58 protein-coding genes, 2 tRNA genes and 1 riboswitch (2 of these 61 only partly in view) are annotated in these 55,156 nt (G+C 65.1%); of the genes, 31 read left to right on the top strand and 29 right to left on the bottom strand.

The window, feature by feature from the left end:
• Both EG850_RS04335 and EG850_RS04330 read left to right on the top strand, forming a co-directional pair.
• Positions 1–1,803, top strand: partial view of an anthranilate synthase component I gene (locus tag EG850_RS04335; RefSeq protein ID WP_124970497.1) — the 3' portion only. It extends 315 nt beyond the left edge of the window; 1,803 of the gene's 2,118 nt are visible here — the last part of the coding sequence; the start codon falls outside the window, past its left edge; it ends in the stop codon at positions 1,801–1,803.
• Between the two features lie 132 nt (positions 1,804–1,935).
• On the top strand, positions 1,936–2,682 hold the full coding sequence (locus EG850_RS04330; RefSeq protein WP_124970495.1) for an SDR family NAD(P)-dependent oxidoreductase: 747 nt from the start codon (positions 1,936–1,938) through the stop codon (positions 2,680–2,682).
• An 11-nt stretch (positions 2,683–2,693) separates the two neighbouring features.
• On the opposite strand, the gene EG850_RS04325 is transcribed toward EG850_RS04330, so the two are convergent.
• Entirely contained in the window at positions 2,694–3,623 is a 930-nt protein-coding gene (locus EG850_RS04325; protein ID WP_124970492.1) for a DNA-3-methyladenine glycosylase family protein, read from the bottom strand.
• Positions 3,624–3,733: 110 nt separating this feature from the next.
• Between EG850_RS04325 and EG850_RS04320 the strand changes: the two genes are divergently transcribed.
• From EG850_RS04320 to EG850_RS04310, 3 genes are all read left to right on the top strand, one after another.
• Positions 3,734–4,027: a Dabb family protein gene (locus EG850_RS04320; RefSeq protein WP_124970489.1), complete on the top strand. Its 294-nt coding sequence runs from the start codon at positions 3,734–3,736 to the stop codon at positions 4,025–4,027.
• 64 nt (positions 4,028–4,091) lie between these two features.
• Entirely contained in the window at positions 4,092–4,559 is a 468-nt protein-coding gene (locus tag EG850_RS04315; protein WP_124970486.1) for a hypothetical protein, read from the top strand.
• Positions 4,560–4,718: 159 nt separating this feature from the next.
• On the top strand, positions 4,719–5,852 hold the full coding sequence (locus EG850_RS04310; RefSeq protein WP_124970483.1) for a tyramine oxidase subunit B: 1,134 nt from the start codon (positions 4,719–4,721) through the stop codon (positions 5,850–5,852).
• 44 nt (positions 5,853–5,896) lie between these two features.
• Here EG850_RS04310 and purU read toward each other — a convergent pair whose 3' ends face one another.
• Positions 5,897–6,742, bottom strand: a complete 846-nt coding sequence (purU, locus tag EG850_RS04305) for a formyltetrahydrofolate deformylase (RefSeq protein WP_124970784.1) — start codon at positions 6,740–6,742, stop codon at positions 5,897–5,899.
• A 169-nt stretch (positions 6,743–6,911) separates the two neighbouring features.
• On the opposite strand from purU, the gene EG850_RS04300 reads away from it, so the two are divergent.
• The 3 genes from EG850_RS04300 to EG850_RS04290 all read left to right on the top strand — a co-directional run bounded on the left by EG850_RS04300 (position 6,912) and on the right by EG850_RS04290 (position 10,518).
• Positions 6,912–8,186, top strand: a complete 1,275-nt coding sequence (locus EG850_RS04300) for an MFS transporter (protein WP_124970480.1) — start codon at positions 6,912–6,914, stop codon at positions 8,184–8,186.
• 50 nt (positions 8,187–8,236) lie between these two features.
• Positions 8,237–8,317: riboswitch (ZMP/ZTP riboswitch) on the top strand.
• A gap of 48 nt (positions 8,318–8,365) precedes the next feature.
• Positions 8,366–9,640 carry a serine hydroxymethyltransferase gene (gene glyA, locus EG850_RS04295; RefSeq protein WP_407920578.1) on the top strand — a complete coding sequence of 425 codons (1,275 nt, stop codon included), beginning with the start codon at positions 8,366–8,368 and terminating at the stop codon, positions 9,638–9,640.
• Positions 9,637–10,518 (top strand): bifunctional methylenetetrahydrofolate dehydrogenase/methenyltetrahydrofolate cyclohydrolase, encoded by an 882-nt coding sequence (locus EG850_RS04290; protein WP_124970474.1) that lies wholly within the window; start codon positions 9,637–9,639, stop codon positions 10,516–10,518. Before glyA ends, EG850_RS04290 begins: the two co-directional genes overlap by 4 nt.
• 96 nt (positions 10,519–10,614) lie before the next feature.
• On the opposite strand, the gene EG850_RS04285 is transcribed toward EG850_RS04290, so the two are convergent.
• From EG850_RS04285 to EG850_RS04275, 3 genes are all read right to left on the bottom strand, one after another.
• Positions 10,615–11,808, bottom strand: a complete 1,194-nt coding sequence (locus EG850_RS04285; RefSeq protein WP_185714938.1) for a galactokinase — start codon at positions 11,806–11,808, stop codon at positions 10,615–10,617.
• Between the two features lie 114 nt (positions 11,809–11,922).
• Positions 11,923–12,978, bottom strand: coding sequence for an NUDIX domain-containing protein (locus EG850_RS04280; protein WP_235829206.1), 1,056 nt, complete (start codon positions 12,976–12,978; stop codon positions 11,923–11,925).
• 225 nt (positions 12,979–13,203) lie between these two features.
• Complete coding sequence (locus EG850_RS04275; RefSeq protein ID WP_124970468.1) at positions 13,204–13,653, bottom strand: hypothetical protein; 450 nt, start codon at positions 13,651–13,653, stop codon at positions 13,204–13,206.
• Here EG850_RS04275 and EG850_RS04270 point away from each other — a divergent pair.
• Entirely contained in the window at positions 13,628–14,776 is a 1,149-nt protein-coding gene (locus EG850_RS04270) for a M23 family metallopeptidase (RefSeq protein WP_124970465.1), read from the top strand. The two genes, EG850_RS04275 and EG850_RS04270, sit on opposite strands and share 26 nt — an antisense overlap.
• Before the next feature lie 11 nt (positions 14,777–14,787).
• Here the strand turns inward: EG850_RS04270 and EG850_RS04265 are convergent, their stop codons facing one another.
• Positions 14,788–15,639, bottom strand: a complete 852-nt coding sequence (locus EG850_RS04265) for an ArgP/LysG family DNA-binding transcriptional regulator (RefSeq protein ID WP_124970463.1) — start codon at positions 15,637–15,639, stop codon at positions 14,788–14,790.
• Between the two features lie 68 nt (positions 15,640–15,707).
• On the opposite strand from EG850_RS04265, the gene EG850_RS04260 reads away from it, so the two are divergent.
• Positions 15,708–16,334: a LysE/ArgO family amino acid transporter gene (locus EG850_RS04260; RefSeq protein WP_124970460.1), complete on the top strand. Its 627-nt coding sequence runs from the start codon at positions 15,708–15,710 to the stop codon at positions 16,332–16,334.
• Here EG850_RS04260 and EG850_RS04255 read toward each other — a convergent pair whose 3' ends face one another.
• The 3 genes from EG850_RS04255 to EG850_RS04245 all read right to left on the bottom strand — a co-directional run bounded on the left by EG850_RS04255 (position 16,335) and on the right by EG850_RS04245 (position 17,722).
• Positions 16,335–16,826, bottom strand: a complete 492-nt coding sequence (locus EG850_RS04255) for a peroxiredoxin family protein (protein ID WP_124970458.1) — start codon at positions 16,824–16,826, stop codon at positions 16,335–16,337.
• 93 nt (positions 16,827–16,919) lie between these two features.
• Positions 16,920–16,992 (bottom strand) — tRNA-Lys (locus EG850_RS04250).
• Positions 16,993–17,014: 22 nt separating this feature from the next.
• Positions 17,015–17,722 carry a hypothetical protein gene (locus EG850_RS04245; protein ID WP_124970455.1) on the bottom strand — a complete coding sequence of 236 codons (708 nt, stop codon included), beginning with the start codon at positions 17,720–17,722 and terminating at the stop codon, positions 17,015–17,017.
• Between the two features lie 134 nt (positions 17,723–17,856).
• Between EG850_RS04245 and EG850_RS04240 the strand changes: the two genes are divergently transcribed.
• Positions 17,857–18,483, top strand: a complete 627-nt coding sequence (locus EG850_RS04240; RefSeq protein ID WP_124970452.1) for a DNA-directed RNA polymerase subunit beta — start codon at positions 17,857–17,859, stop codon at positions 18,481–18,483.
• Between the two features lie 223 nt (positions 18,484–18,706).
• On the opposite strand, the gene pstB is transcribed toward EG850_RS04240, so the two are convergent.
• From pstB to EG850_RS04200, 8 genes are all read right to left on the bottom strand, one after another.
• On the bottom strand, positions 18,707–19,486 hold the full coding sequence (gene pstB, locus EG850_RS04235; protein ID WP_124970449.1) for a phosphate ABC transporter ATP-binding protein PstB: 780 nt from the start codon (positions 19,484–19,486) through the stop codon (positions 18,707–18,709).
• Positions 19,487–19,529: 43 nt separating this feature from the next.
• The gene (gene pstA, locus EG850_RS04230; RefSeq protein ID WP_124970446.1) at positions 19,530–20,672 is read right to left on the bottom strand and encodes a phosphate ABC transporter permease PstA; all 1,143 of its coding nucleotides are present in this window, start codon (positions 20,670–20,672) and stop codon (positions 19,530–19,532) included.
• A gap of 12 nt (positions 20,673–20,684) precedes the next feature.
• Entirely contained in the window at positions 20,685–21,644 is a 960-nt protein-coding gene (gene pstC, locus EG850_RS04225) for a phosphate ABC transporter permease subunit PstC (protein WP_124970443.1), read from the bottom strand.
• A 144-nt stretch (positions 21,645–21,788) separates the two neighbouring features.
• Positions 21,789–22,922: a phosphate ABC transporter substrate-binding protein PstS gene (gene pstS, locus EG850_RS04220; RefSeq protein WP_124970440.1), complete on the bottom strand. Its 1,134-nt coding sequence runs from the start codon at positions 22,920–22,922 to the stop codon at positions 21,789–21,791.
• Positions 22,923–23,089: 167 nt separating this feature from the next.
• The gene (locus EG850_RS04215) at positions 23,090–24,037 is read right to left on the bottom strand and encodes an NUDIX hydrolase (protein ID WP_124970437.1); all 948 of its coding nucleotides are present in this window, start codon (positions 24,035–24,037) and stop codon (positions 23,090–23,092) included.
• 46 nt (positions 24,038–24,083) lie between these two features.
• A complete protein-coding gene (locus EG850_RS04210) occupies positions 24,084–26,195 on the bottom strand; it encodes an RNA degradosome polyphosphate kinase (RefSeq protein ID WP_124970434.1) in 2,112 nt (703 codons plus the stop codon).
• Positions 26,196–26,313: 118 nt separating this feature from the next.
• The gene (gene mshD, locus EG850_RS04205) at positions 26,314–27,192 is read right to left on the bottom strand and encodes a mycothiol synthase (protein WP_124970431.1); all 879 of its coding nucleotides are present in this window, start codon (positions 27,190–27,192) and stop codon (positions 26,314–26,316) included.
• Positions 27,189–27,923, bottom strand: coding sequence for a response regulator transcription factor (locus EG850_RS04200; protein WP_235829205.1), 735 nt, complete (start codon positions 27,921–27,923; stop codon positions 27,189–27,191). Before EG850_RS04200 ends, mshD begins: the two co-directional genes overlap by 4 nt.
• Positions 27,924–27,986: 63 nt before the next feature.
• Here EG850_RS04200 and EG850_RS04195 point away from each other — a divergent pair, with 63 nt between their 5' ends.
• From EG850_RS04195 to EG850_RS04165, 7 genes are all read left to right on the top strand, one after another.
• A complete protein-coding gene (locus EG850_RS04195; RefSeq protein WP_124970425.1) occupies positions 27,987–28,271 on the top strand; it encodes a hypothetical protein in 285 nt (94 codons plus the stop codon).
• 168 nt (positions 28,272–28,439) lie between these two features.
• Entirely contained in the window at positions 28,440–29,096 is a 657-nt protein-coding gene (locus EG850_RS04190; protein ID WP_124970422.1) for an FABP family protein, read from the top strand.
• The gene (ygfZ, locus tag EG850_RS04185) at positions 29,097–30,278 is read left to right on the top strand and encodes a CAF17-like 4Fe-4S cluster assembly/insertion protein YgfZ (RefSeq protein ID WP_124970419.1); all 1,182 of its coding nucleotides are present in this window, start codon (positions 29,097–29,099) and stop codon (positions 30,276–30,278) included.
• A 91-nt stretch (positions 30,279–30,369) separates the two neighbouring features.
• Entirely contained in the window at positions 30,370–31,296 is a 927-nt protein-coding gene (locus tag EG850_RS04180) for an ABC transporter ATP-binding protein (protein ID WP_124970416.1), read from the top strand.
• A 26-nt stretch (positions 31,297–31,322) separates the two neighbouring features.
• Positions 31,323–32,132, top strand: coding sequence for an ABC transporter permease (locus EG850_RS04175; RefSeq protein ID WP_235829204.1), 810 nt, complete (start codon positions 31,323–31,325; stop codon positions 32,130–32,132).
• Between the two features lie 10 nt (positions 32,133–32,142).
• On the top strand, positions 32,143–33,270 hold the full coding sequence (locus EG850_RS04170) for a sensor histidine kinase (protein WP_185714937.1): 1,128 nt from the start codon (positions 32,143–32,145) through the stop codon (positions 33,268–33,270).
• Positions 33,267–33,872 (top strand): response regulator transcription factor, encoded by a 606-nt coding sequence (locus EG850_RS04165; RefSeq protein ID WP_124970410.1) that lies wholly within the window; start codon positions 33,267–33,269, stop codon positions 33,870–33,872. The genes EG850_RS04170 and EG850_RS04165 overlap by 4 nt, the downstream gene beginning before the upstream one ends.
• 119 nt (positions 33,873–33,991) lie before the next feature.
• On the opposite strand, the gene EG850_RS04160 is transcribed toward EG850_RS04165, so the two are convergent.
• Entirely contained in the window at positions 33,992–34,804 is an 813-nt protein-coding gene (locus EG850_RS04160; RefSeq protein WP_124970407.1) for a class I SAM-dependent methyltransferase, read from the bottom strand.
• Positions 34,805–34,880: 76 nt separating this feature from the next.
• Here EG850_RS04160 and EG850_RS04155 point away from each other — a divergent pair, with 76 nt between their 5' ends.
• On the top strand, positions 34,881–35,636 hold the full coding sequence (locus EG850_RS04155) for a phosphoglyceromutase (protein WP_124970404.1): 756 nt from the start codon (positions 34,881–34,883) through the stop codon (positions 35,634–35,636).
• 89 nt (positions 35,637–35,725) lie between these two features.
• Here the strand turns inward: EG850_RS04155 and phoU are convergent, their stop codons facing one another.
• A complete protein-coding gene (gene phoU, locus EG850_RS04150; protein WP_124970401.1) occupies positions 35,726–36,379 on the bottom strand; it encodes a phosphate signaling complex protein PhoU in 654 nt (217 codons plus the stop codon).
• A 176-nt stretch (positions 36,380–36,555) separates the two neighbouring features.
• On the opposite strand from phoU, the gene EG850_RS04145 reads away from it, so the two are divergent.
• Both EG850_RS04145 and EG850_RS04140 read left to right on the top strand, forming a co-directional pair.
• Complete coding sequence (locus tag EG850_RS04145; protein ID WP_124970398.1) at positions 36,556–37,770, top strand: sensor histidine kinase; 1,215 nt, start codon at positions 36,556–36,558, stop codon at positions 37,768–37,770.
• Positions 37,771–37,842: 72 nt separating this feature from the next.
• Positions 37,843–38,526 (top strand): response regulator transcription factor, encoded by a 684-nt coding sequence (locus EG850_RS04140; RefSeq protein ID WP_124970395.1) that lies wholly within the window; start codon positions 37,843–37,845, stop codon positions 38,524–38,526.
• 66 nt (positions 38,527–38,592) lie between these two features.
• Here the strand turns inward: EG850_RS04140 and EG850_RS04135 are convergent, their stop codons facing one another.
• Positions 38,593–39,183 carry a DNA modification methylase gene (locus tag EG850_RS04135; RefSeq protein ID WP_124970393.1) on the bottom strand — a complete coding sequence of 197 codons (591 nt, stop codon included), beginning with the start codon at positions 39,181–39,183 and terminating at the stop codon, positions 38,593–38,595.
• A gap of 172 nt (positions 39,184–39,355) precedes the next feature.
• Here EG850_RS04135 and EG850_RS04130 point away from each other — a divergent pair, with 172 nt between their 5' ends.
• The 4 genes from EG850_RS04130 (at position 39,356) to rlmB (ending at position 43,830) form a co-directional block, all read left to right on the top strand.
• Positions 39,356–39,838: a CarD family transcriptional regulator gene (locus EG850_RS04130; RefSeq protein WP_124970390.1), complete on the top strand. Its 483-nt coding sequence runs from the start codon at positions 39,356–39,358 to the stop codon at positions 39,836–39,838.
• Positions 39,839–39,974: 136 nt separating this feature from the next.
• Positions 39,975–41,237 (top strand): 2-C-methyl-D-erythritol 4-phosphate cytidylyltransferase, encoded by a 1,263-nt coding sequence (gene ispD, locus EG850_RS04125; protein WP_124970387.1) that lies wholly within the window; start codon positions 39,975–39,977, stop codon positions 41,235–41,237.
• A 191-nt stretch (positions 41,238–41,428) separates the two neighbouring features.
• On the top strand, positions 41,429–42,832 hold the full coding sequence (gene cysS / locus EG850_RS04120) for a cysteine--tRNA ligase (protein ID WP_124970384.1): 1,404 nt from the start codon (positions 41,429–41,431) through the stop codon (positions 42,830–42,832).
• Positions 42,829–43,830 carry a 23S rRNA (guanosine(2251)-2'-O)-methyltransferase RlmB gene (rlmB, locus tag EG850_RS04115; RefSeq protein ID WP_124970381.1) on the top strand — a complete coding sequence of 334 codons (1,002 nt, stop codon included), beginning with the start codon at positions 42,829–42,831 and terminating at the stop codon, positions 43,828–43,830. Before cysS ends, rlmB begins: the two co-directional genes overlap by 4 nt.
• 137 nt (positions 43,831–43,967) lie before the next feature.
• On the opposite strand, the gene EG850_RS04110 is transcribed toward rlmB, so the two are convergent.
• Positions 43,968–45,074, bottom strand: coding sequence for an ABC transporter ATP-binding protein (locus EG850_RS04110; RefSeq protein ID WP_124970378.1), 1,107 nt, complete (start codon positions 45,072–45,074; stop codon positions 43,968–43,970).
• 70 nt (positions 45,075–45,144) lie between these two features.
• Between EG850_RS04110 and EG850_RS04105 the strand changes: the two genes are divergently transcribed.
• Positions 45,145–45,217, top strand: a tRNA-Thr gene (locus EG850_RS04105).
• A 9-nt stretch (positions 45,218–45,226) separates the two neighbouring features.
• Here the strand turns inward: EG850_RS04105 and msrB are convergent.
• The gene (gene msrB / locus EG850_RS04100; RefSeq protein ID WP_124970375.1) at positions 45,227–45,634 is read right to left on the bottom strand and encodes a peptide-methionine (R)-S-oxide reductase MsrB; all 408 of its coding nucleotides are present in this window, start codon (positions 45,632–45,634) and stop codon (positions 45,227–45,229) included.
• Positions 45,635–45,739: 105 nt separating this feature from the next.
• Here msrB and EG850_RS04095 point away from each other — a divergent pair, with 105 nt between their 5' ends.
• The 4 genes from EG850_RS04095 (at position 45,740) to groL (ending at position 48,746) form a co-directional block, all read left to right on the top strand.
• Complete coding sequence (locus EG850_RS04095; RefSeq protein WP_235829203.1) at positions 45,740–46,021, top strand: DUF3263 domain-containing protein; 282 nt, start codon at positions 45,740–45,742, stop codon at positions 46,019–46,021.
• Between the two features lie 14 nt (positions 46,022–46,035).
• Positions 46,036–46,608: a LytR C-terminal domain-containing protein gene (locus tag EG850_RS04090; protein WP_124970369.1), complete on the top strand. Its 573-nt coding sequence runs from the start codon at positions 46,036–46,038 to the stop codon at positions 46,606–46,608.
• 160 nt (positions 46,609–46,768) lie between these two features.
• Positions 46,769–46,978, top strand: coding sequence for a cold-shock protein (locus EG850_RS04085; RefSeq protein WP_124970366.1), 210 nt, complete (start codon positions 46,769–46,771; stop codon positions 46,976–46,978).
• A 151-nt stretch (positions 46,979–47,129) separates the two neighbouring features.
• Complete coding sequence (gene groL, locus EG850_RS04080) at positions 47,130–48,746, top strand: chaperonin GroEL (RefSeq protein WP_124970363.1); 1,617 nt, start codon at positions 47,130–47,132, stop codon at positions 48,744–48,746.
• Positions 48,747–48,811: 65 nt separating this feature from the next.
• On the opposite strand, the gene EG850_RS04075 is transcribed toward groL, so the two are convergent.
• The 3 genes from EG850_RS04075 to EG850_RS04065 all read right to left on the bottom strand — a co-directional run bounded on the left by EG850_RS04075 (position 48,812) and on the right by EG850_RS04065 (position 51,678).
• On the bottom strand, positions 48,812–49,099 hold the full coding sequence (locus EG850_RS04075; RefSeq protein WP_124970360.1) for a WXG100 family type VII secretion target: 288 nt from the start codon (positions 49,097–49,099) through the stop codon (positions 48,812–48,814).
• 68 nt (positions 49,100–49,167) lie between these two features.
• Positions 49,168–50,973, bottom strand: a complete 1,806-nt coding sequence (locus EG850_RS04070) for a sensor histidine kinase (RefSeq protein WP_124970357.1) — start codon at positions 50,971–50,973, stop codon at positions 49,168–49,170.
• Positions 50,974–50,976: 3 nt separating this feature from the next.
• A complete protein-coding gene (locus EG850_RS04065; protein ID WP_124970354.1) occupies positions 50,977–51,678 on the bottom strand; it encodes a response regulator transcription factor in 702 nt (233 codons plus the stop codon).
• A gap of 66 nt (positions 51,679–51,744) precedes the next feature.
• Here EG850_RS04065 and EG850_RS04060 point away from each other — a divergent pair, with 66 nt between their 5' ends.
• Positions 51,745–52,545, top strand: a complete 801-nt coding sequence (locus EG850_RS04060; RefSeq protein WP_124970351.1) for a methyltransferase domain-containing protein — start codon at positions 51,745–51,747, stop codon at positions 52,543–52,545.
• Between the two features lie 130 nt (positions 52,546–52,675).
• Here the strand turns inward: EG850_RS04060 and EG850_RS04055 are convergent, their stop codons facing one another.
• The 4 genes in view from EG850_RS04055 to EG850_RS04040 are tightly spaced (at most 38 nt apart) and all read right to left on the bottom strand, a layout consistent with a single transcriptional unit that may run on beyond the window.
• Positions 52,676–53,203 (bottom strand): GNAT family N-acetyltransferase, encoded by a 528-nt coding sequence (locus EG850_RS04055; protein WP_124970348.1) that lies wholly within the window; start codon positions 53,201–53,203, stop codon positions 52,676–52,678.
• Complete coding sequence (locus EG850_RS04050) at positions 53,203–54,243, bottom strand: LLM class flavin-dependent oxidoreductase (protein WP_124970345.1); 1,041 nt, start codon at positions 54,241–54,243, stop codon at positions 53,203–53,205. Before EG850_RS04050 ends, EG850_RS04055 begins: the two co-directional genes overlap by 1 nt.
• A 38-nt stretch (positions 54,244–54,281) precedes the next feature.
• Positions 54,282–55,043 carry an amino acid ABC transporter ATP-binding protein gene (locus EG850_RS04045; protein WP_124970342.1) on the bottom strand — a complete coding sequence of 254 codons (762 nt, stop codon included), beginning with the start codon at positions 55,041–55,043 and terminating at the stop codon, positions 54,282–54,284.
• Positions 55,040–55,156, bottom strand: partial view of an amino acid ABC transporter permease gene (locus tag EG850_RS04040; RefSeq protein WP_124970339.1) — the final stretch only. The gene runs 690 nt beyond the window's last position; 117 of the gene's 807 nt are visible here — the last part of the coding sequence; the start codon falls outside the window, past its right edge — the gene reads right to left on this strand; the stop codon is at positions 55,040–55,042. Before EG850_RS04040 ends, EG850_RS04045 begins: the two co-directional genes overlap by 4 nt.

Raw genomic sequence — 55,156 nt, 5'->3', positions numbered from 1 at the left:
CGCGACGAAGTGCTCCCCGAAGAAGAACGCACCCGCCGCCGCTCCTCGTTCACCGTGCTCCGCGCGATCATCGACACGCTCCCGAGCGATATCCGTCACCTCGGGCTCTACGGCTCATTCGGTTACGACCTCGTGCGCCAGATCGAAGCACTCCCAGCCCCCGCGGGCGGCGACCAGCGCGACCTCGTCGTGTATCTGCCCGACAGCATCCTCGCCGTTGACCGTCAGCGCGGCGATGCTCGCCGCTACGATTTCGAGTTCGCCTACCTCGGGCAAGCGACCTCGGGACTGCCGCGCACCGAAACGCCCGCGCCCTTTGTCGGCCCCGCCGCCGATGCGCAGCCGAGCCGCGACCACGAGCCGGGGGAGTACGCGGCACTCGTACGTCGCGCGAAGCCCTCGTTCGAGCGCGGCGACCTCTTTGAAGTCGTGCCCGGCCAGGCTTTCCGGCGCCCAGTGCGCACGAGCCCCTCGCGAGTGTTCCGCACGCTGCGTCGCGATAACCCCGCACCCTACGGCGCGCTCATGAATCTCGGCGGGAACGAGTTTCTCATCACCGCATCCCCCGAAATGTTTGTGCGCGTGAACGGTCACCGCGTCGAAACCGCACCGATCTCGGGCACAATCGCCCGCGGCGCCGATGCCATTGAAGATGAAGACCAGATTCGCACGCTGCTCAACAGCGATAAGGATCGCGCCGAGCTCACCATGTGCACCGATGTCGACCGTAACGATAAGGCGCGCGTGTGCGAGCCCGGCTCAGTGCGCATCATTGGTCGTCGCCAGGTTGAGCTCTACTCCAAGGTGATCCACACCGTCGACCACGTTGAGGGCACGCTGCGCGAGGGTTACGACGGTCTCGACGCGTTCGCCACGCATATGTGGGCCGTCACCGTGACCGGTGCGCCGAAGATTTGGGCGATGCGCTTCATCGACGAGCACGAGCGGTCACCGCGCACCTGGTATGCGGGTGCGCTCGGTGTGCTCGAGGCGAACGGCGATGTGAACACCGGTCTCACCATCCGCGCCGCGATGATTCGCGACGGAGTCGCCGAGGTGCGCGCCGGCGGCACACTCCTCATCGATTCGATTCCCGAGGACGAAGAGCGCGAGACCGAAATGAAGGCCTCGGCACTCCTCGAAGCGATCGAGGCCGCCGACGCCGACGAGGTCGAGGCAGAAGCCGCGCCGCAGTTGGGTGCTGGGCACCGCATCCTGTTCTTTGACCACGAAGACTCGTTTGTGCAGATGCTTGCGAGCTATATGCGCGAAACCGGTGCTGAGGTGCGCACGGTGCGTGTGCCGCTCGGTGGCCTGCCGGAGGCCGAGATCGCCGCCGCGATCGACAGCGCCGACCCGACCCTTGTGGTCATGTCGCCCGGGCCAGGTAACCCGCGCGATTTCAAGGATGCGGAGATCCTCGCTGAGGTCGATCGGCGCGGTCTGCCAGTGTTCGGTGTCTGCCTCGGACAGCAGGCGATCGGTGAGTACTTCGGTGCGTCGCTCGGGCAGCTCGGCTACCCGCTGCACGGCCAGGAGCGCGATGTGTCGGTCGTGGCACCTGGGTTCTTGGATGCACTGCCCGAGACGTTCGTGACCGGTCGCTACCACTCGCTCTACGTCGACCCGGCGTCGATGCCCGAGTCGATCTATGTGGTGGCCTCGGATGCGGACGGCGTGCCGATGGCAATTCAGCACCGCGAGAAGCCGTGGTTTGCCGTGCAGTTCCACCCGGAGTCGCTCATGACCCTGCGTGATCGCGCCGGTCACCGCATCATCGACGCGGTGCTCGCGCAGCTCTAGGGGGAGTGGCGCTCGCGAGGATGCGCGGGAATCGCATCCGGAGCGCACGCGAGGTCAAGTGCGGCGGGCCGGAACTCCTTAGGTTGACGTGACACGGGCGCGCTATGCGCCTGCCTAGCGAATGGAGTGGCCATGCGATTTGACGGCAAGATTGCGCTCGTAACCGGTGGCGCATCGGGGATCGGTGAAGAGGTTGCCCTGCGCCTCGCCTCGGAAGGTGCCGCAGTCGCGGTGGCCGACCTCAACCTTGAGGCCGCGAAGGCGACGCTCGCGAAGATCACTGAGGCCGGTGGGCGGGGTATCGCGCTTGCTGTTGACGTGTCGAACCCAGAGCAGGTTGGGAAGATGGTGGCCGACACGGTCGCCGAGCTGGGTGGTCTGCACCTTGCGGTGAACAACGCGGGCATCCCCGGTCACAACGCGAAGATCGAAGACCTGCCGGTGGCTGCGTGGGATCGCGTGATCAACATCAACCTCTCGGGTGTCGCGTACTGCCTGCGCGAAGAGTTGCCCGCGATCATCGCCTCGGGCGGCGGTGCGGTCGTGAACATGGCCTCGATTGCCGGCGCTGTGGCGGTGCCGCAGGACCCGGCCTACACCGCGGCGAAGCACGGTGTCGTCGGTCTCACGAAGGCCGTGGGTTCGGACTACGGCACGACCGGTGTGCGCGTGAACGCGGTGGGCCCGGGATTCATTGCGACGCCGCTGCTCAACTCGCTGCCGAATGAGGTGACCGATGAGATCGCGCAGGCGCATCCGGTGAAGCGCCTCGGCGAGGCGGCGGAAGTTGCCGCGCTTGTAGCCTTCCTGCTCAGTGATGAGGCGTCGTTTATTACCGGCAGCTACCACCTCGTCGACGGCGGCTACACGGCGGTGTAGCTGAAGGTGAGTCAGTACCCCCGGTGGTCGACGTAGGCGAGCTTCGCGCCGCGACGCGGCCGCCGGGGGCCGCTCATGAGGATGAGCTTCACCGCCCGGTACCGCTGCCCGGCCCACGGTTCAAGCGCCTCAAGCATCTCGGCATCGGTCATATCGCGTCCACGTAGCGCATAGCCAATGTGCTTTGCGAGGTGATAGTCACCCACCGACACCGCATCGGGATCGCCGAGGGCCCGCTGTGCCACCTCAGCCGAGGTCCAGACACCGATTCCCGGCAACGATTGCAAGCGCGCCCGAGCTTCGGTGGACGGCAACGCCGCCAGCCGATCAATCGCCGCCGCCCGCCCCGCGCAGCGCACAATCGTGCGCGAGCGCTGCGGATCAACGCCAGCCCGATGCCAGGCCCAGCTCGGCAACCGCTGCCACGTCGCGGCCGCCGGTGCCACCCGCATCCGCGCATCGACCGGCCCGGGGGCCTCGTCGCCGTAGGCGCAGACGAGCCGCCGCCACGCATCCTGTGCCTGGCCAACAATGACTTTCTGCTCGAGAATCGCAGGCACGAGCGCATCAAACACGTACCCCGTGCGAGGAATCCGCATCCCCGGATGTCGCCGGTGCGTCACCCGCACACCCTCGAGATGCGGCTCAAACGCACGCGCGTCATCGCGCGCACCGAGGAGCTCGGGCGCCGCCGCCACGGCGACCGCAGCACCCTCACCCCAGCCCTCGCAGCGAAGCGAGCCGTCATCGAGCTCGGCCACTCGGATGCTCGCCGTGCCCTCCGGTGCGCGCAGCGTGCGCCAGATTGCCGCCCGCTCACCTGCCCGCGCGGGCGCCTCACGCTGGGTCGGGTCGCTGGGACCACGGCGCAAGCCACCTATCGTTTCGCGCAGATTCGTCGGATGCGGCGGGCGCCACTCGAGCAGAGCATCGGGAGTCATGTGGCAAGGATGCACTGAGCCTCCGACATTCGCGCTTCGAGAACCTCAGCGCGCCGGGTTGCCTGGTGTGCTGAGGCACTCGAAGCACCCTCATCAAGCACAATGTCACCATGATCAAACACGTCGTCATCTTCAATTGGCACCCCGAAGTCACCACCGAGCAGGTCGCCGCGCTCCAACAGAACCTCGAAGCCTTTGCCACCACGCTCGAAGGCTGCATCGAATACGCCGTCGGCGCCAACGCCGGGTTCTGCGAGGGCACCGCCGATTTCGCAGTCGTCGCCACCTTCGAAACCGAGGAGGCCTGGCGAACCTATTTCGAGCATCCTGACCACCGCCGCATCGTCGTCGAGCAGATCGGACCGATGGCCGCATCCCGGCTCGCGACCCAGATTCGGCATTAGCCAGCCGCACCACAAGTCGGCCGCAGTACGCTCAACATCCGACCCGCGTGACGAAGGAGCCCCCATGAGCGAACTCAACCTCGACGCTGCTGCGAAGCTGCGCATCCAAGAAGCCCTCGCCAGCGCCCTGCGCGCCGACATCGCAGCGGCTGAAGCGAATGCGGAGGAACAGCGCGCTGCCTCTAAGGTCGATCGGACCCAGTCGCACACCGTCGACGATCTCTCACAGGCCGACGCCGCGGCCGATATCAGCGCCATCGACCGCGCCAGTGCTGATGCGCAGCGCGAGGCGCTCAAGCGTGTGCTCTCGCTTGGCTTCGAGCCGCGCGACACCGTCGGCGATGGCGCCGTGATCGAACTCGATGGCGAATTCTTCGTCGTCGGTGTCGTTGCTGCCACGTTTGAGAGCGAGGGGAACGAGTTTCAGGGCATCTCGCCCGACGCGCCGATTTACCCGGCGATCGAGGGGCTGCGCGCCGGCGACGAATTTACCTTTAACGGAGTCAAGCACCGCATCGATTCTGTCGCCTAAGCAACACCGAATTCGCGACCGTCCAGGCCAAACTGGGCGGTCGCGTTCGGTTTCCGATCGGTCGGGGTGAGGCCGTACTATTCCCTGCGGCGCGCATCCGCGCCAGAACAGGATGCGCGCTCCCAATCGGTGCGCGCGTGAAGCACCGAAGGAGCGCCGATGGATACCCGCATCGACTTCCGATACCTCTCTGAACCCGACATGATTGCGGCCGGCGTGCTCGACATGCCCCACTGTGTCGAGGTGATGAACGAGACGTTTGATCTTTACGCCCGCGGTGACTACCGCATGGCCGGTCCGAACAATGACTCGCACGGCGCCCGCATGATCTTCCCCGACGACCCGCCCTTCCCAACCATGCCGAAGGGCGATGATGAGCGTCGATTCACCGCCATGCCGGCCTACCTCGGCGGTAGCTTCGGCACGACTGGCGTGAAGTGGTACGGCTCGAATCTCGCGAATCGTGAGAAGGGGCTGCCGCGTTCGATCCTCATGTTCACGCTCAATGACACCGATACGGCAGCGCCCCTCGCCATCATGTCGGCGAACCTGCTCTCGGCGATGCGCACCGGTGCGGTCTCGGGCGTCGGCGCCCGCTACTTCGCGCGGCAAGACTCGCGCGTGGCGGGTGTGGTCGGCCCTGGCGTCATGGGCCGCACGACGCTCGCGGCGATGGCTGCAGTGCTCCCGAACCTCGACACCGTGCAGGTGCGGGGTCGCGGCCAAGCGAGCCTCGATGACTTTGTCACGTGGGTGCGCGCCGAACTCCCGCAGATCACCGATATCCGCATCGTCGACTCGAACGAAGCCGCCGTGCACGGCGCCGATGTCGTGGCCTATTGCGCCACCGCGAAGGCCGGAGACGTCGAGAACTACCCGATGCTGCGCCGCGAGTGGCTGAAGCCGGGTGCCTTCGTCGCCATGCCGGCGCCAGCCAACATCGATGAAGGGCTCGAAGACACTTCGGTGCGGAAGGTCGTCGACAGCTACGGACTCTACGAAGCCTGGGCAATGGATGCGCCGCCGCCGACCCACCAATTCGTCGGCATTATCGGGTGCAAGTTCCTCGACCTCGTCGCCGAGGGCAAACTGCGTCACTGGGATATCGAGGAGCTCGGTCCGGTCGTCACCGGCGACGCCGATGGGCGCCGAAACGACGAGGAGATCGTGCTCTTCTCGGTCGGCGGCCTGCCGATCGAAGATGTCGCCTGGGGCACCGCGATCTACCGCAATGCGGTCGAGCGCGGTATCGGCACGGTGCTGCCGCTCTGGAACACCCCGGCGATGGCCTAGCGGGTTCGGCCTAGCCGGCCGGGTGCACGGTCGTCTGCCGCGGGTTAGCGGAAGACGATCGTGCGCTGGCCGTCGAGCAGGATGCGGTGCTCGGCGAACCACTTCACCGCCTGCGTGAGCGTGCGCGACTCCTCATCCTGGCCCATCGACTGCAGTTCGGCGACCGAATCAGCGTGGTCGACGCGACGCACGTTCTGTTCAATGATCGGACCCTCATCGAGGTCGGTCGTGACGAAGTGTGCGGTGGCACCGACGAGCTTGACGCCGCGAGCGTGCGCCTGGCGGTAGGGGTTCGCGCCCTTGAACCCGGGCAGGAACGAGTGGTGAATGTTGATCGCCCGGCCCTCGAGCGCTTCGCAGAGCTCGGGCGAGAGAATCTGCATGTAGCGAGCGAGCACAACGAGCTCGATGTCGTGCTCGTCGACGACTTCGAGCACTCGGCGCTCGAACGCGGCCTTCTCATCCTGGTTCGTCACCGCGAGGTGCTCGAACGGCACCTTGTAGAACTCGGCGAGCGGCGCGAGGGTCGGGTGATTCGCCATCACGAGCGGCACCTCGATCGGCAGGTGGCCAGCGCGCTGACGGAAGAGCAGGTCGTTGACGCAGTGCTCGGCCTTCGAGGCGAGCACGAGGGTGCGCAGCGGGCGACCGGCAACGTCCAGGGTGATGTCGGCACCAAAGCGCTCGGCCACCGGGTTGAGTTCGGCGAGCAGCGCACCGCGCGTCACGGGGGAGTCCACCTCGAGGCGCAAGAAGAATCGGCCGGTGTCGGTCGAAGAGAATTGTTGCAGCTCGGCGATGTTTCCTGCCGCCGCGACAATCGCGGCGGTCACGGCATGCACAATGCCGGAGCGGTCATCGCAATTGAGGGTGAGTACCCAGTGCTGCATTTTGGTGGGGGCGGTGTCGTTCACCGCACCAGCGTACGACAACGGTCGCGGCGGTCGCGTGCCAATTCCCGCCTCACAGCCACCTATCTCCCCTCACAGCAGACATAGCGTGCTGTGAGGCGGAGATTGGCACCTATCAAGTGCTACTGGTGACGCGTAGGCTCTATCGGTGCCCACGACCACTGAAAAACTCCCGCTGCTGCCGCTGATCATGCTCGCGGCGGCGACGTTCATGTCGATCACTATCGAGATGTTGCCGACGGGCCTCATGCACCTCATGAGCCCCGACCTCGGGGTGAGTGACTCGCAGGTGGGCCTACTCATGTCGATCTTCGCGTTCACCGTGGTGATCACCTCGACGCCGCTCATGGCGCTCCTGCACCGGGTGCCGAAGCGCATCCTGCTCGTGGCGGTGCTTACGACCTTCGTGGTCGGCACGCTCCTCACCTCAATCGCTCCGACCTACTCGCTCATCGTGCTTACGCGCATCCTCACCGGCATCGCGCATGGGGTCTTCTGGGCTTCGGTGACCGCCTACACGGGCACCCTCGTGAGCCGTGAAAACCTCACGAAAGCGGTGTCAATTACCTCGGGCGGTGGTGGCCTTGCCTTCGTACTCGGCGTGCCGCTCGGGACCGCCCTCGGCCAGTTCGTCGGCTGGCGCTGGACCTTCGTCGTGCTCGCGCTGAGCTGCCTCGTGGTCGCGGTGCTGCTCTGGTTTGTACTGCCGCGCGGTGCCGATCGCGTGCCCGTCGACACCTCACCGATCGAAGTGCAGCCCGCCCCGGGTGCCCTTGGTGACCCCGAGCAGATCGGTCGCGCGGCCAATCTGCCGCCACGGCCGAATCGATCGATGCGGATGGTCGTACTCACGTGCATCCTCTGCGCACTGATCATGACCGGGCAGTACGGCTTCTATTCCTATATCTCGCCCTACCTTCTTGGTCCGGGCTCCCTGCCCGAACCATGGCTCCCAGCAGTGCTTTTCGGTTATGGCGTCGCCGCCGCGATCGCGACCGCGCTCACCGGCACGATCTTCACCGGTCGCCCGCGCATCGGCTTTTATGTGTCGGCCGCGCTCATGCTCATCGGTGGCGGATTAGTGGCGCTCCTGCCCGGTCAATTTGCCCTCGTCATCGTCGGCATCCTCGTGTGGGGCGTGTCGATGGGCTTCATGCCGGTGTTGCTGCAATCGCGGCTCATCGCGGTTTCGCCGAACAATCAGCGCGATCTTGCGAGCGCCCTCTACACCTCGGGATTCAACCTCGGCATAGCTTCGGGCGCCTACCTCGGCGGGCTCCTCCTCGACGACTTCGGCTTCAGTGCGCCGGGCGCGTTCTATCTCACGCTCATTGCGGGCGCGACAATCATGTCGGTCATCATCGACCTGCGCATGAAGCGGCGACAGGATGCGCTACGCGGCGGGGCCACGCCGGCACAGTAGCGACACATCCGGTCATCTGCGGCAACGACCCCGGATGCTAGGTCTAGGATTGTTCGAGTCGCGACTGGCGTCAGGTGGGTCACCATCGGGGAGCGGCCACGGATCACGAGCCGCACGCCTGGGCTCGCCGACACCAAGACCATCCAGTTCGCAGAGCCGGAATGACTAAGGAGTCCCACGTGTCCGATTACCAGAACCTTCCGCTTTCGCAGGTCGACCCCGAGATCAACGCGGTGCTACAGGGCGAACTCGAGCGTCAGCGCAACACGCTCGAGATGATCGCCTCCGAAAACTTCGTGCCCCGTTCGGTGCTTGAGGCTGTCGGCAGCGTGCTCACGAACAAGTACGCCGAGGGTTACCCCGGCCGCCGCTACTACGGCGGCTGCGAAGTCGTCGATGTCGCTGAAGACCTCGCCCGCGACCGCGCGAAGCAGCTGTTCGGCGCCGAGTTCGCGAACGTGCAGCCCCACTCGGGTGCCTCGGCGAACGCCGCCGTGCTCCACGCCCTCGCCACCCCTGGCGACACCATCCTCGGCCTCTCGCTTGACCACGGTGGCCACCTCACGCACGGCATGAAGATCAACTTCTCGGGCCGTCTCTACAACGTGGCCGCCTATGGCGTGAACTACGAGACTGGCCTCGTCGACATGGATGAGGTGCGTCGCCTCGCGCTCGAGCACCAGCCGAAGGTGATCATCGCCGGTTGGTCGGCCTACCCGCGTCAGCTCGACTTCGCTGCGTTCCGCGCGATCGCCGACGAGGTGGGCGCTTACCTCTGGGTCGACATGGCCCACTTCGCTGGCCTTGTCGCCGCGGGCCTGCACCCGAACCCGGTGCCGCACGCCCACGTCACTTCGTCGACGGTGCACAAGACGATCGGTGGCCCGCGCTCGGGCCTCATCCTCACCAACGACGCCGAACTCTCGAAGAAGATCAACTCGGCAGTCTTCCCGGGCCAGCAGGGCGGCCCGCTCATGCACGTCATTGCGGCAAAGGCCACCGCGTTCAAGCTCGCGATGACGCCGGAATTCCGCGACCGCCAGGAGCGCACGCTCCGCGGTGCCCAGCTGCTCGCCGAGCGCCTCACCCAGGCCGATGTGCGCGAGGCGGGTATCGCCCTCACCACCGGCGGCACCGAGGTGCACCTCGTGCTCGTTGACCTCCGCGACGCGGTGATCGATGGCAAGCAGGCCGAAGACCTGCTGCACGAGGTCGGCATTACGGTGAACCGCAACTCGGTGCCGAACGACCCGCGCCCGCCGATGGTCACCTCGGGCCTGCGCATCGGCACGCCGGCGCTTGCGAGCCGCGGCTTCGGCGACGCCGAATTCGCCGAGGTTGCTGATGTCATCGCCTCGGCCCTCAAGCCGAACCCCGACATCGCCGCGCTCAAGGCTCGCACCGCCGCGCTCGCCCAGGCTTTCCCGCTTTACGAGGGCCTGGTCTACGCATGACCGCGCGTCGACTTGATGGCACGTTTGCCGCGGGCCAAATCAAGGACGAACTGCGCGAGCGTGTCACCAAGTTGCGCGAGGCCGGTATCGTGCCAGGCCTTGCGACGGTGCTCGTCGGTAACGACCCGGGCTCGCAGCTCTATGTCGCGGGCAAGCACCGCGATTGCGAGGCCGTGGGCATTGAGTCGATTCGCGTGGACCTCCCCGCGGATGCCACTCAGGACGACGTTGAGGCAGCTATCGATGCGCTCAACGCCGATCCAGCGTGCACCGGCTACATTCTGCAGCTCCCGTTGCCGAAGCACATTGATCAGGATGCGGTGATCGAGCGGATCGATCCGGCCAAGGATGCGGATGGTCTGCATCCAATGAACCTTGGTCGACTCGTGCTCAATGCCAAAACGCCAATTCACTCGCCGCTGCCGTGCACTCCGCGCGGATGCATCGAGTTGCTGCAGCGCAACGGCATCTCGCTCGATGGCAAGCATGTCGTGGTGATTGGTCGTGGTGTGACGGTGGGTCGCTCAATCGGTTCGCTGCTCACCCACCGCAGCATCAATGCGACGGTGACACTGACGCACACGGGTACGCCCGACATCGGCGCCATCGCGCGCACGGCCGACGTGATCATCGCGGCGGCCGGTTCGGCCTCGCTCGTGCAGCCCGATTGGGTGAAGCCGGGCGCGGCAGTGCTCGATGTGGGTGTTTCGCGCATTGAAGACCCCGACACGGGCAAGTCGAAGGTGCGCGGCGATGTCGACCCGGCAGTGTGGGATGTGGCTGGCGCGGTGTCGCCGAACCCCGGTGGGGTCGGACCGATGACCCGGGCGCTGCTGCTCGCGAATGTCGTGGAGACTGCGGAGCGCTCGCAGCTGTAAGCGGTGCGTGGGTGGTCTCGATACGCGCTTCGCGCTACTCGACCAACCAGATTCCCTGGTTGGTCGAGTAGCGAAGCGTATCGAGACCCCTGCGCCCTACGCGTCGCGGCGGGCGCCGGGGGAGGAGTGCGCCTCGTAGATTTCGAGGCCCTCCCAGCCGTACTCGGCGTACGCCTCGGCAAGCATTGACCGCAATTGGTCAACGTGTTCGAGCGGCACGAGCGCAAACACCGACCCGCCAAAACCAGATCCTGTCATCCGGGCACCGGTAGCCCCAGCGGCGAGCGCAATCTCACAGATCGTGTCGACCCGCTTCGTCGACACCTCAAAATCATCCCGCAATGACTGCTGTGACTCGGTAAAGAGCCGCCCGACCGCGCTCGCACCCTCGGTGCGCAAGAGCCGCGTGAAATCAAGCACGCGCTGAATCTCGGTCACGATGTACCGTGCCCGCTGAAAATCGACCGGATCGACACGCTCGGCCGCCGCCTGCAGATCGTCCGCATCCATTTCACGCAGCGCCTGGAGCCCAAGCGTGCGCGACACACGCTGGCACGCCTCGTGGCGATCGTTGACGGTGCCAGCCCAATTACGGTGGGTCTCGCCGCTTTCGATCAGGATTGGCGCGAAGCCCTCAGCGGCAAGCGCTGGCACATCGATGAGCGAAACATCGCCGCCGCGGGCGTCAAAGAACACATCGTGGTCTTCATCGCCCGACAGCACGGTCACGTGATCGGACATGCCGGCCGAGGCGCCGATATAGACATTCTCGACCTCGTGGCCGAAGCGGGCGAGCCGATAGCGGTCGACATCGAGATCCCAAAGTTCGTTGAGCGCGACCGTGAGCGCTGCACAAAGCGATGCGCTCGAAGCCAGTCCGCCGCCGATCGGCACATCAGTCGTAATGAAGAGGTCGAGCCCCGTCGCCGTTCGTGGGGTCGCGCCCTCGTCGTCGGCGGGACGGTCGGCGAGCCAATTGCGCATCGCCCAAATCACGCCGAGCGGGTAGTCCTTCCAACTGTGCTCGGTCGGCGGGGTGAGTTCGGCGAGCGTCGTTTCGACCTGCTCATCGGTGAGGTCAGTGCGAATGCTGATCTGGTCGTCGTCGCGCAGGCGCACGGCGACGGCAGAACGGGCCTCGTAGGTGAAGCCATAAGTGATGCCGTCTTCGATGTCGGTGTGGTCACCCATGAGACTCACACGACCAGGAGCCGACCAAATGCCGGCGGGTTCCTGGCCGAACTCGGCGACAAAACCGGCGCGTACGACCGCGCTTGTGTTCCGGTGCATAGCTCCCTCGCGGTTTCGATCGGTGATCCCGACGCTCTTTTGCATGTTACGACGGGTGGGCTGAGCGCCAGGCGAGTCTGGCTGTGGAATTCACCTACTCATCGTCGGCCTTGCCTATTCGTCGTCTGGCGCGAGCTGCAACGCGGCTGCGCCCCCGATGGCGTTCGCGCCAAACTCAGCGGCGCGCGCACGCAATTCGCGGTCACTGCTCGCGAGCAGAATCGGCAGTTCAGGAGCGGCGCTCGCGGCCTCCGAAACTGCTTCGAGGATGCGGTCATCACCCGCGCCCGAGGCGGCCACCACGCTCACCCGCGGGTGGCGCGACTCGGTGAGCACCGCATCCGTCACAGCCTGCCCTTCGACGACGAATACGACGCGCGGCCACACGACCGCCGCATCCATGTCGAAGAGCGCTGCATCAACACCAGTCGTGGCGACCCGAGCAAGGTCGCGGATGAGCCGTGCCGCGGCGCCCGCGCGATCACGCCACCAGCCGTCGGGTTTCGCACCCATGACATTGGCGACATCGACGACGAGGAGCGGCCGCGGGCCCAATTGGGTGCGCAGCACCGGCCACGAACTGCCGAAACCGGGATGCAGTTTCAATCGCTCGAGTTCGCTCGGCGCGACCCAGGCAAGGCCGGCTGATTCTTCATCGGTGATGCGCGCTTCGATCGTGCGGGTGGTTTCGGCGACGAGGGTCGTGTATCGCCAGAAACCGAGGTCGACCACTCGACTGAACAGCGGATCAAGCGCATCCGGCGGCACGGCAGCTTCTTCGAACGCTTCGCGCATCGCGGCGGTGTGTGCATCTTCGCCACGATTCAGGGCGCCACCGGGAATCCCCCAGGTGCCGCCGAAGTGGCTCCAGGCGGCGCGGTGTTGCAGCAGCACACCGCGGTTGCGATCGAGGGCGAGCAGGCCTGCGGCACCGAAGCGCCCCCACATGCGTGAGCCGTCGGGGCCATAGGCCCAATTGTCGCCAGGGTCGGCGTCTTCTTCGTAGAGGTGGGCGGGCACCTCGGGGGAGCGGGCGGCTTCCGAGCCTTCCAAGTATTCGGCGAACACCGGCATCACGCCGGTGAGTGCGCCCAGGTGCCGCGCCTCGTCGAGTTCGTCTTGTGTTGGCCTCGGCGCATCATCGGGCAGATCGCGGCGTCGTTTTGTCATCGCGTCCTCCGAAGAAACCTGTGATTCGGGCTAGCCAGGGCGGCTCGGCACCGGTGCCGGTGCCTGCATGCAGAGTACGTGACCGAGCCAACAACGCGGAGGTAGCACGAAACACAGCGAAATAGACCGAGGTGTGAAGAAGTCTGGGTTGAATAGTGGACTTGATTCAGGTTCAGGGTGGACAATGGGCGTTATCAAGGGAGAAGTCGCAAGGATGCGCTCCCCTCAGGTGGCGGGCGGTCGCATGAGTGGCAATTGGTCGGTAGCAGTACCGAAGCGTGCCCGCTGGATGCTCGCAGCGCTCACCGCATCCACCCTTTTGCTCGGGGGCCCAGCGCTCGCGGCGGTCGCAGGTCCTGCGGCACCGGCCGTGCGCACGGTTGACCCGGCCGCGCCGCCGGTCGCAGAACCGGCTGATCCGGCGCCCCCGAGCGATTCCACGCCACCGAGCGATCCCGGGTCAACCACTGATCCCACGCCGAGTGACCCGGCACCGAGCGACCCGACATCTACCGACCCGGTGCCAAGCGACCCGACACCGAGCGATCCGACACCGAGCAATCCGACACCGAGCAATCCAACTGAGACGGCTGGCCCCACGACGCCGCCGACCAGCGGCGGCGCCCCGATAGCAACACCCACGCCGGGCGTGACGCCACCCGCTTCGACGCCCACAGGTGCGCCCGACCTCGGTGTAATCGACTTCGCCACCCGCGAAGACATGCAGCGCGTGGCCGGTGACCCGGCCGCGGTGGCGCAATTCGCGAGACAGGTTGAGGCGCAACTCAAGCTCATCGACGATGCGCTGCGCGAGGCACAAACGAAGGTTGACCAGACCGGCGCTGCCTACGATCTCGCCCGCACCGCCGCCGAAGAAGCGCGCGGCACCGTCGATCAGCTCGAGGCTGACGCGACAATCCTGCGCGATAACGCGACCCTCTCTGACGAAACGGTCGGGATGCTCGTGCAACGAATGCGTTCGGGAAGCTACGTCGTTCCTCCCGAGCTCGGGGTGTTCCTCTCGGTCGACCCGCACGATGACCTGCTCTACCAATACGGTGTCGTCTCGGCGCTCTCGGTGAACGAGTCTGAACTCAGCGCCCTCGCCGAGGCCACCGCGATCGAAATCGACCGGCTACTCGACAGCGCTGAGGTCGCGCGCGACGAAGCTGAACGGCTCGAAGACGAAGCTGAAACGGCCAAGACTGACGCCGTGGCGGCGCAGCAATGGCTCACGAGCCAGCTCAATATCGCCGAGAACAACCAGAATGTGCTCGCCGATATCCTGCGCGAACTCGGCTATAACGTGGCGCCCACGAGCTATCTGTCGACCATGATCGCAACGCGCCAGACATTGCTCGCCTCGCCACCCGGTGCCGTGAATGCGCTCGGGTTTGCCGCACCGATGGCGAACGCAACGATTTCCAGCCCGTTTGGTCCGCGTACGCATCCAGTCAATGGCGGTTCGGCAATGCACTACGGTACCGATTTCGTGACCGGCGGAACCTGCGGCGTTACCATCTATGCGGTCGCTGCGGGCACGGTGACCTACTCAGGCTGGCTCGGTACCTACGGCAATCACATTGAAATTATGCTCGCCGATGGCACCCGCATTTCGTATTCGCATATTGCCGATGGCGGGCTCGGTGTACGGGTGGGTGAACGGGTTGTCGCGGGGCAAGCTATTGCGCTCGCTGGCACCACCGGTCTTTCCACCGGCTGTCACCTGCACCTTGAAGTGGTGGTGGCTGGCCAGCCAATTGATGCGATGGGTTGGCTCACCGCACGTGGTCTCTAGGCAGTTCTCTGCTATCGCAGTGACTGCGCCGCCGCGGTCAGGAGTGCTGCCGCAGTGCGCTCGAGGGCTGGCGTGCCCAGCGTCCAGGCGTGCCAGTAGAGCGGCACATCGATCGCCGCATCCGCGAGGATAGGCACGAGATCGGCCGTGAGCTGCGGCTCGGGCACCATGCCCCAGCCGAAGCCGAGACGCGCTGCCGCCGCGAAGTCGACCGAGCCGGGCACCCGATGTCGCGGCGGTGCGGCGCCAGGGGCGATGCGCTCGAGCACCTGCCGCTGCAGATCATCGTGCTCATCAAACTCGAGCACCGGCGCGTGTGCGAGCGTTGCCGCATCCGCGCCATTCGGAAACCAACGGGCGCAATACGAGGCCGCAGCAACCGGCAGATATCGCATGGCGCCAAGCCTGCTGACCGTGCATCCCTGCACCGGCTCATCATCAGAGCTGATGGCCGCGACCACCGTGCCGGCGCGCAATTGCTCGAGCGTGCGCGATTGGTCGCCGCGGTGAAACTCGAACGCGATCTCGGCGGCAAGCGGCGCAAGCGTCGGCAACACCCAGGTCGAGAGCGAGTCGGCATTGACGGCGATGGGCAGGGATGCGGCGGGCCCGTCGAGTGCGAGCGCCGCGTCGGCCGCGAGCACGTCGATTTGGCGCGCGAGGCGCAGCAGGCTCTCGCCAGCGGCGGTCGGCACCACGGGTCGGGAGCGAATGAGCAGCACCCGACCTGCATCCTTTTCGAGTGCGCGGATGCGCTGGCTGATCGCCGACGGGGTGACGTGCAGCGCCGCGGCGGCCGCGTCGAAAGTGCCCTGGTCGACGGCGGCGGCGAGGGCGCGCAGGCGCGCGAGTTCAAGTTCCATTAGAGCTACTAATGTAGGCCAAGAATCCTGAACTGGACTGTTGTTGTGCGAGTCAATACGCTCGCTGGGTGCTCACTCAGTCCACTGCCGTTGCTGCGGCGCTCGCCGGTTTCGGCTTCAGTCTCTCGCTCATTATTGCGCTCGGCGCACAGAACGCGTTCGTGCTTCGGCAGGGCTTGCGTCGCGAGCATGTGTTACCGGTGGTGCTGTTTTGTGCGAGCTCGGATGCGATCCTCATCTTCTTCGGCATCTTCGGTCTCGGGGCACTCCTGCAACTCGTGCCGTGGCTCCTGGGCGTCATTCGCTGGGGCGGCATCCTGTTCCTGATTGGCTACGGCATCTTCGCGTTGCGGCGCGCGTTCAAGCCCGAGGTGCTCAACACGGATGAGGGTGGCTCGCGCACCTCGCTCAAGCTCGTCATGCTCTCGATCGCGGCAATTACCTGGCTTAACCCGCACGTCTACCTCGACACCGTGATGCTCATGGGGTCGGTCGCAACGAGCTACGCCGAGAATCGCTGGTGGTTTGGAGCGGGGGCGGCCTCGGCGAGTTTCGCCTGGTTCTTCACACTCGGCTTTGGTGCGCGCTTTCTGCGGCCGCTGTTCGCGAAGCCGCTGTCATGGCGCATCCTCGATGTGGTCATCGCGCTCATCATGTTCGCGCTGGCGGCCAGCCTCGCGTTTGGGGCGATGTAGCTAGCCTTCCGGCGCTGGCTCGGCGAGCACTCGTCCGAGCAGTGCGGCGAGTTTGATCTCGTCGACCTGGCCGAACGAGATGCTGCGGATGCGTCCGGCTCGATCGGCAACGAGCGTTGAGGGGGTGCCCTGCAATTGATAGCGGTCCATTGTCGAGGGGATCGCCCGCCCAGGAACCGGTCGGTCAATACCGATGGGGAAGGGGAAGCGATACTCGGCGACGAACACGCGCAGCGCATCCGCATCTTGCACCTTGTGGTGCTCAAACACCGTGTGCAGGCCGAGCACTCGAACGCCCTGATTGCTCAGCGCATTGTGTACGCGGCGGGCTGTCGGCAGGCCGTGCTCAATGCATCCGGGGCAGAGCATTTGGAAGGTCTCGACCATGACCACCTGCCCGCGCAGCGATGCGGCGTCAATCGGATCGGAGTTGACCCACTCGCTCACGTCGAGGCCAAGCACATCTGGGTCAATATCGGCGAAGTCCGTCATGATGAGCCTCCGTTTCGGCCGCGCGGTGCGACCGTTCGAAGCAGTCTTGCCGAGCTTCCGGTGAGTCTCAGGTGAACACGTGAGGAAAGTAAGTGGGCCCAGCGGGGCTCGAACCCGCGACCCGCGGATTAAAAGTCCGATGCTCTGCCAGCTGAGCTATAGGCCCGTCGGCTACTAGGGTAGCGCCTCTAGCGACTCGGTTTGTCACCCTCGTCGTCGGGGGCAGGCTTCGCCGCATCCTCCTCATCGAGCGCCTGGAGCAATTGTTCGGTCGTCAGCGCATCGCCATCATTGGGCTCTTCGGCGGCACCAAGGCGCAGGCCGCCGCGCCGCGGCCACAGCGACTTCTCGCCGAGCCGCCACCAATTGCCGAACGCGGTTGCGGTGAACAGCGACACGATCGTTGCGATGAGTAGCCCCCAGGTGGCCGGATGCTCGCCCTGCGTGGCGTTGAGTCGCGCCCAGCCGAGCACAACCAGCCATATCGCGGCGAGGAACGCAAACACGGCCCAGAGCACGATGGTCGTTCCCGGGAGCGCTCGCGGCTTCGTGGCCCGCACCACGAGCAGCGCAATGAGTACTAGCAAGGGCAATACCGGCACGACACCGAGCAATACATTGCCGAACACCGAAAAGCCCGTGTAACCCGCAAACGGCGCAATGCCGAGCCCGGCCGCGAACAGCTGCCAGCCGGCGAACACGGGGAACTCAAGTCGCACGACCGGGTCAGTGAGCCACCAGGGCACGAAGAGCGTCACAAGCAGCACCACTGCAAGCACCGCGGCCGTGACTCGCTTGACCGTGTGTTCGGGCAAGCTCCGCCCATCCACGGTGCCGCTCAGGGCAGCGTCATCGCGGGCAGCATCGGGGGCGGGGGAGTCACTACGAAGGGCCATGACTGCCAGCCTACGGCGGCGGCGGGCACGACCCGCCCGGCAACGCGGGATGCGCGACAAGCGAACGAGTTCGCATCCTCGCCCTTGGGCGCGCAGACTTAGATGCGCAAGCCGCGATTGAAAGGAGAGCACGTATGGAGCGACCGCACCGTCCAGTGCGCCTGCCGATCGAGGCGTTCGATGTTGTCAAAGGCGCCGAAGATCCCGCGACGATCAGCCGCATCGCGCATGAGACCGCGCAGGCGCTGCTCCACCGGGTGCGGGGGAGTGATGACCCCGAGGTGGTCGCCCGCACGGTGCGCTACACGATCGAGAATGGCATCGACGATGTGGCCGAACTCTGGTCGCGCTCAGCGGCCCGCTCACTGCCGGGATCGCTCTGGCGGCTGTATCTCATCCACGCAGCGGTTTCGCGAGATGCTGTCGGCACCGCCGAGGTGTACCGCCGCGGCGTCGCGGTTGACCGTTCGATCAGCCATATCGTGGCCGGGGCGGTTGAGCCGACCGGCCCGCGTGAGATTCGTGCGCTCACCGAAGAGATCTTGCGCGGTGCGTTCGTCGGCGACTTTGCGGATGCACTGGCTCGCGCCGCCGCGTTCAGCGCCGTGATGTCACTCGGAAGCCACGCGCTCGCCGAAGTCACGGATGCGGATGACCCCGAGCACGCCTCGCTCGTCACCCTGCGCTCGGCTCGCTACCTCGAATTCTCGAAGGATCTTGCGGCTTCGGCGGCTCTGGCGCGCGACGGCCGACTCGACTAGAACGCGGATGCTGCCTGTTCGCGCAGCGCGAGCAACGTGCCCTTGAGCGCATCCCGATTCGCCGGGTACAGTGGTGACCTGCCGGGCCGCAGTAACCCCGGGCTCCATTTTTCGCCGCTGCGAGCGGCCTTCCGCCGAGAGGCGTTCTGCGGTCCGGCATTTTTCATGCGAAAAGGCCCCGACTCCACAAGGGAGCCGGGGCCGTAGCGCGCACTACGCGGGCTTAGCCGAAGCGGCCGGTGACGTAGTCCTGGGTCTGCTGGTTCGCCGGGTTCTCGAAGATCGTGCGGGTCTCGTCAAACTCGATGAGCTTGCCGGGCTTGCCGGTGCCAGCGATGTTGAAGAAGCCGGTCTTGTCCGACACACGGGTCGCCTGCTGCATGTTGTGCGTCACGATGACGATCGTGTAGTCGGTCTTGAGTTCGTGGATGAGGTCCTCAATCGCGAGCGTCGAGATCGGGTCGAGCGCCGAGCAGGGCTCGTCCATGAGGAGCACGTCGGGCTTCACCGCGATGGCGCGCGCGATGCACAGACGCTGCTGCTGACCACCCGAGAGGCCGGCGCCCGGGGCGTCGAGACGGTCCTTGACCTCTTCCCAGAGGTTGGCGCCGCGAAGCGAGGTCTCGACGAGTTCGTCGGCGTCCTTCTTCGAGATGCGCTTGTTGTTGAGCTTCACGCCCGCAAGCACGTTCTCGCCAATCGACATGGTGGGGAAGGGGTTCGGACGCTGGAAGACCATGCCAATCTGGCTGCGCACGCGCACCGGGTCAACGCCTGCGCCGTAGAGGTCGTCGCCGTCGAGGAGGATCTGGCCGTCAACCCAGGCCTTGGGGATGACCTCGTGCATGCGATTGATCGAACGCAGCACGGTCGACTTGCCACAGCCCGAGGGGCCGATGAAGGCGGTGACGCTCTTCGGTTCGATCGTCATGTTGACATTCTCGACAGCCTTGAACTTGTCGTAGTAGATGTCGAGGTCCTTGATTTCAATGCTCTTAGACATAGAGAGTTCCTTTTCTAAATTCTAAAAATCGCGCGGGCCCGACCTAGCGGTCGCCCTTCGGGGAGAAGAAGTGGGACACGAGGCGGCCGACCACGTTGAGGAGCATGACGATGACGAGAAGCATGAGCGCGCCACCCCAGGCAAGCAGGTTGCCCTCTTCGGTGGTGAAGCCCCACTGCTGGTAGACGAACGTCGGGAGTGATGCCATCTGGTTGTTGAACAGGTCGCCGTTCATGCGGAGGAACAGACCCGCGGCAACAAGCAGCGGAGCGGTTTCACCGATGACGCGAGCGATGGCGAGAAGCACACCGGTCACGAGACCCGCGAGACAGGTGGGGAGCACAACCTTGCTAATCGTGCGCCACTTCGGCACACCGAGCGCGTACGAGGCTTCACGAAGCTCATGGGGGACAAGGCGGATCATCTCTTCGCTCGAGCGCACGACAGTCGGGATCATGAGCACCACGAGCGCGATCGCACCAACGATACCGGCGCGCACCGTCGTGAGGTCGCCACCGGTGGCCGTGGTGATGAGCGCGAATAGGGCGTAGGCGAACAGACCCGCGACGATAGAGGGGATGCCGGTCATCACGTCGACGAAGAAGTTGATCGCCTTCGACATGATGTTGCCCTTGCCGTACTCAACGAGGTAGATGGCCGTGAAGATACCGATTGGCACCGAGATGAGCGAGGTCGCGAGGGTGATGAGCAGCGTACCCACGATCGCGTGCAGCGCACCACGCTGGCCGGGAACCGACGCGTCGTTGGTGAAGAAGTTCGGCTGCACGATGCCGGGGAGGCCGTTCACGACGAGCGTGTAGATGAGCGAGGCGAGCGGGATGATCGCGAGCACGAACGCGGTCGTCACGAGGCCCATGACAAAGCGGTTGGTGGCCTGACGGGGGCCCTCAACGGCGCGCGAGATGCCGTAGATCGCGATGAGGTAGATGACCGCACCGAGTGCGAGCCAGCCGCCCCAGTTGAAGTTGAGCGTGAGCTTGCCCGAGCGCTCCACAACGGTGAAGAACGGGTCGCCCGAGGCCATCCAAGCGATGAGGAAGATGATGGCGCTGACGACGAAGCTGCCGAGCAGAATCGCGGCGCTTGCACCCTTCGGCAGCCGACCCGCGGTGAGCGAGTTTTGCGGTCGCGTGGCGACGGCAGGAGTTGTAGTTGCAGTAGTCATGTTGGTCAGCTCCTACTTCTTGCCGCGAGCGACGATCCAGCGGCCGATCGAGTTCACCGCAAGGGTGATCGCGAACAGCACCAGACCACCGGCGATGAGCGTCGACGAGTCGGTGCCGTGAGCCTCGGGGAAGTTCTTGGCGATACTTGCGGCGATCGTCTGCGGGTTCTCAGAGGAGAGCAGCTCGAACGTGATGATCGGTGACGATGAGAGCACCATGGTGACGGCCATCGTCTCGCCGAGTGCGCGACCCAGGGCGAGGATGCCGGATGCGAAGATGCCCGAGCTGGCGTACGGGAAGACTGCCTGCTGGACCATCTCCCAGCGCGTGGCGCCGAGGGCGAGCGAAGCCTCTTCGTGCAGGCGCGGGGTCTGCAGGAAGATCTCGCGGCTGAGCGAGGTGATGATCGGCAGGATCATGATTGCGAGCACGATGGCTGCGGTCATCATGTTCTTACCGGTCGGGGTCGGGTTGTCCGAGAACAGCGGAATCCACGACATGTTCTCGCCGAGCCAGGAGTAGAGCGGGCCGGCGATGGGCGCAAACACCAGGATGCCCCAGAGACCGAAGACGACCGAGGGAACCGCCGCGAGCATGTCAATGACGAAGCCGAGGGGGCCGGCGAAACGACGCGGCGAGAAGTGACTGATGAACAGCGCCACACCGATGCCGACCGGCAACGCGATGAGCATGGCGAGCAGCGAGGACCACACGGTACCGAACACGAGCGGGAGCACGTAGTCGCCGAAGCTGCCGGCCGTGGCACGCAGGTGGTCGTCATTCGCGTCGGTGACCGGCGAGAAGATGGCCGGGGCACCCTGCGCGAGCAGGAAGATAAACACCGCGGCGAGGATCGCGAGGATGAGCGCGCCCGAGGTGGTCGAAATTGTTTGAAATACGGTGTCACCCACGCGCCGGACGGTGGCCGGACGCGTTGGCGCTGTCGGGGTAGCGGTGTCGGTACTCGACATCAAAGTGGCCTTCCTGGCGAAGCTTCGAGCTGGAGGACTTGGGGTGGGAGTTTCCATTCAAACGATCAGGCCCGGTGCCGGCGATAAGCGCGGCACCGGGCGAGATCGTCTGGTGATTCGAGTCAGGCTCGAATCAAGGAATTGCTACTTGATGGTCGCGATCGCGTCGAGAGCAGCGGTGCGGACCTCGTCCGAGATCGGCGCGCTCTGGGCGGCCTCAACGGCAGCAGCCTGGCCCTCTTCCGAGACGACGTACTCGAAGTACGCCTTCACGAGCTCACCAGTGGCGGCGTCCTTGTACTCCGAGCAACCGATGAGGTACGAGACGAGGACGATCGGGTAAGCACCCTCAACGCCGGTGTAGTCGAGCTTGTAGACGACGTCAGTCTTCTCGCGGCCCTCTTCGAGCGGCGAGCCGCCGACGACTGCAGCAGCAGCCTCGGGCGAGTAAGCAACGAAGTCGTTGCCCGACTTGATCTCAGCAACCTGGAGGTTCGAAGCAGCCGAGGCGTCGAGGTAACCGATGGTGTTCTCGCCACCCTCGATTGCAGCAGCAACACCAGCGGTCTTGTCTGCCGACTCGCCACCGAGCTCAGCCGGGAAGGTGTCGTCGGTGCCGTAGGTCCAAGCCTCGGGAGCGGCTTCCTCGAGGTACGAGAGGAAGTTGCCGGTGGTGCCCGACTTGTCACCACGGTGCACAGCGGTGATGTTCGACGAGGGGAGCTCGACGCCTTCGTTGAGGGCGGCGATGGCCGGGTCGTTCCAGGTGGTGATCTTGCCAGCGAAGATGTTGGCGATCACGGTTGCGTCGAGCTTGAGGCTCTCAACGCCCGGGAGGTTGTAGGCGATTGCGATCGGCGAGATGTAGGCCGGGAACTCGACGAGCGGGGTACCGTCGGCGCAGAGCGAGAAGCCGCCAGCCGAGATCTCGTCAAGCTTGTAGGCGCGGTCCGAACCGATGAAGTGCGACTGGCCAGCGAGGAAGTTCTCGCGGCCGGTGCCCGAACCGGTTGCGGTGTAGTTCACGACGACGTCCGGCTGAACAGCCTGGAAGCCGGGGACCCAGCCGTTAACCTGAGCCTTTTCCATCGAGCTGGCGCCCGTGGCCTCGAGGTTGCCCGAGAGCGAGCCGCCGGCCGAAGCGCCGTCGGTCGAAGCGGCACCGTCGGTGGCAGCACCGTCGGTCGCAGCGGGGGTGCCGCCGCCGGCGCAGCCAGCGAGCGTAAGAGCGGCGATGGCGGTCATGGCGAGCGAGGTGCCGACGCGCGAAAGCTTCATTGAATGTCCTCCATGCAGGTGGTTTGGGAACCAGAACGGGTTCGCAGTGACGCTAAGGGTCGTCGGTGACCGCGCGGCGGTGCGCAGGTGAACGTAAGGTAAACGAATGGCATTCTTAAGTGCGCTCGTCACTAGTGACGTTCTCGCAAAACCCCTCGTCGGAGGCGCTAAATAATTGGCCCGTGAGTCTCTGCCGCAACGATGCCGCGGCTCGGATCATCGCTTGGAACGTGCATGACGGAGCATTCGGCCGTCGACAACATTGCCTGGCGCGAGAGACCGCTCAGACGCGTCTGGGTGGCGTGGGCGAGGCTCGAGACGATCTCCGGCATCACTGGCGAGTGGCTGCACACGACGACCGCGTCGCGAGCGGCGAGGATGCCATCGAATACCTGGCGAATCGCGCCATCGGATGCGCTTGCCGATTGCGAAAGTGCGCGCACACTTTCGGGCGTGATGCCGACCTCATGTGCGAGCGGCGCAATAGTTGCGCGGCAGCGAACGGCCGTCGACGTCACGATGCGCTGCGGCAGATAGGCCCGCAAGATCGGCACGATCTGCTCAGACTGCGCTTTGCCGCGTGCGGTGAGCGGTCGCGAGTCGTCATCGCCGGGCCAGGACAGCGGCGGCACCGCCTTGGAATGCCGTAGCGCAATGATCGGAAAGGTGCGGGCAACGCCGCGCTCAATGCGATCGAGCAGCAATTGCACGACCTCGCGATCGCGCTCATAGCTCAGGCGTGCGAGGGCCTTCTTCGGTGACATCCACTCGAGCTGGTCGACCTCGCTATTGGGCCGAAACTCGTGGGCCTGGTAGTCGGCCTCACCGATCTCGCACGACCAGTAGTGCACTTCCTTCGGGCGTCCCGAGGGAAGCACATAGTCGATGAACCCGAGCGGCGCGCCGAGTGCGACTCGGTAGCCCGTCTCTTCCCAAACCTCACGAACGGCGGTCTCGGGGAGCGTTTCTCCCGCATCCACTTTGCCCTTCGGCAGCGAGTAGTCGCCGTGACGTTCGCGATGGATGAGGAGCACCCGTATCTTGCCGGCCTCGACGCGCCACAGCAGCGCGCCGGCGGCGTAGACAGTGGTGTCCGGATCCACGGAAACTGGCATTAACGCATCCTCATTTGAGCTTGGCGAGCGGGCTGGCGACTCGACGCTACCGCAGTGAGTGCAGGCGCGGGCGGGCGACGATGCGGCGCATCATCTCGTCGTGCATATCGAGCAGCGGATTGCCCGCAGCGTCGACGTGGTGTCGCGTCCACACACCATCTGATCCCATGTGGAAGGTCGAGGTGCCATCCGACATCGCGAGCTCAAACATGTCGATGCACTGCTGCACGTGGTCGGGGTCGCTCAGGCGCACGAGCGCCTCGATGCGGCGGTCGAGGTTGCGGTGCATCATGTCGGCCGACCCCATATAGACCTGCTCATCGCCGCCGTTGTGGAAGGCAAAGATGCGCGAGTGCTCGAGGTAGCGACCGATGACCGAACGCACCCGGATGTTCTCGCTCATCCCGGGCACGCCCGGGCGCACCCCGCAGATGCCACGCACGAATACGTCGACCTGCACCCCGGCGCGGCTGGCCGCGTAGAGCGCGTCGATGAACTGCTCGTCGATCATCGAGTTCACCTTGACGCGCACGCGGGCCGGCTCGCCGCGCAATGCTGCCTGGCGCTCCTGCTCGATGAGGTCAAGCAGGCCCTTGCGCAGGTGCAGGGGAGCGACGAGCAGGCGCTTGAAATCGCGCTCGATCGCGTAGCCCGAGAGCTGGTTAAACAGGCGCGTAATGTCGCCCGACACCTCTTCGTCGCGGGTGAAGAGCCCGAGGTCCTCATAGATGCGCGAGGTCTTCGGGTTGTAGTTGCCGGTGCCGATGTGGTTGTAGGTGCGCAGCCGGCCATCCTCGCGGCGAATCACCTGCAGCAGCTTGCAGTGCGTCTTGAGGCCGACCAGGCCGTAGACCACGTGCACGCCAGCCTTCTCGAGCTTGCGCGCCCAAACGATATTGTTCTGCTCGTCGAAGCGGGCCTTGATCTCAACGAGCGCGAGCACCTGCTTACCCGACTCGGCCGCCTTGATCAGCGAGGCGATGATGGGGGAGTCACCCGAGGTGCGGTAGAGCGTCTGCTTGATCGCGAGCACATCCGGGTCGCTCGCGGCCTGCTCAATGAACGCCTGCACGCTCGTCGAGAACGATTCATAGGGATGCTGCACAAGCACATCGCGCTCGGCAATCGCGCCGAAAATATCGGCCTGCTCATCGGAATCGCTCGTGCGGAAGGCGGCGGCCGTCTGCGGCACGTGGGTGGCGAACTTGAGGTCGGGGCGACGCACGCCGCCGAGACCGAACAACGCGGTGAGGTCGAGCGGGCCCGAGAGCACGGTGACCTCGTCGTCGGTGATGTCGAGCTCATCCTTGAGAAGGTTCAGCGTCTCGACGTCCATGTCGTCCGAGACCTCGAGGCGAATGGGCGGGCCAAAGCGGCGCCGCAGCAGTTCCTTTTCGAGCGCCTGCAACAGGTTCTCGGTCTCGTCTTCTTCGATCGTCACGTCTTCGTTGCGGGTGATGCGGAAGGCGTGGTGGTCGATGACCTGCATGCCCGGGAAGAGCGCGTCGAGGTGGTGCGCGATGAGGTCCTCGAGCAGGATGAACCAGCTCTCGCCCTCGGGAGCACGCAGCGGGAACAGTCGCGGGAGCACCGGCGGCACCTTGAGGCGGGCAAATTCAGTCTTCTTCGTCACCGGATTGTGCACCCGCACCGAGAGATTGAGCGAGAGCCCCGAAATATAGGGAAAGGGATGCGCCGGGTCGACGGCGAGCGGCATGAGTACCGGGAAGATCTCGCTGAGGAAGACTTCGTGGAGGTGCTCGCGCGCGCCATCGCTGAGCTCGGCCCACGAGAGGATGCGGATACCTTCTGCAGCAAGCGCAGGGCGCACATCATCGTTGAACGCCGCCGCGTGGCGCAGCTGCAGCTCGCGCGCCTTGGTGCGAATCTGCGCGAGTTCGTCGGTGGGAGCGACGCCCGCGGGCGTCGGTACCGCAAGGCCGGTATCGATGCGGCGCTTGAGACCGGCGACACGCACCATGAACCACTCGTCGAGGTTCGAGGGGAAGATCGCGAGGAAGTTGGAGCGTTCAAGCAGCGGTAGCGACTTGTCCTCGCCGAGTTCAAGCACGCGCTGATTAAAGGCGAGCCAGCTCAGCTCGCGGTCGATGTAGCGGTCGAGACCAAGGTCGTCGAGCGTGTCGAGCGGGAAGTTCATGACGGTGATCCTGTCACTGGTGGATGAACGTGAGTGGCTGCGCTTCGAGAACCTCAGCGCGCGGGAGTTTCGAGTGTTTCAGCGCGACGGCTCGTGCACTGAGGCACTCGAAGTGCGGCTAGTTGCGGTACTGCACGTCGACAGCGCGGTTCACGAAACCGAGGCGCCGATAGAGCGACACCGCGCGTTCGTTTCCGCCGTCGACATAAAGAACTACCGAGTCCGCGCCACGCGCGCGCAGGTGCTGCATCCCAGCACGCATGAGCGCCGTGCCATGACCGGCACGAGCGGCATCCGGGTCGATGCCGATGACGTAAATCTCAGCCTCGTCGATGCCGGCATCACTCTCGATGACCTTGCACCAGTTGTAGCCGATGAGCCGCTCGTGCTCGTCGACGAGCACGAGGAAATCATTGGCACGGAACCACGATTGCTGCATCCGAGCGTCAAGGTCAGCTCGTTGCAGTCGCCCCTGCTCGGGGTGGTCGGCAAACGCGCGGGCATTCAGCGCAACCCAGGCGTCAGCGTCGGTGGCGGGGTCAAAGGCGCGGATGCGGGTGCCTGCGGCCGGCTGCGGAGCGGGCAGTTCGCCGTCGAGCGGCTTCTCAAGCACATAGAGCGTGCGTACCGCCGTGAATCCAAGCCGATCAGCGAGCGCGCGGGCGCCGGGGAGATCGCCGTGCGCCCAAACGCTCAAGGGCTGCTCACCCGTGATCTCGACGAGCCGCTCGACGAGTGCACGGCCGAGGCCAGCCCGGCGCGCGTCCGGCTCCACGGCAAGCTCGGCTTCAAAGCTGCGGTCATCGAGGTGGTGACCGAGCGCGAGTGCGAGCGGAGCATCCTCGCCATCAATCACGAAGCCGGTGCGTGCCTCGGGGCGCAGCAGCGTCTCCTCATTAAAGGGAGCGACCCCGTCAACGGTGGTCACGGCTTCACTGAATGCGCCGAGCGCGGCACCGAGTTCGTCACCGCGAATCGGCGTGAGCGATGGGGTCATGAGGCAGCCTCCTGCGACGTGAGCGGACGAAGGTCGGTGACGTCACCGGCACCCGGAAGCAACGCATCCTCGTCAGTACCCGGGCGCAGCAGGCGATAGCCAACATTGCGCACCGTACCAATCACGGTCTCGTGGTCGCCGAGTTTGGCGCGCAGGCGTCGCACGTGCACATCGACTGTGCGGGTGCCGCCGTAGTAGTCGTAGCCCCAGACCTCGTCGAGGAGGCGCTCGCGGGTGAACACGACCTCGGGATGCGCAGCCAGGTGTCGCAATAATTCGAACTCTTTGTAGGTGAGATCGAGGGTGCGACCGCGGAAGGTTGCGGCATAGGAGTCTTCGTCGATGATGAGCGAACCGACGCGCACCGTGCCACTGCGCTCCTCAACAACCTGCGGCACGTGCAGAAGCCGGATGCGGGCGTCAATTTCGCCGGGTCCGGCATCGCGCAAGATCACATCGGCAAGGCCCCAATCGCGGCTGAGTGCGGGCAGGCCGCCCTCGGTGAGCGTGAGCAGTACGGGTACGAGCGGGGCCGCGGTGTGGAGCAATTGGCTCAGGCGCTTCGCCGACACGAGATCGTTCGTGCCGTCAACGAGATAGAGGTCGGCCTGTGCCGCCTCGGCGAGCCCGGCGGCTGAGGGCGCGACGACGCGCACCGTGTGGGGGAGGAGCGCCAGGGCGGGAAGCGCTGCGTCGATGCCTCGGGCGCTGAAGAGTGCGAGCGTTGCCACCGGGCACCTCCCTCTCATTTCCGCTCACCATCGTACCGAGCGGCATCCGGCACAATGGGATGCATGTCATCGGAGCGCGTGGGAATCGGCATCGTCTGGGTCTCGGCAGTTGTCGCCGCAGCCCTCGTCGGTGTGCTCGCCGCTGACGATCGCAAGCTGGCCTGGGTGCCGATTGCGATGCTCATGCTCGTGTTTCTTGCGGCGCTCGTGCAATTGGTCACCGCGAAACCCGAGGGGTTCATCCACCGCATGTCGCTGAGTTTGGGCGGTGCGGCCGTCGTACTCGGGGCGGCCTCGCTCATCTTCGTGCTCACCGGCGCCGGCGGGCTCGTGCTCACGTCGTCGTAGCGGCGGGGCCTCGGCTAGACTGGCCGCATGGATCTGCCAATGTTTTTCGAGTACCTGTTCATGGGTCTGCTGGGCGCGGCCGTCCTCGGCATCCTCGGCGTCGCGACGGTGGTCATCCGTCGCCTCTTCAAGGGCCAGAGCTAACCCTCCTCGTCACGAGCTCCGCTCATGATGGAAATCCCCACGGGCCTGCCGCCCGAACTTGTGCCGCTTTCCTGGCTCATCGGAGTCTGGGAGGGCGAGGGCATGGTCGAGTACGCCATCGACGGCGAAACTCGGATGCATCCCTTCCGCCAGCGCGTTGAGTTTCGGCACGACGATCTGCCGCACCTCGAGTACCGCTCGCAAGTGTGGCTATTGCCGGATGCTGACGACGCGGATGCAGCCACGGACGCCGACGACGCCGAGCCGGTTGCCGTGCCACTCTCGGGCGAGGTTGGCTATTGGCGCCTGGCTCGCGAACGCGACGCCGGCGACGTCGGCCCGGGGCTCCTGCCGCCGACGCAGGACTCGTCGATGCCGAACGCGGATGCCGTCGAAACCCTCCGCAATAGCGACGGCGGCTTTGATCTTGAAGTCTCGATCGCGCATCCGACCGGCGTGATTGAGCTCTACTACGGCATGATCCGCGGACCCCGCGTCGATCTCGCCACCGATGGTGTGCTGCGCGCGAAGGGCGCCGAGGACTACCGCTCGGCGACCCGCCTCTACGGACTCGTGCAGAATCGCCTGTTCTGGGCGTGGGATATCGCCGCGCTCGACCAGGAGCTCGCGACGCACGCCTCCGCGCAACTCGACCGCGTTGACCCTGCTGAATCGAACTAAGTGACCCACTCGCCATTTCTTGACCTGCCCGGCGCCATTGCCGGGGTCGCCCCCGATGCTGGTGTGCCGGCCCACTATGGCGCGCCAATGCCCGAGCAGCGCAAGCTCGATCGCGGTCGCGCGGTTGTTGACGGCTCGCACCTCGGCGTCGTGCGCATTGCCGGTGAAGATCGCATCTCGTGGATCGACTCGCTCACCTCGCAGCGGCTCGTGGCGGGTGCCGATGGTGCCACGAGTGCCGAGACGCTGCTACTCAACCAACAGGGCCGCATCGAATACGCGCTCGACATCATCGACGACGGCACTGCGGCATATCTCATCGTCGAACCGGATGCGGCAGAGCCGGTTGCCGCGTGGTTCCACAAGATGCGCTTCCGCATGCGAGTGGAAGTGACCGATGTGAGCGACGAGTTCTTTGCGGTCACGACGATTGCACCGAGCTTCGATGATCAGGGCCTTGATGTGGGCGCCGTCGCACCGAACGGCGTGCCGCTCATCTGGACCGACCCCTGGGCGACTGGGGCACCCGGTGGCGCGAATTACGCGGCCGTGGCACCCGACTCGCACCCCGGTCGCACCTTTCGTCGGCGCATCCACCTGCTTGATGCTGCCGGTCGCGCCGCGCTCGTCGCGCGGGTGCGTGCTGGCGAGCTTGACGTTGCCGGCGCACTCGCACTCGAAGCATTGCGGGTGGCGGCCTGGCGACCGCGCGCAGCGACGGAGTTTGACGACCGCATCCTGCCGCACGAACTTGATCTCTTGCGCTCGTCGGTGCACCTGTCGAAGGGCTGCTATCGGGGCCAAGAAACGGTCGCGAAGGTGCATAACCTCGGCCATCCGCCGCGCCGGCTGACGTTGCTTGATCTCGACGGCATTGACGGCCGACTGCCCGGTTCGGGTGCGCTCGTGCGCCTCGCCGAGGATGCAGCGGGGAAGCCGGTCGGCCGGGTCACGTCGTCGGTGCGACACTATGACGAGGGCCCGATTGCGTTGGCGCTCTTGAAGCGCAATGTTGCTACCGATGCGGCGCTCGTCGTTGATCTCGAGGTCGCTGAGGCGGTCGAAGGGGCTGCGGCTGACGAATCGACGGCTGGGGCACCCGAGCAATTGGATGCGCACCAGACTGTCATCGTGCGTCCCGACGCCGGCCACTCCGTCGACATCCCGCGCTTCCGACGCTGACCCGCGTAACCGTCGAAACGTGACGAATGTCACGTCGAAATCGTGACGCTTGCCGCATCCAATTACGTGACCGAGCGGCGAGGCTGGAGTCATGAACGACATCGCGCTCCGACTCACCAACGTCAACAAGACGTTCAACGTTCACTCGGCCGAACCCGTTCGCGCCGTCCGTGACCTGAGCCTCACTATCAACCGCGGCGAAATCGTCGCCTTCCTTGGGCCGAACGGCGCTGGGAAGACCACCTCCCTCGATATGGTGCTCGGACTCACCGAACCCACGAACGGCACCATCGAGGTGTTCGGCGGCACCCCAGCAAAGGCCATCGCCGCTGGCCGCATCTCCGCCGTGCTGCAATCGGGGGGCCTGCTTGCCGACCTCACCGTCGGCGAAACGGTGCGCATGATCGCGAGCCTTTACGCCAACCCGCTCGCGCCCGAAGAAGCCATGTCGCGTGCTGGCATCACCAAGCTCGAGAAGCGCCGCGTGTCGAAGTGCTCGGGTGGTGAACAGCAGCGCCTGCGCTTTGCCCTCGCGCTTCTGCCCGAACCCGACCTCCTCATCCTTGACGAACCGACCGCCGGGATGGACGTCAACGCCCGCCAGGAGTTTTGGAAGACCATGCGGCAGGAAGCGCGCGGCGGCCGCACGATCATCTTTGCGACGCACTATCTGCAAGAGGCCGACGAGTTCGCCGAACGCATCGTCATGATTGCCGCAGGGCAGCTCATTGCCGACGGACCCACTGCGGAGATCCGCGAGCTCACCGGCGCTAAGACCGTGAGCGTGCGCTGGCCGAACGTGACCGAAGCTGATCTCGAGCGACTGCCCGGTGTGAGTGACGTCGTGATCACCGACGACCGCGCCGAGTTCAAGACGGGAGATGCCGACGCCGCGGCCCGCATCCTGCTGACTGAAACCCCCGCCACCGACCTCGAGATTCGCAGCGCCGGCCTCGACGCGGCGTTTACCGCACTCACCGAAAAGGCCAAAGAAGCTTCCGCGCGGGCCACGAACTAGCGCGAGCAGAAACGAGGAAGATCATCATGTCGACCACTGTCGCTCCCAGCCACAACGCCAAGCGCGTCTTCAACGCCGGCTACTTCGGTTATGACCTGCGCCGCAATCTGCGCATGTTCACGAATATTTTCTTCGCCATCGTGCTCCCGCTCGCGCTCTACCTCATTTTCGGTGCGATGACGCCCTATGCCGACTACGACCTATTGAGCGGCCGCGGCAATATCTCGGCACAGCTCATGGTGTCGATGGCGACCTACGGCGCCATCACCGCGACCGTGTCACTCTCGGGGGCCGCGGCCGTTGAGTTGCAGCAGGGATGGGGTCGGCAGATCGGTCTCACCCCCTTCACCCAGGCCGGTTACGTGCTCACGAAGCTGCTTGTGGCGATCTCAATTGCCGTGCTGCCGATCGTTGCGGTGTTCATCACGGGTGCGGTGACCGCCGCCCGGGTGAGCGAAGCGTGGCTCTGGCCGGTACTTGGACTGACCAGCCTCATCGGCGCTGTGGTCTTCGGGCTCTACGGCCTCATGTTTGGCCTGCTGTTCCGCAGTGAGTCGGCGGTGGGTGCCGCGGCCGGCCTCGTCGTCATCCTGATGTTCGCGGGGAACGCGTTCACGCCGCTGTCGGGCTTCCTCTTCGATATGGCGCCGTTCACACCGGTGTGGGGTGTCATGCAGCTTGCGATGTGGCCGCTCACGGATGGCGTCTCATTCACCGCCGACAACGCCCAGGTGCAGTATCAGCTCTGGCAACCCATCCTCAATGTCGTCGTCTGGTCGGCCATCTTCGGCGCCCTCGCGCTCTGGGGCGCCCGTCGCCACACCGGCCGCGCCTAAGCTGGAACCCATGACGAAGTCGGAATCGGGAGCCGTCATCCGTAATCGGGTGACCGGCTCCCAATTCTGGTTCACCGCCCTTTGGGCGGTCTTCCTGCTCTTCCCGATCGCGGTGCTGCTCTCTCCGCTCATCACCGTCGGACCCTGGCTGCGCGCGCTTGGCGTTGTTGCCGTCGTGGTCTTCGGGGCCGAGTTCATTCGGTCAGTCACGACGACTGCGGCACAGCATCCGAATCCGGGCTCGGTGCCGCCAGCGCGCATATTGCGCTGGGCGCTGCTGGTCTCGCTGCGACTCGCGGTCATTGCCGCCTTCGCCTACCCCGCTCTCGATATCGGCATCCTGTCGCTGACACCGTATTTCGTGGCAATCGGGCTATTTGCCCTACCACTGCGCTGGGGCATTCCCTGGACTGCGGCGTTCCTCGCAATCATGACGATCTGGTCGCTCCTCAGCTCGAACCAATTGTTCAGTGCCGCGTTCATCGGCCCCGGTATCGCCGCGGTCGTGCTCATCGTGGTGCGCCTGGTCGATGACCAGTCGATGCGGGAACAGCGCGTGCGACAAGAGCTCGCGGCTGTGCACGAACGCGAGGCGATTTCGCGCGATGTGCACGATATCCTCGGTCACTCGCTCACGGTGATCGCGTTGAAGACACAGCTTGCCCGGCGCACCCTGCGCACCGACCCCGAGCGGGCCGAAGCCGAGCTCGACGCGATGCTTGCGCTCACCCAGACCGCCCTCGACGATGTGCGTTCGACCGTCGGTCGTCTGCGCACCCCCGATCTCGCCGCCCAGCTCGACACCGCGCGCACGGCACTCGAAGACGCCGGCGTCGCGTTCGTGGTGCGCGGCAAACCGGATGCGCTCTCGCCCGAGCAGCGGGCGCTCGCGGCTTGGCTGATCCGCGAGGCCTCGACGAACATCATTCGCCACGCTCACGCCAGCGAATGCACGGTGACGTTCACGGTGCAATCGGTGAGCGTGGTCGACAACGGCCGTGGTTTCGCTGCCGACGAAGGGCACGGACTCACGGGGCTACGCCGCCGCATCGAAGAGGCTGGTGGCGAGCTGCTCGTGGCGCCGGCGTATCCGCATCGTGCCCAAACCGGCACCCGACTTGAAATGGTGATGCCGTGATTCGCCTGCTGCTTGCCGACGACCAAGACCTCGTGCGGGGTGCGCTCGCGGCGCTCCTTTCGCTCGAACCCGATCTCGAGGTCGTCGCCGAAACCGGTCGCGGTGACACTGTGGTCGCGCTCGCGGAGGCCGAGGCGGTCGATGTCGCGCTCCTCGATATTGAGATGCCGGGCGCCACCGGCATTGAGGCGGCGGCGGCACTTCGGGATGCGTTGCCGCACGTGCGGGTGCTCATCGTCACCACGTTCGGGCGGCCCGGGTATCTTCGTCGAGCCATGGATGCGGGAGCGTGCGGCTTTGTCGTGAAGGACACCCCGGCCGAACAGCTTGCTGAAGCGGTGCGCCGCGTGCATGCGGGTGGACGAGTGATTGATCCGCAGCTTGCGGCGGAGTCGCTTTCGGTAGGGGAGTCGCCACTCACCGATCGCGAGCGTGAAGTGCTTTGCGCCGCTGAGGATGGGGCGAGCGTGCGCGCGATTTCGAAGGCACTGCATCTGTCGGAGGGCACCGTGCGCAACCACCTTTCGGCCGCGATCGGGAAGACCGGTGCGGCGAACCGGACTGAGGCGGCACATATTGCCGCGGCGAATGGGTGGCTGTAGGCGGGCGGCGGGGTCTCGATACGCTTCGCTACTCGACCAGCCAGAACTCTTGGTTGGTCGAGTAGGTGGGCGGCGGGGTCTCGATACGCTTCACTACTCGACCAACCAGATGGGGCGCGCTACGCCGGCGCCACGGCCGACCACGGCAGGGTGAGTTCACCGAGTCGCCAGCGACGCGGACCATCAAGGAGCGGCCAGCCCGCATCCACGAGTGCCCGGCAGCTGACTTCAAAGCGTTGCCGCGCCCCAAACGTTTGCAGCGGCGCCGATCGCACCCACGCATCCTCGAGTGCCCGCAAGAAGTCATGCACCCGCTCACCCGGAACATTGCGGTGAATCAGCGCCTTCGGGAGCCGCTCCGCAGTGATCGCCGGCGACTCAAGCGAGGGCAGGTGCAACGACACCGTGAATGTCTCAGGACCGCGATCGGCCCCGGTCCCGGCGGCACGCAGCGACACCCAGCTCGCCACCCGGCCCACCTCATTGCAGGTGCCCTCGACGAGCATCCCGCCCGGTGCCAGCCGATCGAGCATGAGTTCCCAGGCCGCAGCAACCTCAGCCTCGTCGTATTGCCGCAGCACATTGAACGCGCGAATCACCAGTGGGCGCTCGTCGCCCGGCGTCGGCGTCTCAAACCCGCCGCGGCCAAATGACACGGATGCTCGGGTCGCCGCATCCTTCAGCTCAAGTTGCTTTGTGGCCGTCGCAACCCGCTCCGGGTCGATTTCAATGCCGTGGACGCGCACGTTCGGGATGCGTCGGGCGAGCCGATCGCGCAACTCAAAGGTGGTCGTGCCAGAGGCGCCAAAGCCGAGATCGACGACGAGCGGTGAACTCGCACCGCGCAACACTGCCTGCTCGGCCAGCCAGCGATCGACGCGGCGGAGACGATTCGTGTTCGTCGTGCCGCGGGTGAGATGTCCGGTGGCCATGCATCCAGTTTGCCGCACGAGACGAGCGCCCTGATTCATCAGCGATTCGTTCAATCGGCTCGCTAGGCTGGCAGGTATGAACGCACCGCTGACGCTCATCCTGGTTCGCCACGGCCAGAGCGAATGGAACGAAAAGAATCTGTTCACCGGTTGGGTCGATGTTGAACTCACCGACAAGGGCCGCGGCGAGGCCAAGCGCGCCGGCGAGCTCATCAAGGAATCGGGTATCTCACCCGACATCCTCTACACCTCGCGCCAGACCCGCGCGATTGACACCGCGAACATCGCACTCAAGGCCGCGGGCTTCGGCTGGATTGATGTGAAGCGCAATTGGCGCCTCAACGAGCGTCACTACGGCGCCCTGCAGGGCAAGGACAAGACGCAGATTCGCGACGAGTTCGGCGAAGACCAGTTCATGACCTGGCGTCGTTCGTACGACACGCCGCCGCCGCCGCTCGCCGATGACGACCAGTGGTCGCAGTTCGGCGATCCGCGCTATGCCGACCTCGGTGACGACCTGCCGCGCACCGAATGCCTCAAGGATGTGCTCGAGCGTCTCCTGCCGTACTGGGAGTCGGACATCTCGCAGGACCTCAAGGCTGGGAAGACGGTCATGGTTGCCGCGCACGGCAACTCGTTGCGTGCGCTCGTGAAGCACCTCGACGGCATTTCTGACGACGAGATCGCGAGCCTCAACATCCCGACCGGTATTCCGCTCGTCTTCCAGCTCGACCCCGAGACGCTGAAGCCGGTCGAGCCGGCCCGCTACCTCGACCCCGAGGCGGCCGCCGCTGGCGCTGCCGCTGTGGCAAACCAGGGCGCACAGAAGTAAGACTCCTCTAACCAAGAAGTGGGGCCCGGTGCGATTCGCACCGGGCCCCACTTGCATCGTCGCGCTGATATCGACGCGGATGCGGGGAACTACTCGGCCGTGGGCGCGCCGTCCTGCAGGTAGCGCATGCGACGAGCGATCGAGACGGCGTGGTCCGAGAAACGCTCGAAGTAGCGGTTCGCGAGAGTCGCGTCAACGATCTGCGCGGTCTGGCCGCTGAGGTCGTCGGTGTGCGCGGTGAGGTAGTCGAGCACCTCTTTGTGGAGGTCGTCGATGGCGTCATCGCTCGAGATGATGTCGTCGATGAGGGCTTCCTCTTCGGTGTCGAGGAGGGCCGCGATCTTCTCGGCCTGGGCGCAGGCGAGCTCACCGGCGCGCACGAACTTCTCCCGCAGACCCTCGGGGCCGACGAACTCGGGGAAGCGCAGGCGAGCGAGCTGCGCGATGTGGGCGGCAAGGTCACCCATGCGCTCAAGCGACGAGCCGATACGCATGGTGGTGACGACGAAGCGCAGGTCGCGGGCGACGGGGGCCTGCAGGAGCAGAATCTCTACGGTGAGGTCGTCAATGCGAGCGGTCTGCTCGTCAATGTTGATGTCGTTACCGATCACCTTGTCGGCGAGCGAGACATCGGAAGTCTGAAAAGCCTGAGTGGCGTTGCGAATTGCTTCGAGGACGCCTCGCGAGACCTCGACGAGCCCGTTCTGTACGTCGGCAAGCTCTTGCTGGAAAACTTCGCGCATGTTCGTCCTTTGCTGGATCGTTTTTCGCAGGCGGCACAGGTGTACCGGTGCATTGCGGGGGTCGGGACGGCAATCTATTGGGTGAAGGTGTCCGGGTGGTGTACGGCTCACGTTTTCGAAGCATGTAAGCACATGAGTTCATTTTCGGATGCACCACCCGCCCTATCCTGGAAGGTATGCAGTCACCGCTCGCCTCGATCATCATGCTCGCGATCGGAATGGTGATTGGAGCTGGCATCTTCGCGCTCGTGGTTTTCGCCGACCGGCAGCGTCGCCGCGCGGTCGCACTCATGGAGCCGCGCATCCCCGAAGGTGTTGAGGAGGTGCTTGCCGCGCTCCCGCAGATCGCGGTGGTCGTCGACCCCTCGCACAATGTCTTGCGCGCGACCGAGGGGGCGACGTCGAGCGGCATTATCAGCCGCAATGGCCGATTGATTCAGGTGTTGCAACCGCTCGCGAGTGGGGCGTGGGAGACCGGCTTGCCGGTTGAAACTGAGGTGACCATTCCGCGCGGGCCGTTTGGTCAGGCAGGGGTTCGATATCGGATGCGGGCAATGCGTTTGCAGCCGCGCTTCGTGCTCATCCTCGCCGAAGACCTCACCGAAGCGATTCGCGTGGAGGATGTGCGTCGTGACTTCGTAGCGAATGTCTCGCACGAACTCAAAACGCCGATCGGTGCGGTCACCCTGCTCGCCGAAGCCATCGGGGAAGCCGCCGATGATGAAGAGCAGGTGCGCTACTTCTCCAAGCGCTTGCTCGTCGAAGGCGACCGGCTCGCGCGCCTCACGCGCGAGATCATTGACCTGAGCCGGTTGCAGTCGATGGACACGCTCGAATCCGCCGCGGTCGTTGAAATCTCGGATGTGATTGCGCAGGCGGTCGACCAAACCCGCATCCCGGCCGAAGCTCGCGATATCGAGATCGGCGTGCGCGCACCCGAGGGGCTTGAGGTCTGGGGCGATGTCGACCTGCTCGTCATGTGCCTGCAGAACCTCATCACCAATGCAATCTCGTATTCATCGGCGGGTGCGTATGTGGGTGTCGGTGCGCGCCGGGCTGATGACGTGATCGAAATCTCGGTCACCGACCGCGGCATTGGCATCGCCGAGGCTGATCAGAAGCGTATTTTCGAGCGCTTCTACCGCGTCGATATGGCCCGCTCGCGCAACACCGGCGGCACGGGACTCGGGCTCAGCATCGTGCGCCACATCGTCGAAAACCATGGCGGCGATATTCGGGTGTGGTCGAAGCCGGGTCGCGGCTCGACCTTTACCGTGCGGCTTCCTGCCGCCGAAAGCCGGGCTCCCGAGGATGAACTCACCGAGGCCCCGACCACACAAGCGATTCCCTTGCCGCCGATCGGGGATGCGGGCAAACGCCGCTTCCTCTAGGCAGGACCGTCTGCCGCTGCAGTCGCTTTCCGCATTCACCGGGAGTTTCCCGATCGTATGCACAATGGGCAGGTGACTCGAATTCTCATTGTTGAAGACGAAGCCTCGCTCCACGAACCGTTGTCCTTCTTGCTCAAGCGGGAGGGCTACGACATTGCCGTGGTTGAAACCGGGCTTGAAGCCATTGAAGTGTTCGATCGCGATGGTGCCGACCTCGTGCTGCTCGACCTCATGCTTCCCGGAATTCCGGGCACTGAGGTGTGCAAGCAGATCCGCATGACCTCGAATGTGCCGATCATCATGCTCACCGCGAAGGACTCCGAGGTCGACATCATTGTCGGTCTTGAGCTTGGCGCTGACGACTACGTGACCAAGCCGTACTCGACCCGGGAACTGCTTGCCCGCATCCGCGCCGTACTGCGCCGCAGCGAACAGGCCGAAGAAGATGAGGAAGACGGCATCGTCGAGGTCAACGACATTCGCATGGATGTCGACCGCCACACCGTCACCGTGCGCGGCGCGCTCAAGCAGATGCCGCTCAAGGAGTTCGAGCTGCTCGAGTACCTGCTGCGGAACGCCGGCCGCGTGCTCACCCGCGGTCAGCTCATCGACCGCGTGTGGGGTCCCGACTACTACGGCGACACGAAGACGCTCGACGTGCACATCAAGCGCATCCGCTCGCGGATCGAAGAGACCCCCTCGGCACCGAAGCTGCTCGTCACCGTGCGCGGCCTCGGCTACCGCTTCGAGGGCTAGAGCCCCCACGCCCAAACGCAGGTGGCCCCATCCGATTGGATGGGGCCACTTGCGTGTTGCGAGCTATTAGCCTGCCGGGGTCTCCACCGGCTCTTCGCCAGCCGGCGTCTCGGCCGGGGTCACGGCCGGAGCGGCCGGAGCGGCTGGGGCGAGCGTCGAGTATTCGACGAGCACATTGGTCGGGTCGCTGGCACCGAGGATCGGCACGAGGTGCGTGGTCTCCTGCGTCTGCGAGTTACCCTCGGCGTCGGTGTAGGTGGCCTTGAAGGTGACCTCAACCGTGGTGCCCGAGACGAACTGACCGGTGACAACCTGCTGCGGAGCGTCGCCGAAGCCGACCTGCACGAGGTTCGACTGGCCGCTGCTCGGAAGCACGATCTGGGTCGGAGCGCCGCCGTCAACGGTGACGGTGAGCTGTGCATTCGACGAGGTGGTGTTGACGGCCGCGAGCACGAGGTTTGCCTGCGTGGCTTCTTCGGTGTCGGTGTCAACGATGAGCAGCGCGTTGCGGACGGCGATGCTGCCGAGGTCGACGTTGACTCCGTCGCTCGCTGCGTACTCCATCGTCGTGCGCTGCGGGCTGATCATGTTGCAGCCGGTGAGCCCGGCGCCAAGGGCGAGGGCGAGCGCGGCTGCGGCTACGGCGCGGATCTTCACTGCAGTTGCCTCCCGTGAACGAGCGGGCGCACAAGTCGTGCTACCCGCGAAGCATGGCTCAAATCAGCCTAGCGGAAGTCTGGGGCGTGGATGCACCCCGGGAGGGTGAGGCGCGGAATCGTAGCACTAGTACGTGGTAGAATTGAACAATCCGCGAAAGGGGAAATTGTCTATGAAGCTCGAGGTTGGCGAGACCGTCGTTTACCCGCACCATGGTGCGGCGACCATCGAAGAGGTCAAGGTCCGGGTCATCCGGGGCGAAGAAAAGACGTATCTCAAGCTCAACGTCGCGCAGGGTGATCTCACCATCGAGGTGCCGGCAGAAAATGTCGAGCTCGTCGGTGTTCGCGATGTGATTAATGAGCAGGGACTCAACAAGGTGTTCGACGTGTTGCGCGCGCCGATCACTGAAGAGCCGACCAACTGGTCGCGCCGCTACAAGTCCAATATGGAGAAGCTCGCGTCGGGCGACGTCATCAAGGTGTCTGAGGTCGTTCGCGACCTCTGGCGTCGCGACCAGGACAAGGGCCTGTCGGCTGGCGAGAAGCGCATGCTCTCGAAGGCACGTCAGGTGCTCGTGTCGGAGCTCGCGCTCGCGCAAGAGACTGACGAGGATGCGGCAAACCTGCACCTTGACGAGGTGCTCGCGTCGTAGTTCGCCTGCACTGCAATGTGCAACACGCAAATGGCCGCCCGAGGGCGGCCATTTGCGTTTCTGCCAACCTTGGCTGGTTGAGTAGCGCGAAGCGCGTACCGAAACCACCGCCACGTCCCTCTGACAAACTGACTGCATGCCTGCATCCTCGAAGCCCTGCACCGGAGTCGTCATTGTTGCCGCGGGCAGCGGCACGAGATTGGGTGCCGGTGTCCCGAAAGCGTTCGTGGAACTCGGCGGCGAGACGTTGCTCGCCCACGCACTGCGCGGCCTGACCGGGCTACCAGGTGAGGTCGCCGTGGCAATTGCCGTGCCCGCCGCGGATGCACCTCGCCGACAGCTCGCTGAGTCACTCATCACCACCGAACTCGCGATGCTCGGCGAGCGTCTGGTCCACGCGAGCTGTGTCGACGGCGGCAAAACCCGCAGCGAATCGGTTGCCGCCGCGCTGACTACATTGCCCGACCACTGTGATGTGGTGCTCGTCCACGACGCTGCCCGCGCACTTACCCCCGCAACGCTCGTGGCTGCGGTGGCCGGTGCCGTGCGCGCGACCGGCCATGGCATCGTGCCGGCGCTGCCGGTCGTCGACACGCTCAAGCAAGTGGATGCATCCGGTCGCGTGCTCGACACCGCCGACCGCGAGGTGCTGCGTGCGGTGCAAACCCCGCAGGGCTTCCCGGCAGCGCAGCTGCGGACTGCCTACGCCGCGGCGGGCGCCGAAGCGACCGATGATGCCGGCACCTTTGCGGCGGCAGGCGGCATCGTCGAGGTCATCGCGGGCGATGACCGTGCCTTCAAAGTGACGACACCCGCTGACCTTGCCCGAGCAGAGCGAGCCGTGCAGCTCTCGAAGGGCGGGGGTGCTTCGAGAGCCTCAGCACACGGGGGAACCTCAGCACACGGGGGAGCGTCAGCATACGAGGTCGAGCTCCGCGTCGGCATCGGCACTGATGTGCACGCCTTCGACGACACCTCGCCGTGCTGGCTTGCGGGACTCCACTTCCCAGGTGAGCGCGGACTGTCCGGCCACTCCGATGGCGACGCTGCCGCCCACGCCCTCGTCGACGCCCTGCTCGGCGCCGCCGGGCTCGGCGACATCGGCTCGCGCTTCGGTGTCGACGACCCGCGCTACGCAAATGCGAGCGGCGAGACCTTCCTTATAGCCACCCGAGACATGCTCGCTGACGCGGGCTTCCGCATCCGCAATGCGTCAGTGCAGGTGATCTGCCAGCGCCCCCGCTTCGGCGACCGTCGCCTCGAGGCGGGTGAGGTGCTCAGCGCCGCAATCGGTGCTCCGGTGTCGGTGTCAGCGACGACGAGTGACCGGCTGGGTTTCACCGGTCGGGAAGAGGGCGTTTTCGCGGTCGCCACGGCGCTTGTCGAGCGGGCACCGTAACGCGATCTGCGATTTTCGCGCCGTTATTACCTTCAGAAGGGTTAACCGCCCGCAAAACGCAGATCGCGCAACGGCGCTCATTGAGCAAGCGCGTCAACGGAAGGGCGGATTCGAGCTGGATGAGGTCGCCTGCGACAACATCGCCGCGAAATCCGCCCATCGCGCAACGCCCGCCCGCCTAGACTGGAGCGGTGACTCAGCGCCTCTACGACTCTCGCCAGCAGACCCTCGTCGACTTCACCCCGCTTCAGCCGGGCGAAGTGTCGATGTATGTCTGTGGCCCGACCGTGCAATCGGCGCCCCACGTTGGCCACCTGCGCTCCGCGCTCGTCTACGACCAGATTCGTCGCTGGTTTGACCACGAGGGGATGCGCGTCACGCTCGTGCGCAACGTCACCGATATCGAAGACAAGACGCTCGCAAACGCCACGCCAGAAGAACCGTGGTGGGCGCTCGCGTACCGCGTCGAGCGCGAGTTCAACGCGGCCTACGCGACCCTGCGCATCCTCGCCCCAACCTATGAGCCGCGCGCGACCGCCTCGATTCCCGAGATGCAGGCGATCATCACCCGGCTGATCGACCGGGGACACGCCTACGTTGCCGACGACGGCTCGGGCGATGTCTGGTTCGATACCGCGAGCTGGGCCGACTATGGCGAGCTCACGCATCAAAAGCCCGCCGATATGGAGGCGGGGGAGCAGGCGCGCAATAAGCGTTCGCCGCAAGACTTCGCGCTCTGGAAGGGCCGCAAGCCCGGCGAACCCGATTCGGCGACCTGGGCTTCGCCCTGGGGTGCGGGGCGCCCCGGCTGGCACATTGAGTGCTCGGCGATGTCGACGAAGTACCTCGGCACCGAGTTCGATATTCACGGTGGCGGACGCGATCTGCGCTTCCCACACCACGAGAACGAACTCGCGCAATCGCGCGCTGCTGGGGATGCATTCGCTCGCCACTGGTTGCACAACGGTCTCGTGTCGCTCGGCGGCACGAAGATGTCGAAGTCGGTCGGCAATGTCGTGTCGGCGGCCGAACTCCTCGGCGATCGTCGCCCGATTATCGTGCGCTACCTCCTTGGTTCAGCGCACTATCGCTCGACGATTGAGCTGAGCGATGAGGCCTATGCCGAGGCCGAAGCCTCATTCGGACGCATTGAGGGCTTCCTCGACCGGGCTGCCCGTTCGCTTGGCGAGACCGAGGTTGCTGCTGAGCTTCCCGAAGCCTTCCGCACCGCGATGCTCGATGACTTTGGGGTGCCGCAGGCGGTCGCGGCCATCCACGAAGCGGTAACCCGTGGCAATCAGGCGCTCGAGTCGGGCGACGACGCCAATGCTCGGGATGAAGCGGCCGCCGTGCGCGGGATGCTCAGCATCCTCGGCGTCGACCCGCACGCTGAAGAGTGGGCCGAGACAGGCTCATCGGCGGATGCCGAACACGCAGCGCTTGATTCGCTGGTGCGCACGCTCCTCGAGCAGCGCGCCGAAGCCCGTGAGGCCAAGGATTGGGCCGCCGCAGACCGCATCCGCGATGGCCTCGCCACCGCCGGTATCACTATTGAAGACACCCCGCAGGGGTCGCATTGGAGCGTGAACGCATGAGTAACCCGTCGAGAAACCGACCCGGTTCGATCCGCAAGGGCGGCAAGAAGGGTCCCCTAAAAGGCACCGGCGGCCACAGCCGCAAGGCGCTGGAAGGTAAGGGTCCGACGCCGAAAGCCGAAGACCGCCACTGGGCCAAAGACCGCCGTCGCAAGGCTGCGGCCGAAGCGAAGGCTACGGGCCGCACGCCGGGACGTCCGCAACAGCAGCAGCGTCGTCGCCCGGCTGGTTCGGCAAGCGCCGAACACGAGATGGTGACCGGGCGTAATTCAGCGCTCGAGGCGCTGCGGGCGGGCATCCCGGCTACGACGGTGTACGTGGCCTCGAATATCGATCTCGATGACCGGATGAAGGAAATCATCCAAATCGCGGCGAAGCGCGAGATCCCGATGCTCGAGATCACGCGCCAAGAAATGGACCGGATGACGCCGTTCGATGCGGTGCACCAGGGCATTGCGCTCAAGGTGCCGCCGTATGAGTACGCCGATCCGATTGACCTGCTCGAGCTGTCGATTTCGCGGGCGCAGACGCCGCTGTTTGTCGCGCTTGATGGCATCACCGATCCGCGTAATCTCGGCGCCATCGTGCGCTCGGTCGCAGCGTTCGGTGGCCAGGGCGTGATTGTGCCGCAGCGCCGTGCGGCTGGCATGACCGCCTCGGCGTGGAAGACTTCGGCGGGTGCCGCTGCCCGCCTGCCGGTGGCACTCGCGACGAACCTCACGAACACTGTCAAGGCATTCAAGGATGCGGGCGTGTTTGTCATCGGGCTCGATGGCGAGGGTGAGGTGTCGCTGCCGAATCTCGAGCTGGCGACCGAGCCGCTGCTCATCGTGGTCGGCTCGGAGGGCAAGGGGCTTTCGCGCCTGGTCGCTGAGCACTGCGACGCGATCGTGTCGATTCCGATTGACTCGGCGACCGAGTCGCTCAACGCCGGTATCGCCGCGTCGGTGACGCTCTACGAGGTGTCGCGCCTGCGGGCAGCGGCGGCTGCGGAGTAGCGGCGGCATCTCGATACGGCCTTCGGCCTACCCTTCGAGAGCCTCAGGGCACCGCTCGATGGACCAGGGGTGGCCTGCGGCCTACCCTTCGAGGGCCTCAGGGCACCGCTCGATGAACCAGGGGTGGCCGCCGCGCCCTACCGCTCCGGCGTGAGCGGGTTGTCGATGCGCTCACCGGTTGCGGCATCAAACACGTGCAGGCGCGCAAGATCGGGAATCACCCGCACCACATCACCCGGAACCGGGTGGTTGCGGCCATCAACGCGCGCGACGAAATCCAGATCCTTGTCGCCGAGGCGCGCATCCCCGTAGAGGTAGCCGTCCGAGCCGAGCTCTTCAACGAGCGCAACCTTGAGCTCGATCCCTGGCTCACCCTCACCAGCCAAACGCAGATCCTCAGCCCGAATGCCAACGCGCACCTCACGCTCACCAATGCTCGCGAGTAGCTCGGCCGGCAGTCGGAACGTGTCCGCGTCGCTCAGACAAAGCGCACCCTCAGTGATGCGCGCATCCCACACGCTCATCGCCGGCGAGCCAATAAAGCGGGCCACAAACTCGTTGACCGGGCGATCGTAAAGCTCCTGCGGCGTGCCAAGCTGCTGCAGGCGACCCTGATCGAGCACCGCGATGCGGTCGCCCATGGTCATCGCCTCGGTCTGGTCGTGCGTTACATAGACCGTGGTCGTGCCGAGGCGTCGCTGCAGGGATGCGATCTGCGTGCGGGTCTGCACGCGCAACTTCGCGTCGAGGTTTGACAGCGGCTCATCCATGAGGAACACCTGTGGCTCGCGCACAATCGCGCGGCCCATCGCCACGCGCTGGCGCTGACCACCCGAGAGTTCAGCCGGGTGACGGTGCAAGAGCGGTTCGAGGTCGAGCAGCTTCGCCGCTTCGAGCACACGCTCGTGAATCTCGGCCTTCGGGGTCTTGCGCGTGCGCAGACCAAAGCCCATGTTCTGCTCGACCGAAAGGTGCGGGTAGAGCGCGTAATTCTGGAAGACCATGGCGATATCGCGGTCTTTCGGGGCGACATCGGTGACATCGCGATCGCCGATGAGCACGGTGCCCGAGTCGATCGGGTCGAGGCCGGCGAGCATGCGCAGGGTCGTGGTCTTACCGCATCCTGATGGCCCGACGAGCACGAGAAACTCACCGTCGTTGATCTCGAGGTCGAGATTGTCGACAGCATTGCGGGTCGCGCCGGGGAAGCGGCGGGTCACGCCTTGGAATGTCACGGTAGCCATGGCGATCAATCGTAGTTGCACGCACTTGGATGCACGGTACCGGCCGCGGAATGGTTACGATGTACGGGTTGCCCGCTTAGCTCAGTTGGTAGAGCAGCTGTCTTGTAAACAGCAGGTCGCAGGTTCGAGTCCTGTAGCGGGCTCTGTTGCCGCTACTCGTCGTCGTCAGGCACGAACTCGAGCGAGGCGGAGTTCATGCAGTAGCGGTTGCCGGTCGGGGTGCCGTAACCATCCGGGAAAACGTGGCCGAGGTGGCCGCCGCAGCGCGCGCAACGCACCTCGACCCGGCGCATCCCGAGCGAATTGTCTTCGAGATGCTCGACCGACTCGGCGCGTAGCGGCTCCCAGAAGCTTGGCCAACCGCATCCGGCATCAAACTTCGTCTGTGCCCGGAAAAGCGCATTGCCGCAACCACGACAGACGTACTCGCCCGCGCGCCACTCGTCGTTCAGCGCACCGGTGAACGCCGGCTCAGTGCCAGCCTGGCGCAAAATGTGGAACTCCTGCGGGTTGAGAACCGCCCGCCACTCATCGTTACTGCGCTCAACTTCGTAGCTCATGCCGGTCAGTGTACGCGCGCCGCCCACATAACGACCCGGCCGAGTCGTACACTCGGGGACACTCGAACGACACACGAGCTGAGCACTAGCGGGGGAGGGATGCACGTGGCGCAACCATCGGCAAAGGCCGCGCACGACGACCTCACCGAGCTGGAAGCTGCGCTCCTTGAGTTCGAAGAGTTGCATCCGGCTCATTCGCTCGCGAAAGCGGATGCACTGCGCGACCGGTTTGGTATGTCACCGGCGCGCTACTATCAGACTCTTGGCATCCTGATTGAGTCGTCGGCGGCGCTTCGTGCGCATCCGCTACTCGTCGGGCGGCTTCGTCGCACACGTGACGAACGACGCCTTCGTCGCCGTGGCGATGGCTCGCGCGCAACCCAGTAAGGACCCCCGGCAACGTGAAGTATCCGAAGGATCGTTTTGATGACTTCCCGTCATCACTCAACCGTCGTGGTGCCCACCGTGCGCCGCGCACGCGGCTGTCGAAGATCGGATCCTGGCTCATCGCGCTCGCGTCGGTCGTGTTGCTTGTCGGCATCGGCGTTGGCGTGATGTGGATGATCGACCGTCAGGTGCAGTTCTCGGGCTCGATGGGCGACCCGACCCCCACACCCACTGAGACAGCGCAAGAATCGAGCGAGACCCCGACGCCGACACCTGAGGCGCCGGTGGCGACCTTCGATGCTCAGATTGCTGTGTCGGTGCTCAACGGTGCCGGACTCGGCGGACTTGCTACGGCGGGTTCCGGCGTCTTGGAGGGTGAGGGATGGAATGTTCAGGTCATTGATGACGCTGACCATTCCAACTACGAGTCGACGACAGTTGCGGTCAACAGCGAAGCCGATCTCGGTGCCGCGCTCGCGGTCGTCGAAGCACTCGGTTTCGGTGAGGCGATCGTTGACCCGGCGCAGGCTTCGCCGGGCGAACTCATCGTCATCCTCGGCGCTGATGCGGCTGGCCTGCTCAACTAGCCTTCGCTGAGTTATCTCTACAAACGTAGCTTTTCTGGTTTGATCTGCGTTTACCTCGCGCACGGTAGCCGGTCATAGTCCGACCCCATGCGCGTCAGTTCTCGTCAGTAGGGTCGCCGCGCGCAGAGGATGCGCGTGGCAACAATGAGAGGCAACGGTTATGGCTACTGGCACCGTGAAGTGGTTCAACGCTGAAAAGGGATTCGGCTTCATTACCGTTGACGGCGAAGCTGCGCAGGATGTGTTCGTGCACTATCGCTCGATCGATATGCCTGGCTTCCGCACCCTTGATGAGGGTCAGCGAGTTGAGTTTGAAATCGTGGCTGGTGACAAGGGTCCGCAGGCAGATCAGGTGCGTGCCGAGCGCTAGGCCATAACTTCGACGTTCGCTCAGCGCGGAGCCGGTCCGGCTCGCTTGCACTCTCAGGGTGCGAGTGCAAACATGGTCTTTGGCACTCGGAGACCCGGAGTGCCAATAGCTAGGACCGAAGACTCCCGTCCGGGAAAGGACGCAAGAACTTATGTCGAAGATGATCGCCTTTGATGAAGAGGCTCGCCGCGGGCTTGAGCGTGGTCTCAACCTGCTCGCCGACACCGTGAAGGTGACGCTTGGCCCGCGCGGCCGCAACGTCGTGCTTGAGAAGAAGTGGGGCGCCCCCACCATCACGAACGATGGCGTGTCGATCGCGAAGGAGATCGAGCTCGAGGACCCGTTCGAGAAGATCGGCGCCGAGCTCGTCAAGGAGGTCGCCAAGAAGACTGACGACGTCGCCGGTGACGGTACGACCACCGCAACGGTGCTCGCCCAGGCGCTCGTCAAGGAAGGCCTGCGCAACGTCGCCGCCGGCGCCGACCCCATCTCGGTCAAGCGCGGTATCGACAAGGCCGTGGCTGCGGTGACCGAGCACCTGCTCTCGACCGCCAAGGAAGTTGAGACCAAGGACCAGATCGCCGCGACCGCGTCGATCTCGGCCGCTGACCCGGAGATCGGCCAGATCATCGCCGAGGCGATCGACAAGGTCGGTAAGGAAGGCGTCGTCACCGTCGAGGAGTCGAACACCTTCGGCACCACGCTCGAACTCACCGAGGGTATGCGCTTCGACAAGGGCTACCTCTCGCAGTACTTCGTCACCGACGCCGACCGCCAGGAAGTCGTGTTCGAGGACCCGTACATCCTCATCGCAAACAGCAAGATCTCGAACGTCAAGGACCTCCTCCCGGTCGTTGACAAGGTGATGCAGGCTGGCAAGCAGCTCCTCATCATCGCTGAGGACGTCGACGGCGAAGCCCTCGCGACCCTCGTGCTCAACAAGATCCGCGGCATCTTCAAGTCGGCTGCCGTCAAGGCTCCCGGCTTCGGCGACCGCCGCAAGGCCATGCTCCAGGACATCGCCATCCTCACCGGCGGCCAGGTCATCACCGAAGAGGTCGGCCTCAAGCTCGAGAACACGACCCTCGACATGCTCGGCCGTGCTCGCAAGGTGGTCATCACCAAGGACGAGACCACGATCATCCAGGGTGCCGGCGAGCAGGACGTCATCGAGGGTCGCGTTGCCCAGATCAAGGGCGAGATCGCGAACACCGATTCGGACTACGACCGCGAGAAGCTCCAGGAGCGCCTCGCCAAGCTCGCCGGTGGCGTCGCCGTCATCAAGGCTGGCGCGGCCACCGAGGTCGAGCTCAAGGAGCGCAAGCACCGCATTGAGGACGCTGTCCGCAACGCGAAGGCTGCCGTTGAAGAGGGCATCGTCGCCGGTGGTGGCGTGGCGCTCGCGCAGTCGGGTGCAATCATCGACGCCCTCGAGCTCAACGGTGACGAGACCACCGGTGCCAACATCGTCAAGGCCTCGCTCGACGCGCCGCTCAAGCAGATCGCGATCAACGCTGGCCTCGAGCCGGGCGTTGTCGCCGAGAAGGTGCGTAACCTCGACAACGGCCACGGCCTCAACGCCGCGACCGGCGACTACGTCGACATGGTTGCCACTGGCATCCTCGACCCGGTGAAGGTGACCCGCTCGGCGCTGCAGAACGCAGCTTCGATCGCTGGCCTCTTCCTCACCACCGAGGCTGTTGTCGCTGACAAGCCGGTTCCGCCGGCCGCTCCGGGTATGGACCCGGGCGCAGGCATGGACTTCTAAGCCTGAGTAGCTAACTCAAACGGGCGGTTCCCCTCGCGGGAACCGCCCGTTTGCTGTGCGCGCGGCTACGAAAACATGCGGATGACGTCGTTCTCGGTCGAGCCGTAGTGGTCGGCAGCCATGCTGAGCGCCTGGTTGAGGTTGAACGCGGCGGTCTCAACGGCAGATTGCACCCCGCGCCACTCGACCACCGAGTCTTGGAAGGCCACCGAGGCCTGGCCCGTCCAGCTGCCCTCGAGGGCACCGAGGGTGGTGGTGAGGTCGGATGCGGCATTCTGCACCGCGTCAATCTGCCCCTGGGCCGTGCCCACGGTGGCAACCAACTGATCCGAGTCGACGGTGTACTGAGCCATGTCTCATTCCTTTCGTGCATCCCCGCGCGCGGTGGGCGCGGGTGACGAGGGGAATGTAGAACGACTACTCAGCCAACGTCGGTGAGCGAGGCTCCTCCTGTGGATGTTTGAGTTTCCACAGGGGGTGCGGTCAAAAGTGGGAAGCAGAGCCGGAAGGTGGCGCCGCCGCCCGGAGTGCCGACGACATCGACAGTGCCCTCGTGGGCCTGCATGATCGCCGACACGATGGCGAGGCCGAGGCCCGTGCCACCGGTCTCACGGGCGCGCGAGGTGTCGGCGCGCCAGAATCGCTGGAAGATCTGCTTGCGCATCTCGGGCGGAATGCCATCGCCGTGGTCAATGATCTCGATCGTGGCCCGGCGACGCTCGACATCGACCACCACACCGACTTCAAGCGGGGTGCCCTCGGGGGTGTAGCGCAGCGCATTGCCGAGGAGGTTCTGCACGCCCTGGCGCACCTTGTCACTATTGCCATAGATCATGGCGGGCACATCAGACTCATCGTCATCGAGCCACTCATCCACCTCGGGCGTCGCCTCGACAACCGGCTCGGCCACCGGCACTTCGTCGGCCGCGCGTCGGCGACGGCCAAGTGACGGCACGAGGCGGATGCGGCCGGTACCGCGCCGACGTCGCGCACCATTGCCGGTGGCAGCTTCGCTCGCCTCCGGTTCGCGCTCGGGTGCGGCGGGTTCGTCGGCGAGCGGCGCGCGCCCGCCTGCATCCACGAACCCCTCGCCAAACGCGCTTTCGTTCGGGTCGTAAGACGTGTCGCCGGGCAGTACCACTCGCGTTGGCAAGACCCGCACGAGACGGTCTGGTGACTGGGCTGTGGTGTCGAGCGCAGCATCCTCGGCAATGGGCTCGAGATCGATGATGTCCTTCGGCATCTCACGCGACTCATCGAGACGGGCAAGTTGCAAGAGGTCTTCAACGAGCCCGGCCATGCGCTTCGCCTCGCCCTCGATGCGGTCCATCGCCTGGAGCACCTTGTCATCGTTGTCGAGTGCGCCCATGCGGTAGAGCTCGGCATAGCCACGCACGGTGACGAGGGGAGTGCGTAGCTCGTGGCTCGCATCCCCAACAAAGCGACGCATCTGGAGAATCGTGCGGTCACGGTCGTCGAAGGCCGAATCAATGCGCCCCAGCATCGAGTTGAGCGAGCGCGACAGGCGGCCCACTTCGGTGTTGGGGGTCGACTCCGGCAGGCGCTGCTCATAGTCACCCGCGGCGAACGCCATGGCGGTCGACTCCACCTGTCGCAGCGGTTGCAACGTCACTGAGACGAGCAATCGCGTGAGCGCGGCGGCGAAGATGAGCACCGAAAGCGCGAAGCCAAAGAAGATCGCGAGGAAGCTCGCCATCGTCGCGTTCACCGTCGACATCGGCAACGACATGACCAGCACGCCGTGCACGGTGTCAGCGTGATACTGGCCTTCAACGACCGTGACGCTGCGCCATGGCGAGCCGAGTTCATCCCGAACCTCGGTGATTTCATGCGAGGGGGCAAGCCCCGGCCGCGCCTCGCGCACCAGCTCACCGACTTCGGGTGCGAGCGTGCGCAGGCGGCCTGACCAATTGTCGACGAGCAGGCGCCCATCGGGGCTCACCACGGCGACGTAGTACGGCTGCGGGGCGTTACGAATGTTCTCGTAGCCGAATTGCCCAGTCACCGGATCGCCACCGATCACCAGCGTCGGATCCGACGCCGCCGCGAGGAGCGACGTATCGAGCTGGTTGACCAGTGTCGGCCGAAGCAAGAGCGTCGTGCCGATGCCCGCGATGAGCAGTGACAGCGCGAGCAACGCCACGTTGACGAGGGTGAGCTGATTACGCAGTGAGAGGTTGTCCCACCGCGCGAGCCGTTTGGCCACGGGCTATGCCTTGGTGCCGGGCACCTTGAGCATGTAACCGAAACCGCGCTTGGTCTGGATGAGCGGCTCAGCGGTGTGCGAATCAAGCTTGCGACGCAGGTACGAAATGTACGACTCGACAATGCCCGCATCGCCGTTGAAGTCGTACTCCCACACGTGGTCGAGAATCTGCGACTTCGAGAGCACCCGGTTGGGGTTGAGCATGAGGTAGCGCAGCAGCTTGAACTCGGTCGGGCTGAGGTCGACCGGATCATCGGCAACGAACACCTCGTGGGTGTCCTGGTCCATCGTGAGGTCGCCCACGCGAATCACGGCTTCTTCTTCGGTCTGCATCGTGCGGCGGAGGATAGCCTTGATGCGCGCGACGATCTCGTCAAGCGAGAAGGGCTTGGTGACGTAGTCGTCGCCGCCGGCATTGAGACCCTCGATCTTGTCCTCAGTGTCATCTTTCGCGGTGAGGAACAGGATGGGGGAGGTGTAGCCGGAGGCGCGCAGGCGCTTGGTGACACCGAAGCCCGACATGTCCGGGAGCATGACGTCGAGGACAATCAGGTCGGGTTCTTCATCAATCACTGCGGCAATGGCGCCAGCCCCGTTCCCGACGGTACGCACCATGAAACCGGCAAAGCGCAGGCTTGTCGAGAGCAGTTCACGGATGTTCGGTTCGTCATCGACGACCAGAATCTTGGGTCCACCTTCAGTCATAGTCATCAGTATTGCGCTGTTCTGCTGTGCGAACTCTTAGATGCCGCGCGGTGGCAAGATTGCGCTATGTCTCGCTATCTGCACGGTCACGCCGAATCAGTGCTCGCATCCCACGCCACGCGCTCTGCCGCGAACTCGTGCGGCTATCTCATTCCGCACCTCGAACCGGGGATGCGGTTGCTCGACGTGGGGAGCGGACCGGGCACGATCACGCTTGACCTCGCCGCGCTCGTGGGCGAAACGGGTCAGGTCATCGGCATCGAGCCGGTCGAGGCTGGGCTTGCCGCCGGTCGCGCCGAGGCTGCCCGCCGCGGTGACACCCGCACCCGCTTTGAACTCGGCAATGTGTTTGACCTTGCCGACGCCGACGACTCCTTCGATGTGACGCATGCGCACCAGGTGCTCCAGCACCTCACCGATCCGCCTGCGGGCCTGCGCGAAATGGCGCGGGTGACTCGGACCGGTGGCATTGTTGCTGCGCGCGATGCCGATTACGAAGAGATGAGTTGGTGTCCGATCGTGCCCGAACTCGAGCGCTGGCGCGAGCTGTATCTTGCGATCGCGCGTGCGAACGGTGCGTTTCCCGATGCGGGGCGGCGGATGCGCGGCTGGGCGAACGCGGCCGGGCTCACCGACCAGCTCATCACCACCTCGGCGTGGACGTATGCGACGCCGGAACTCACCAAGTGGTGGGGCGATTCGTGGTCGGTGCGAGCGCTCGAATCGCGCTTCACCGAGGAGGTGCTCGGTCGGGGACTGGCCGATCGTGCCGAGCTCGAGGCGATTTCGGCGGCGTGGAAAGCGTGGGGCGAGCATCCCGATGCGATGTTCATCATGGCGCACATCGAGTTGCTCGCGCGGGTATGAGCGAGTGCTGAGGTTCTCGAAGCACACGGTGTGCTGGCGCTTCGAGAGCCTCAGCGCGCGGGGTTGGGCGTCAGCGCGCGGGGTTGGGCGTCAGCGTGCGGGGCTGGGTGTCAGCGTGCGGGGCTGGGCATCAGCGCACGGCCAGCGAGTAGCTGCGCACATCGATGATCTTGCGACCACCGATCCACACACCATCTCGCTCGGCTACGCGGGCGTAACCGAGCGATTCGTAGAGCGCGTGGGCACCGTGCATCTCATGTGCTGACTTGAGGAATACGGCGCCATAGCCGTGTGCCCGAGCGTGCTCTTCGACATGCGCCATGAGCGCGCGGGCGATCCCGCGGCGGCGCGCAGTCGGCGACACCGCAAGCAGGCGCAGATCGAGTTCATCGCTCGCCGCATCCTCGTGCAACGCCACGGCCCCCGGCCGACGCACGGTCACCGCGCCGAGCACCTCGTCGCTCGTCGCATCAGCGGCCACCCACACATCGTGATCGACCGCACGCAACGCCGCGCGCCGGGCAAACTCATCGTTGCCCGGCACGGCGTCGTAATCGTGCGCATAGGCGGCCGCGACCACCGCATCCACGGTCTCGGCCTCCTCCGGACGCATGAGTCGAATCAGCAGACCGGCTGCTTGCGACTCAAGCGGGCTCATCAAGCGTTCGCCGGCGTCCACCCAAGTGCCGGACCAATCACGGTCGCGAGCTGGGTAAGCATCTGCTTCCAATCATCGAGTTCCATCTCGAACGGCAACTCGAAGAGGTAGTCGTCGGCGGCCTGGAAAGCCGGGTCGTTCTTGATGAATTCGATGATCTCGTCATTCGAGCCGAGCACATCAAGCGCGATGATGGTGCCGCGGCCGTGCACCGACTTCGTGCGCTCGGTGCGTCCCTCGGCGTACTCGCGGTACTTGCGCAGCTGCTCGGGGGTCGCGCCATCGGTCGGCACGAGCACGCGAGCCACGGTGGCGCGGGCAGCGTCACCAAGCGGTGAGGCGGCGCGATAGGCGTCGATCTGCTCGCGCTGGTTCACGCCGTAATCAACGAGTTCACCGGTGTTCGACGACGAGATGTTCGAGACGAGCCAGTGGAAGCCGTTCTCGCCGGCCCACTGGGCCGAGCGAAGCGAACCACCGCCGTACCAGAGCCGGTCGGCAAGGCCCTCGCTCATCGGTTCCACGCGCTCCGAATCGAAGTCGCCACCGATGCCCTGGTATTCGGGAATATCGCGTACTTTGTCGCCGCGCAGGAATGAGCGCAGACGCTCGAGGCGGCCGTAGGAGTAGTCCTCGTCGCGCCAGCCGTTGTCGTGAACGAGGTCGTTGACGGTCTCGTCGTAGCTCGGCGGATGCACCGACAGACCCGGCAGTAGGCGGCCGCCCGAAAGCGCATCCGCGGTGCCGAGGTCTTCAGCAAGGCGGAACGGGTTCTCGAACCCGACCGGAATGACCGCGTTTCCGAGGCCGATGCGCTCGGTCACCTGCGAAACGGCGCCGAAAAACACGGATGCACTGGGCAAGCCGTACTGCATGTGGCGGGTGCGCACCCAGCCAGAGTCGAGGCCGAGTTCTTCGGCGAACTTGAACAGTTCAACACCTTCGCGCAGGCCCGTGGCCGGGTCGTTGCGGTCGAAGGGAACGAGGTGGATGAAGCCGAGGTTGCGCAGCGGGCGCGAAGCGGCGGGCGTGGAAGACATCGCAAATCCTTTCTGGGGGAGCGAACTAAGTCGGAGCGTTAGATCTGGTAGTCGGCGGTGCCGTGGGCGAGGTGGTAGTCGCGGAGGAACGAACGCGTGCGTTCCGAGGCGTGCGGGCCGAAGAACTCGTCGGGAGTGGCATCCTCGATGAGTTCGCCATGCTCGAGGAAGAGCACGCGATTGGCGACCTGGCGCACGAAGTTCATTTCGTGCGAAACGAGCACCATGGTTTGGCCGTTGGCCGCAACCTGACGGATGGTGGCGAGCACCTCGCCGACGAGCTCCGGGTCAAGCGCCGAGGTCGGCTCGTCGAGCAGGAGCACTTCGGGTTCCATGGCGAGCGCTCGAGCAATGCCGACGCGCTGCTGCTGGCCACCTGAGAGCTGGGCCGGGTAGTGGTCGAGGTGCCCCGAGAGCCCCACCCGGTCAAGCTGTTCGCGAGCGAGCTGTTCGGCTTCGGCCGCCTCGATGCCGCGCACGACGCGCAGGCCCTCTGTGACGTTTTCGAGCGCGGTCTTGCGACAGAACAGGTTGAACTGCTGGAAGACCATCGCCGTGCGGCGACGCATCGCGAGCACATCGTGGCGTGAGGCGCTCGCCGCATCCACGCTGAGATCGCCGAGGGTGAGCTGGCCCGAGTCAGGCTGCTCGAGCAGGTTCAGGCAGCGCAGGAGCGTCGACTTGCCGGCACCTGACGAGCCGACGATGGCGGTCACCGAGCCTGGTTCAAGCTCGAAACTGAGACCGCGCAGAATCTCACGGTCACCGAATGACTTCTTGAGGTTGGCGATCGAAATCATGCCGGGCCCCTTTCACTGTCAACCCGAGATGCCACCGCGGCGGAGCCGACGGGCGTCGGCTCGGGCGCTGCCGCCACCTGTCCCTTGCGTTTGCGGGGGCCGGTGGTTGGCAG

Origin of the sequence: Gulosibacter macacae, assembly GCF_003865375.1 — a bacterium.
Taxonomy (GTDB): domain Bacteria; phylum Actinomycetota; class Actinomycetes; order Actinomycetales; family Microbacteriaceae; genus Gulosibacter; species Gulosibacter macacae.
Note: the sequence above shows the minus strand (reverse complement) of the source record. Positions and strands in the feature narration are given on the sequence as shown.

Excerpts from the sequence above, each read along its gene's own strand:
- EG850_RS04330 (WP_124970495.1), top strand. The coding sequence starts at position 1,936 with ATGCGATTTGACGGCAAGATTGCGCTCGTAACCGGTGGCGCATCGGGG.
- EG850_RS04325 (WP_124970492.1), bottom strand. The coding sequence starts at position 3,623 with ATGACTCCCGATGCTCTGCTCGAGTGGCGCCCGCCGCATCCGACGAAT.
- EG850_RS04320 (WP_124970489.1), top strand. The coding sequence starts at position 3,734 with ATGATCAAACACGTCGTCATCTTCAATTGGCACCCCGAAGTCACCACC.
- EG850_RS04315 (WP_124970486.1), top strand. The coding sequence starts at position 4,092 with ATGAGCGAACTCAACCTCGACGCTGCTGCGAAGCTGCGCATCCAAGAA.
- EG850_RS04310 (WP_124970483.1), top strand. The coding sequence starts at position 4,719 with ATGGATACCCGCATCGACTTCCGATACCTCTCTGAACCCGACATGATT.
- purU (WP_124970784.1), bottom strand. The coding sequence starts at position 6,742 with ATGCAGCACTGGGTACTCACCCTCAATTGCGATGACCGCTCCGGCATT.
- EG850_RS04290 (WP_124970474.1), top strand. The coding sequence starts at position 9,637 with ATGACCGCGCGTCGACTTGATGGCACGTTTGCCGCGGGCCAAATCAAG.
- EG850_RS04285 (WP_185714938.1), bottom strand. The coding sequence starts at position 11,808 with ATGCACCGGAACACAAGCGCGGTCGTACGCGCCGGTTTTGTCGCCGAG.
- EG850_RS04280 (WP_235829206.1), bottom strand. The coding sequence starts at position 12,978 with ATGACAAAACGACGCCGCGATCTGCCCGATGATGCGCCGAGGCCAACA.
- EG850_RS04265 (WP_124970463.1), bottom strand. The coding sequence starts at position 15,639 with ATGGAACTTGAACTCGCGCGCCTGCGCGCCCTCGCCGCCGCCGTCGAC.
- EG850_RS04255 (WP_124970458.1), bottom strand. The coding sequence starts at position 16,826 with ATGACGGACTTCGCCGATATTGACCCAGATGTGCTTGGCCTCGACGTG.
- EG850_RS04245 (WP_124970455.1), bottom strand. The coding sequence starts at position 17,722 with ATGGCCCTTCGTAGTGACTCCCCCGCCCCCGATGCTGCCCGCGATGAC.
- EG850_RS04240 (WP_124970452.1), top strand. The coding sequence starts at position 17,857 with ATGGAGCGACCGCACCGTCCAGTGCGCCTGCCGATCGAGGCGTTCGAT.
- pstB (WP_124970449.1), bottom strand. The coding sequence starts at position 19,486 with ATGTCTAAGAGCATTGAAATCAAGGACCTCGACATCTACTACGACAAG.
- pstA (WP_124970446.1), bottom strand. The coding sequence starts at position 20,672 with ATGACTACTGCAACTACAACTCCTGCCGTCGCCACGCGACCGCAAAAC.
- pstC (WP_124970443.1), bottom strand. The coding sequence starts at position 21,644 with ATGTCGAGTACCGACACCGCTACCCCGACAGCGCCAACGCGTCCGGCC.
- pstS (WP_124970440.1), bottom strand. The coding sequence starts at position 22,922 with ATGAAGCTTTCGCGCGTCGGCACCTCGCTCGCCATGACCGCCATCGCC.
- EG850_RS04215 (WP_124970437.1), bottom strand. The coding sequence starts at position 24,037 with ATGCCAGTTTCCGTGGATCCGGACACCACTGTCTACGCCGCCGGCGCG.
- EG850_RS04210 (WP_124970434.1), bottom strand. The coding sequence starts at position 26,195 with ATGAACTTCCCGCTCGACACGCTCGACGACCTTGGTCTCGACCGCTAC.
- mshD (WP_124970431.1), bottom strand. The coding sequence starts at position 27,192 with ATGACCCCATCGCTCACGCCGATTCGCGGTGACGAACTCGGTGCCGCG.
- EG850_RS04195 (WP_124970425.1), top strand. The coding sequence starts at position 27,987 with ATGTCATCGGAGCGCGTGGGAATCGGCATCGTCTGGGTCTCGGCAGTT.
- EG850_RS04190 (WP_124970422.1), top strand. The coding sequence starts at position 28,440 with ATGATGGAAATCCCCACGGGCCTGCCGCCCGAACTTGTGCCGCTTTCC.
- EG850_RS04180 (WP_124970416.1), top strand. The coding sequence starts at position 30,370 with ATGAACGACATCGCGCTCCGACTCACCAACGTCAACAAGACGTTCAAC.
- EG850_RS04175 (WP_235829204.1), top strand. The coding sequence starts at position 31,323 with ATGTCGACCACTGTCGCTCCCAGCCACAACGCCAAGCGCGTCTTCAAC.
- EG850_RS04170 (WP_185714937.1), top strand. The coding sequence starts at position 32,143 with ATGACGAAGTCGGAATCGGGAGCCGTCATCCGTAATCGGGTGACCGGC.
- EG850_RS04160 (WP_124970407.1), bottom strand. The coding sequence starts at position 34,804 with ATGGCCACCGGACATCTCACCCGCGGCACGACGAACACGAATCGTCTC.
- EG850_RS04155 (WP_124970404.1), top strand. The coding sequence starts at position 34,881 with ATGAACGCACCGCTGACGCTCATCCTGGTTCGCCACGGCCAGAGCGAA.
- phoU (WP_124970401.1), bottom strand. The coding sequence starts at position 36,379 with ATGCGCGAAGTTTTCCAGCAAGAGCTTGCCGACGTACAGAACGGGCTC.
- EG850_RS04145 (WP_124970398.1), top strand. The coding sequence starts at position 36,556 with ATGCAGTCACCGCTCGCCTCGATCATCATGCTCGCGATCGGAATGGTG.
- EG850_RS04130 (WP_124970390.1), top strand. The coding sequence starts at position 39,356 with ATGAAGCTCGAGGTTGGCGAGACCGTCGTTTACCCGCACCATGGTGCG.
- ispD (WP_124970387.1), top strand. The coding sequence starts at position 39,975 with ATGCCTGCATCCTCGAAGCCCTGCACCGGAGTCGTCATTGTTGCCGCG.
- rlmB (WP_124970381.1), top strand. The coding sequence starts at position 42,829 with ATGAGTAACCCGTCGAGAAACCGACCCGGTTCGATCCGCAAGGGCGGC.
- EG850_RS04110 (WP_124970378.1), bottom strand. The coding sequence starts at position 45,074 with ATGGCTACCGTGACATTCCAAGGCGTGACCCGCCGCTTCCCCGGCGCG.
- msrB (WP_124970375.1), bottom strand. The coding sequence starts at position 45,634 with ATGAGCTACGAAGTTGAGCGCAGTAACGATGAGTGGCGGGCGGTTCTC.
- EG850_RS04085 (WP_124970366.1), top strand. The coding sequence starts at position 46,769 with ATGGCTACTGGCACCGTGAAGTGGTTCAACGCTGAAAAGGGATTCGGC.
- groL (WP_124970363.1), top strand. The coding sequence starts at position 47,130 with ATGTCGAAGATGATCGCCTTTGATGAAGAGGCTCGCCGCGGGCTTGAG.
- EG850_RS04075 (WP_124970360.1), bottom strand. The coding sequence starts at position 49,099 with ATGGCTCAGTACACCGTCGACTCGGATCAGTTGGTTGCCACCGTGGGC.
- EG850_RS04065 (WP_124970354.1), bottom strand. The coding sequence starts at position 51,678 with ATGACTGAAGGTGGACCCAAGATTCTGGTCGTCGATGACGAACCGAAC.
- EG850_RS04060 (WP_124970351.1), top strand. The coding sequence starts at position 51,745 with ATGTCTCGCTATCTGCACGGTCACGCCGAATCAGTGCTCGCATCCCAC.
- EG850_RS04055 (WP_124970348.1), bottom strand. The coding sequence starts at position 53,203 with ATGAGCCCGCTTGAGTCGCAAGCAGCCGGTCTGCTGATTCGACTCATG.
- EG850_RS04050 (WP_124970345.1), bottom strand. The coding sequence starts at position 54,243 with ATGTCTTCCACGCCCGCCGCTTCGCGCCCGCTGCGCAACCTCGGCTTC.
- EG850_RS04045 (WP_124970342.1), bottom strand. The coding sequence starts at position 55,043 with ATGATTTCGATCGCCAACCTCAAGAAGTCATTCGGTGACCGTGAGATT.